The 57,671-nt window shown below is 69.6% G+C and carries 47 protein-coding genes and 2 pseudogenes (2 of these 49 cut by a window edge); 19 read left to right on the forward strand and 30 right to left on the reverse strand.

What is annotated here, in order from left to right:
• Positions 1–1,396: the 3' portion of a glycoside hydrolase family 13 protein gene (locus tag ACGF5G_RS29525; protein WP_393268711.1), read on the forward strand. It extends 275 nt beyond the left edge of the window; the window shows 1,396 of its 1,671 coding nt (coding positions 276–1,671); its start codon lies off the left edge, out of view; the stop codon is at positions 1,394–1,396.
• 760 nt (positions 1,397–2,156) lie between these two features.
• Positions 2,157–2,774, forward strand: a complete 618-nt coding sequence (locus ACGF5G_RS29530; protein ID WP_393268713.1) for a TMEM175 family protein — start codon at positions 2,157–2,159, stop codon at positions 2,772–2,774.
• 294 nt (positions 2,775–3,068) lie between these two features.
• Here the strand turns inward: ACGF5G_RS29530 and ACGF5G_RS29535 are convergent, their stop codons facing one another.
• The 3 genes from ACGF5G_RS29535 to ACGF5G_RS29545 all read right to left on the reverse strand — a co-directional run bounded on the left by ACGF5G_RS29535 (position 3,069) and on the right by ACGF5G_RS29545 (position 8,867).
• Entirely contained in the window at positions 3,069–7,268 is a 4,200-nt protein-coding gene (locus tag ACGF5G_RS29535; protein WP_393268716.1) for a LamG-like jellyroll fold domain-containing protein, read from the reverse strand.
• 69 nt (positions 7,269–7,337) lie between these two features.
• Positions 7,338–8,207 (reverse strand): cobalt transporter, encoded by an 870-nt coding sequence (locus tag ACGF5G_RS29540; protein ID WP_393268718.1) that lies wholly within the window; start codon positions 8,205–8,207, stop codon positions 7,338–7,340.
• A 3-nt stretch (positions 8,208–8,210) separates the two neighbouring features.
• Positions 8,211–8,867 carry a hypothetical protein gene (locus ACGF5G_RS29545; protein WP_393268720.1) on the reverse strand — a complete coding sequence of 219 codons (657 nt, stop codon included), beginning with the start codon at positions 8,865–8,867 and terminating at the stop codon, positions 8,211–8,213.
• Between the two features lie 1,003 nt (positions 8,868–9,870).
• Between ACGF5G_RS29545 and ACGF5G_RS29550 the strand changes: the two genes are divergently transcribed.
• On the forward strand, positions 9,871–10,332 hold the full coding sequence (locus tag ACGF5G_RS29550; protein ID WP_393268721.1) for a hypothetical protein: 462 nt from the start codon (positions 9,871–9,873) through the stop codon (positions 10,330–10,332).
• Positions 10,333–10,607: 275 nt separating this feature from the next.
• Here ACGF5G_RS29550 and ACGF5G_RS29555 read toward each other — a convergent pair whose 3' ends face one another.
• Entirely contained in the window at positions 10,608–10,988 is a 381-nt protein-coding gene (locus ACGF5G_RS29555) for a YccF domain-containing protein (RefSeq protein ID WP_393268724.1), read from the reverse strand.
• Positions 10,989–11,180: 192 nt separating this feature from the next.
• On the opposite strand from ACGF5G_RS29555, the gene ACGF5G_RS29560 reads away from it, so the two are divergent.
• Complete coding sequence (locus tag ACGF5G_RS29560; RefSeq protein ID WP_393268726.1) at positions 11,181–12,230, forward strand: DUF1963 domain-containing protein; 1,050 nt, start codon at positions 11,181–11,183, stop codon at positions 12,228–12,230.
• Positions 12,231–12,251: 21 nt separating this feature from the next.
• Here the strand turns inward: ACGF5G_RS29560 and ACGF5G_RS29565 are convergent, their stop codons facing one another.
• Entirely contained in the window at positions 12,252–12,890 is a 639-nt protein-coding gene (locus tag ACGF5G_RS29565; RefSeq protein ID WP_393268727.1) for a transposase, read from the reverse strand.
• 433 nt (positions 12,891–13,323) lie between these two features.
• On the opposite strand from ACGF5G_RS29565, the gene ACGF5G_RS29570 reads away from it, so the two are divergent.
• Both ACGF5G_RS29570 and ACGF5G_RS29575 read left to right on the forward strand, forming a co-directional pair.
• Complete coding sequence (locus ACGF5G_RS29570) at positions 13,324–14,208, forward strand: S1 family peptidase (protein ID WP_393268730.1); 885 nt, start codon at positions 13,324–13,326, stop codon at positions 14,206–14,208.
• Between the two features lie 604 nt (positions 14,209–14,812).
• Positions 14,813–15,127 (forward strand): proprotein convertase P-domain-containing protein, encoded by a 315-nt coding sequence (locus ACGF5G_RS29575; protein ID WP_393268733.1) that lies wholly within the window; start codon positions 14,813–14,815, stop codon positions 15,125–15,127.
• 204 nt (positions 15,128–15,331) lie between these two features.
• On the opposite strand, the gene ACGF5G_RS29580 is transcribed toward ACGF5G_RS29575, so the two are convergent.
• The 3 genes from ACGF5G_RS29580 to ACGF5G_RS29590 form a co-directional block, all read right to left on the reverse strand.
• Positions 15,332–16,102: an SDR family NAD(P)-dependent oxidoreductase gene (locus ACGF5G_RS29580; protein ID WP_393268736.1), complete on the reverse strand. Its 771-nt coding sequence runs from the start codon at positions 16,100–16,102 to the stop codon at positions 15,332–15,334.
• A 25-nt stretch (positions 16,103–16,127) separates the two neighbouring features.
• The gene (locus ACGF5G_RS29585) at positions 16,128–16,409 is read right to left on the reverse strand and encodes a hypothetical protein (protein ID WP_393268739.1); all 282 of its coding nucleotides are present in this window, start codon (positions 16,407–16,409) and stop codon (positions 16,128–16,130) included.
• Positions 16,410–16,529: 120 nt separating this feature from the next.
• Positions 16,530–17,417, reverse strand: coding sequence for a LysR family transcriptional regulator (locus ACGF5G_RS29590; protein ID WP_393268742.1), 888 nt, complete (start codon positions 17,415–17,417; stop codon positions 16,530–16,532).
• A gap of 800 nt (positions 17,418–18,217) precedes the next feature.
• On the opposite strand from ACGF5G_RS29590, the gene ACGF5G_RS29595 reads away from it, so the two are divergent.
• Positions 18,218–19,291: an alcohol dehydrogenase catalytic domain-containing protein gene (locus tag ACGF5G_RS29595; RefSeq protein ID WP_393268745.1), complete on the forward strand. Its 1,074-nt coding sequence runs from the start codon at positions 18,218–18,220 to the stop codon at positions 19,289–19,291.
• Positions 19,288–20,370, forward strand: coding sequence for a flavin monoamine oxidase family protein (locus ACGF5G_RS29600; protein WP_393268747.1), 1,083 nt, complete (start codon positions 19,288–19,290; stop codon positions 20,368–20,370). Before ACGF5G_RS29595 ends, ACGF5G_RS29600 begins: the two co-directional genes overlap by 4 nt.
• A 141-nt stretch (positions 20,371–20,511) precedes the next feature.
• Here the strand turns inward: ACGF5G_RS29600 and ACGF5G_RS29605 are convergent, their stop codons facing one another.
• The 5 genes from ACGF5G_RS29605 to ACGF5G_RS29625 all read right to left on the reverse strand — a co-directional run bounded on the left by ACGF5G_RS29605 (position 20,512) and on the right by ACGF5G_RS29625 (position 24,288).
• Entirely contained in the window at positions 20,512–21,378 is an 867-nt protein-coding gene (locus ACGF5G_RS29605) for a cytochrome c biogenesis CcdA family protein (RefSeq protein WP_393268748.1), read from the reverse strand.
• Between the two features lie 8 nt (positions 21,379–21,386).
• Positions 21,387–22,142 carry a DsbA family protein gene (locus ACGF5G_RS29610; protein WP_393268749.1) on the reverse strand — a complete coding sequence of 252 codons (756 nt, stop codon included), beginning with the start codon at positions 22,140–22,142 and terminating at the stop codon, positions 21,387–21,389.
• A gap of 80 nt (positions 22,143–22,222) precedes the next feature.
• Positions 22,223–23,431, reverse strand: coding sequence for an MFS transporter (locus ACGF5G_RS29615; RefSeq protein ID WP_393268751.1), 1,209 nt, complete (start codon positions 23,429–23,431; stop codon positions 22,223–22,225).
• 111 nt (positions 23,432–23,542) lie between these two features.
• Positions 23,543–23,872, reverse strand: coding sequence for a thioredoxin (gene trxA / locus ACGF5G_RS29620; protein ID WP_393268752.1), 330 nt, complete (start codon positions 23,870–23,872; stop codon positions 23,543–23,545).
• A gap of 17 nt (positions 23,873–23,889) precedes the next feature.
• Positions 23,890–24,288, reverse strand: coding sequence for an FAD-binding protein (locus ACGF5G_RS29625; protein WP_393268754.1), 399 nt, complete (start codon positions 24,286–24,288; stop codon positions 23,890–23,892).
• A 197-nt stretch (positions 24,289–24,485) separates the two neighbouring features.
• Between ACGF5G_RS29625 and ACGF5G_RS29630 the strand changes: the two genes are divergently transcribed.
• Positions 24,486–25,145 (forward strand): GntR family transcriptional regulator, encoded by a 660-nt coding sequence (locus ACGF5G_RS29630; protein ID WP_393268756.1) that lies wholly within the window; start codon positions 24,486–24,488, stop codon positions 25,143–25,145.
• Positions 25,146–25,175: 30 nt separating this feature from the next.
• On the opposite strand, the pseudogene ACGF5G_RS29635 reads toward ACGF5G_RS29630, so the two are convergent.
• Positions 25,176–25,331 (reverse strand): annotated as a pseudogene (locus ACGF5G_RS29635) (glyoxalase/bleomycin resistance/dioxygenase family protein); the annotation flags it as partial.
• Between the two features lie 51 nt (positions 25,332–25,382).
• Between ACGF5G_RS29635 and ACGF5G_RS29640 the strand changes: the two are divergent.
• Complete coding sequence (locus tag ACGF5G_RS29640; protein ID WP_393268759.1) at positions 25,383–26,633, forward strand: hypothetical protein; 1,251 nt, start codon at positions 25,383–25,385, stop codon at positions 26,631–26,633.
• Between the two features lie 254 nt (positions 26,634–26,887).
• On the opposite strand, the gene ACGF5G_RS29645 is transcribed toward ACGF5G_RS29640, so the two are convergent.
• The 3 genes from ACGF5G_RS29645 to ACGF5G_RS29655 form a co-directional block, all read right to left on the reverse strand.
• Positions 26,888–27,712 (reverse strand): SAM-dependent methyltransferase, encoded by an 825-nt coding sequence (locus tag ACGF5G_RS29645; protein WP_393268762.1) that lies wholly within the window; start codon positions 27,710–27,712, stop codon positions 26,888–26,890.
• Between the two features lie 205 nt (positions 27,713–27,917).
• A complete protein-coding gene (locus ACGF5G_RS29650) occupies positions 27,918–29,126 on the reverse strand; it encodes an McrC family protein (protein ID WP_393268764.1) in 1,209 nt (402 codons plus the stop codon).
• On the reverse strand, positions 29,110–31,914 hold the full coding sequence (locus tag ACGF5G_RS29655) for an McrB family protein (protein WP_393268766.1): 2,805 nt from the start codon (positions 31,912–31,914) through the stop codon (positions 29,110–29,112). The genes ACGF5G_RS29650 and ACGF5G_RS29655 overlap by 17 nt, the downstream gene beginning before the upstream one ends.
• Before the next feature lie 346 nt (positions 31,915–32,260).
• Here ACGF5G_RS29655 and ACGF5G_RS29660 point away from each other — a divergent pair, with 346 nt between their 5' ends.
• The 6 genes from ACGF5G_RS29660 to ACGF5G_RS29685 are packed head-to-tail and all read left to right on the forward strand — an operon-like array spanning position 32,261 to position 43,459.
• Positions 32,261–32,956 (forward strand): VWA domain-containing protein, encoded by a 696-nt coding sequence (locus ACGF5G_RS29660; RefSeq protein ID WP_393268768.1) that lies wholly within the window; start codon positions 32,261–32,263, stop codon positions 32,954–32,956.
• 2 nt (positions 32,957–32,958) lie between these two features.
• Entirely contained in the window at positions 32,959–34,335 is a 1,377-nt protein-coding gene (locus ACGF5G_RS29665; protein ID WP_393268826.1) for a protein kinase, read from the forward strand.
• Positions 34,325–37,636, forward strand: a complete 3,312-nt coding sequence (locus ACGF5G_RS29670; protein ID WP_393268771.1) for a DEAD/DEAH box helicase — start codon at positions 34,325–34,327, stop codon at positions 37,634–37,636. Before ACGF5G_RS29665 ends, ACGF5G_RS29670 begins: the two co-directional genes overlap by 11 nt.
• Positions 37,617–39,221 carry a hypothetical protein gene (locus ACGF5G_RS29675; RefSeq protein ID WP_393268774.1) on the forward strand — a complete coding sequence of 535 codons (1,605 nt, stop codon included), beginning with the start codon at positions 37,617–37,619 and terminating at the stop codon, positions 39,219–39,221. The genes ACGF5G_RS29670 and ACGF5G_RS29675 overlap by 20 nt, the downstream gene beginning before the upstream one ends.
• Positions 39,157–41,550: an AAA family ATPase gene (locus ACGF5G_RS29680; RefSeq protein ID WP_393268776.1), complete on the forward strand. Its 2,394-nt coding sequence runs from the start codon at positions 39,157–39,159 to the stop codon at positions 41,548–41,550. Before ACGF5G_RS29675 ends, ACGF5G_RS29680 begins: the two co-directional genes overlap by 65 nt.
• 1 nt (position 41,551) lies before the next feature.
• Positions 41,552–43,459 carry a DUF2357 domain-containing protein gene (locus ACGF5G_RS29685; protein WP_393268779.1) on the forward strand — a complete coding sequence of 636 codons (1,908 nt, stop codon included), beginning with the start codon at positions 41,552–41,554 and terminating at the stop codon, positions 43,457–43,459.
• A 157-nt stretch (positions 43,460–43,616) separates the two neighbouring features.
• On the opposite strand, the gene ACGF5G_RS29690 is transcribed toward ACGF5G_RS29685, so the two are convergent.
• A complete protein-coding gene (locus ACGF5G_RS29690; protein WP_393268782.1) occupies positions 43,617–44,528 on the reverse strand; it encodes a hypothetical protein in 912 nt (303 codons plus the stop codon).
• Between ACGF5G_RS29690 and ACGF5G_RS29695 the strand changes: the two genes are divergently transcribed.
• A complete protein-coding gene (locus tag ACGF5G_RS29695; RefSeq protein ID WP_393268785.1) occupies positions 44,527–45,099 on the forward strand; it encodes a DUF6892 domain-containing protein in 573 nt (190 codons plus the stop codon). The genes ACGF5G_RS29690 and ACGF5G_RS29695 overlap by 2 nt on opposite strands.
• A 21-nt stretch (positions 45,100–45,120) precedes the next feature.
• Here ACGF5G_RS29695 and ACGF5G_RS29700 read toward each other — a convergent pair whose 3' ends face one another.
• The 4 genes from ACGF5G_RS29700 to ACGF5G_RS29715 all read right to left on the reverse strand — a co-directional run bounded on the left by ACGF5G_RS29700 (position 45,121) and on the right by ACGF5G_RS29715 (position 50,166).
• On the reverse strand, positions 45,121–47,880 hold the full coding sequence (locus ACGF5G_RS29700) for a DNRLRE domain-containing protein (RefSeq protein ID WP_393268787.1): 2,760 nt from the start codon (positions 47,878–47,880) through the stop codon (positions 45,121–45,123).
• Between the two features lie 24 nt (positions 47,881–47,904).
• Positions 47,905–48,033, reverse strand: a complete 129-nt coding sequence (locus tag ACGF5G_RS29705) for a hypothetical protein (RefSeq protein WP_393268789.1) — start codon at positions 48,031–48,033, stop codon at positions 47,905–47,907.
• Between the two features lie 148 nt (positions 48,034–48,181).
• Entirely contained in the window at positions 48,182–48,904 is a 723-nt protein-coding gene (locus ACGF5G_RS29710) for a dihydrodipicolinate synthase family protein (protein WP_393268827.1), read from the reverse strand.
• Between the two features lie 26 nt (positions 48,905–48,930).
• Positions 48,931–50,166, reverse strand: coding sequence for an RNA-guided endonuclease InsQ/TnpB family protein (locus ACGF5G_RS29715; RefSeq protein ID WP_393268792.1), 1,236 nt, complete (start codon positions 50,164–50,166; stop codon positions 48,931–48,933).
• A gap of 34 nt (positions 50,167–50,200) precedes the next feature.
• On the opposite strand from ACGF5G_RS29715, the gene ACGF5G_RS29720 reads away from it, so the two are divergent.
• Positions 50,201–50,371 carry a type II toxin-antitoxin system Phd/YefM family antitoxin gene (locus ACGF5G_RS29720; RefSeq protein ID WP_393268795.1) on the forward strand — a complete coding sequence of 57 codons (171 nt, stop codon included), beginning with the start codon at positions 50,201–50,203 and terminating at the stop codon, positions 50,369–50,371.
• Positions 50,372–50,563: 192 nt separating this feature from the next.
• On the opposite strand, the pseudogene ACGF5G_RS29725 reads toward ACGF5G_RS29720, so the two are convergent.
• From ACGF5G_RS29725 to ACGF5G_RS29760, 8 genes and pseudogenes are all read right to left on the reverse strand, one after another.
• Positions 50,564–50,689: pseudogene (locus tag ACGF5G_RS29725) on the reverse strand (family 20 glycosylhydrolase); the annotation flags it as partial.
• Positions 50,689–51,063: a glycoside hydrolase family 20 zincin-like fold domain-containing protein gene (locus ACGF5G_RS29730; protein ID WP_393268797.1), complete on the reverse strand. Its 375-nt coding sequence runs from the start codon at positions 51,061–51,063 to the stop codon at positions 50,689–50,691. The gene ACGF5G_RS29730 and the pseudogene ACGF5G_RS29725, both read right to left, overlap by 1 nt.
• Positions 51,063–51,878: a sugar phosphate isomerase/epimerase family protein gene (locus tag ACGF5G_RS29735; RefSeq protein ID WP_393268800.1), complete on the reverse strand. Its 816-nt coding sequence runs from the start codon at positions 51,876–51,878 to the stop codon at positions 51,063–51,065. Before ACGF5G_RS29735 ends, ACGF5G_RS29730 begins: the two co-directional genes overlap by 1 nt.
• A gap of 76 nt (positions 51,879–51,954) precedes the next feature.
• Positions 51,955–52,983, reverse strand: a complete 1,029-nt coding sequence (locus tag ACGF5G_RS29740; protein ID WP_393268801.1) for a Gfo/Idh/MocA family protein — start codon at positions 52,981–52,983, stop codon at positions 51,955–51,957.
• Between the two features lie 112 nt (positions 52,984–53,095).
• A complete protein-coding gene (locus ACGF5G_RS29745) occupies positions 53,096–53,956 on the reverse strand; it encodes a carbohydrate ABC transporter permease (RefSeq protein ID WP_393268803.1) in 861 nt (286 codons plus the stop codon).
• Complete coding sequence (locus ACGF5G_RS29750; protein WP_350705220.1) at positions 53,949–54,917, reverse strand: sugar ABC transporter permease; 969 nt, start codon at positions 54,915–54,917, stop codon at positions 53,949–53,951. Before ACGF5G_RS29750 ends, ACGF5G_RS29745 begins: the two co-directional genes overlap by 8 nt.
• A 35-nt stretch (positions 54,918–54,952) precedes the next feature.
• A complete protein-coding gene (locus ACGF5G_RS29755; protein ID WP_393268805.1) occupies positions 54,953–56,272 on the reverse strand; it encodes an ABC transporter substrate-binding protein in 1,320 nt (439 codons plus the stop codon).
• Positions 56,273–56,359: 87 nt separating this feature from the next.
• Complete coding sequence (locus ACGF5G_RS29760) at positions 56,360–57,472, reverse strand: substrate-binding domain-containing protein (RefSeq protein ID WP_393268806.1); 1,113 nt, start codon at positions 57,470–57,472, stop codon at positions 56,360–56,362.
• Positions 57,473–57,632: 160 nt separating this feature from the next.
• On the opposite strand from ACGF5G_RS29760, the gene ACGF5G_RS29765 reads away from it, so the two are divergent.
• On the forward strand, positions 57,633–57,671 hold the 5' end (the start) of the coding sequence (locus ACGF5G_RS29765; RefSeq protein WP_393268807.1) for a mandelate racemase/muconate lactonizing enzyme family protein. It continues 1,179 nt past the right edge of the window; the window shows 39 of its 1,218 coding nt (coding positions 1–39); it begins with the start codon at positions 57,633–57,635; the stop codon falls past the right edge of the window.

Consider the following 57,671-nt stretch of genomic DNA (forward strand, 5'->3'; position numbering starts at 1 on the left):
GACCGAGGCCGAGGACCTGATCCGCGAGGCGCATGCGCTCGGTATCCGGATCGTCGTCGACGTGGTGCCGAACCACTGCTCGAACGCGCATCCGTGGTTCGTGGAGGCGCTGCACAGCGGGCCGGGTTCGGCCGCGCGCGACCTGTTCTGGTTCCGCGAGGGGCGGGGCGCGGACGGGGAACTGGCGCCCAACGACTGGCAGTCCATCTTCGGAGGTCCGGCTTGGACCCGGACAGTCAACCCTGACGGCCGCCCCGGCGAGTGGTATCTGCACCTGTTCGCACCCGAGCAGCCCGACCTCAACTGGGAGCATCCGAAGGTCCGCGAGGAGTTCGAGGACGTGCTGCGGTTCTGGCTCGACCGCGGGGTGGACGGCATCCGGATCGACTCGGCCGCGCTGCTGATGAAGGACGGCGAGCTCGCCGACTTCGACCCGGACGACCTTCCGGTCCCGCACCCGTACACCGACCGGGACGAGGTGCACGACGTGTACCGGGCGTGGCGCGCGATCGCCGACAGCTACCCGGAGCCGCGCGCGCTGATCGGTGAACTCTGGCTGCCGGACGCCGAACGGCTCGCCGCGTACCTGAGCCCGGACGAACTGCACACCGCGTTCAACTTCGCCTTTCTCGGCTGCCCATGGGACGCGACCGCGCTGCGCCAGGTCATCGACGAGACCCTTGCGCTGCACGCCCCGGTCAACGCCCCGACCACCTGGGTGCTGTCCAATCACGACGTGCCTCGGCACGTGGCTCGCTACGGCCGCGCCGACACGTCGTTCACCCTTCAATACCGCCAGCTCGGCGCACCCACCGATCGGGCGCTCGGCCGGCGTCGGGCCCGCGCTGCCCTGCTGCTCAATCTGGCGCTGCCCGGCTCGGTTTACCTCTACCAGGGTGAGGAACTCGGCCTCGAGGAGGTGGAGGACATTCCCGCCGCGCTGCGCCAAGACCCGATGTTCTTCCGCACCCACGGCGAGAACCTCGGACGGGACGGGTGCCGGGTACCCCTCCCGTGGTCGGGCCAGGAGCCGCCGTTCGGCTTCAGTCCGGCCGATGCGGCGCGCGAGCCGTGGTTGCCGCAGCCGCGCGGGTGGCGTGACCATACCGTCGAGGCGCAGACCGGCGACCCCGACTCCATGCTGGAGCTGTACCGTCGCGCGTTGGCCTGCCGGCGCGGGCAGTCGGCGCTCGGCGACGGCCCGTTCGCGTGGCTGCCCGCACCCGATGGGGTTCTCGCCTTTACCCGGGGGTCTCATCGAGCGTTCGCCTGTGTGGTCAACCTGTCGGGCCGCCCGATCGAGTCTCCGGTCGCCGGGACGGTCGTGCTCGGCAGCGGCCCGTTGGACGAGGGCTGGCTGCCGCCGGACACGGCCGTCTGGGTGGTGCCCGGATAGCGAGACGGGACCGATCGACGGCAGGCGTTGGCAAAGTTCTCCGCACCCCGACCGCCGGCTGGGCCGGCGAGCCGACTCCCTGCCTTCCGGTGGGTCGGCCACGGTCACCGGTATGTGCTCCATGGCGACCTGCCAGCGATGCTGCCGGCCCACCCGACCGGTGGCGTCACAGGGCAGCGTCAGGTGATGGCGAGTAGCACCGCTTGGCCACGGGCGGCGGCCATCCGGTAGAACCGGCACAGGTCGGCGAAGGCGGGCGCCGCACCGACCCCGTCACCGATCTTCCACGCGGTACCTGGCGGGCGACGCCGCTCGCTCGTGTCGAGTCGGGGCCGGCTGGTAGACGCTCGCGTCGACGTAGCCAGCGTACGGGTTGATCGGGAGGTCGAAGGTTCGGTTGGTCAGTGCGGACAGGTCGTTTCCAGGTAGATTGACGATCTCGCCGCGGATCGCCGTTCTGGTGATCCCGGTCCGTCTTTGCCGGGGCAGAAGGCTGCGGGATCGAAGCGGTCGGCTGCGGAGAACGGCACGGTCGGTAGCGTGATCGCCCAGGCATCGGCAGCCGGGCCGACCGCGGCGGTGGCAGATGGACGATCTGACCGGGCTGCAACCGTGACAGGTCGTCCGGCAGTTCGAGCATGACGAGCATGCTCGGCCCCGAGCCGGTCGCTCAAGCCTCATGGGCCTGCCGTGATTGTGCTTGTCCCCTACCAGGTCGCGGTGCACGACCGCGTGACTGAGGAAGAAGGAGGGTCGTGCGGTGCCGACCAACCGGCTGGAGGCGTTCAGTGATGGCGTCCTTGCCATCATCATCACGATCATGGTGCTGGAGCTCAAAGTCCCGGCAGGTCACGACCTCTCTGACCTTGTCCGCACGACCGGCGTCGGGCTGCTGACGTATCTCCTCACCTTCGTCTATGTCGGCATCTACTGGAACAACCATCACCATATGTTCCATCTGGTACGGCAGGTCAGTGGCGGAGTACTGTGGGCGAACCTGGCGCTACTGTTCTGCCTGTCGCTGTTCCCGTTAACGACGGCCTGGGTCGACGACTCAAGGTTCGAGCCGATCCCAGTCGTCATCTACGGTCTGAACCTGCTCAGCGCGGCCATCGCATATTTCGTGCTCCAGACGGTGATCATTCGGCAGCAGGGACCGGCGTCGGTGCTGAGGCGGGCCATCGGCACTGACATCAAGGGCAAGGCCTCGCCCGTTCTCTACGTCGCGGGGATCCTCAGCGCTCTGCTGATCGACAGGAGCGGACATGTCGGAGTTGGGCTAGCCCTGGCGTGTTTCGTCGTCGTGGCGATCATGTGGGTCGTACCCGACCGCCGCATCGACCGGGCGGTCCGCCAGCACGAGACGCCCGACTCCTGATCAGGGCGGTGAGCACGGCACGGTCGGCCCAGTCGTCGATCACTGCTCGCCGCCGGGAGATGCACCTGAATTCGAGCGGGTCCCTGCCCGTCCGGACCAGTTCCCCGACGCCCGAGCAGCTACTGGGCAGCATGGGTCGCCGTTCACGACGCCGAGCCGCGAACCACCGAGACTTGCCGCCATGCTGGAGGGGTGAGCCCGCCAGAAAGTCGGAGTACCGGGCGTACGACGTGAAGCGGGGCCGGCCCGATGGGACCGGCCCCGCTCCGGGGTGCCCCCCGTTGAACCCCTCGATCAGCGCTTGGGATCGACCACCGTCAGGGTGAATTCGTCGTACGACGCCGCGTGGGTCTTGTCGCCGCCGTAGACCGCCCGCACCTTGTGGGTGCCGGGGCCGGGCAGCATTTTGACCGTGCAGGAGGCGGTGCCCTTCTTGACCGGGGCCTCGCAGAGCACGTCCTCACCGATCATGAACTGCACCGGGCCGGTCGCCGTGGTCGGCGTGACGGCTGCGGTCAGTTTCAAGGTCTGCTTCCAGTTGACCTGCACGTCGTTGGCCCGGACCGAGGTCGGGGTGAGTTCCACGATCGGGGCCGGGGTGACGGTGACGACCCGGTTGGCGACCGCCTGGTTGCCGTTGGTGTCGGAAACCAGGTAGGTCAGCGGGTAGCTACCCGGGGTGGCGGTGTCGACGGTGCCGATCACCTGGATCCGGTCGGTCACGTCGCCGTCGGTGTTGTCCACCGCGGTGACCCCGGCCAGCGGATCGAAGGCCTGGCCCTGCTTGACCGAGGTCGAGGCCGGGACGGTCAGCACTGGCGCGGTGGCGTCCGTGCCGGCGGCGGTGGCGATGAAGATGCCGCCGAACTGGTCGACCGAGCCCACCTGGTCACCGTCGCCGGTGCGGCTGGTGGTGGTCCAGGCGTAGAGCTCGCGCTCGGTCAGGCCGCTCCACTCCACCGTGGCCGGCCAGCCCGACTTGACCGTGTCCTGACCGATCACCGTGTCGGTCGGCGTGACCAGAACGAGACCGTCGGTGCTGAAGCTGGTCTTCCGTGACGACAGGTCGATCGGCAGCACCATGTTGTCCTCCGCGCCGTTGTAGCGCTTGCGGTCGTCGTACTCGGTGGCACCGAAGTTGTCGAGCATCGGCGAGTAGGTGTCGATGCTCATCTGGGCCCGGTCGACGTCGATCTGCAGCAGCCGCAGGAAGCTGGCGCCGAACTGCAGCAGGTCGTCCTTCCTGTGGTCGACGGTGCCGTCGCCGTCGAGGTCGAGGTTGCCGTTGGCGTCGACCTTCTCCGGCCACAGCTCGCCGGCGGTCATCTTGTAGAACTGGTAGTCCGCGAGCAGCTCGACCACGTTGTGCTCGACCGTGACGCCGACCCCGGTCTTGAGGTTGGTGCCGACGCCGTGCTCGTGGCCGGCGAGGACCAGGAACACGTTCGGGTTGGCCGCGACGATGCTCGAGAACGCCCGCGACCCGTCGGTGGAGAAGTTGGCGCCTCGGCCGTCCGGCTTACCCGACGGGGCGATGTAGGCGTGCGTCAGCAGGATGCCGTTACGGTCGTGGTAGCGCCGGAAGATCGAGCTGGCCCAGTCGGCCTCGGCCTGGGTGACACCGTAGGAGAGGCCCACCGCGACGAAGTCCAGACCGCCCGCGGAGAAGAGGACGTAGTTGTTCTGGTTGTCCTTGCCGCGGGTGACCACGGCGCCAGAGGCGTCGGTGGTCTCGTCCCAGGCGTGGTACGACGCCCTGTACTCGGCCGGCCACAGCTTGGACCCCTCGTAGTAGCGCTCCGGGCCGTAGTACCGGTTGAACCGCGAGTCCGGGCCGGTCTCGGCACCGCCCTGGTTGTCGTGGTTGCCCGCGACGACCTGGTTGACCAGTCCAGCCGCGTCCAGGGTGCGCTGCGCCTCGGCAGTGAACTGGAACTCCTTGGTCACCTGCTCGTCCAGACCGGGGCGGAGCAGGTTGCCGTTGGCATCGGTGGCCAGCGGGTCGTAGTAATCGTTCTCCGTGATGTCACCGGTGTGCGCGGTGTAGGCGATCTTCCGCTTGGCGGCGTTGTCGGCCAGCCACTGGGTGGTGTCCCGGTAGGACTTCGCCCAGAGCGCCTGCTCCTCCATGGTCATCTTGTCGCTGGGCTCGTCGATGCCGTCGAAGTCGTCGTACGTGCCACCGACAGCGCCCTCGGCGAGGTACTGCGTGTCGGTGAAGTGGGCCAGCGAGAAGTCGTAGGTCGACGGGTCCCCGAAGTGGTCCCGGTTGACCGGGGCGCCGGCGGTGGCGTCGCGCGGCGCCAGGTCGTCGGCGAACGGGTCCTGGCCGGTGACCAGGACGTGGATCACGCCGTTGTCGACCAGTTCCGGCCGGACGACGGCCTTCAGCCCGGTCTCACCCTCGGCCTGGCCACGGGCGGTGGCGAGCTCGGTCCACGCCTGGGTGGTGCTGTTCCAGGCGTGCAGCGAGACCGCGCGCTCGGGGTCGACCACACCGTTCCACAGGATCTGGCGGCGCTCGGCCGACGCCGGCACCTGGACGTCGTACCGCTGGAAGGGGATGTCGCCCGTGGAGGGGCTGTCGATGGCCTTGCCGTCGGGGCGCGGTGCGGTGCCGATCTGGCTGCCCTCGCTGTAGGAGAAGTCCAGCGTCGAAGGCATCACCGGGACGACACCCTGGATGCCCCCGGTCGGGACGCTCGGGGTGGCCTGCTTGAAGGTGGTGGTGACCTCGCCGCCGTCGGGGTTGTGGGCGATCGCGGAGAGGGTCACCCGGCCGCTGCCCTGACCGACGTCGGTGCCGCCGCTGGTCGGAATGGCGTCGGAGGTAAAGCTCACGGTCTTGCTGATCGGCTTGCCGAAGACGTCCGTCGCCGAGATCTGCAGGGTGTGGCTGCCGGACTTCAGGCCGGCGCCGATCTCCTGGCCGACCTGCACCGGCGCGCCGTCGAGCAGGTACCGCCAGCCGGTGGCGTTGCCCTGGTTGGCGACGGTGATCTTGAACTCGGTCGGGCTGCGGAGGTGGGCACCCTCGGCCGGGACGGTCGAGGTGACGGCAACACCCGCGTCACGGACGTCGCCGAAGGCGGCGATGTTGAGCGCCTTGACCTCGTCGAGGGTCAGCACCTTGGAGTAGATCCGGGTGTTGAGCACCGAGGCCGGGGCCCAGAACTGGTTGACCGCGTCGGCGCCGATGTAGAAGGCGTTGCGGGCGGCGCCACCGGGCAGCCCGAGCGCGCCGGCGGCCGGTGCCTCGGCCGCGAGGACGCCGTCGACGTACAGCCGGATCGTCTGCCCGTCCCAGGTGCCGACCGCGTGGTACCAACGGCCGGAGGCGATCTGGGTCTGCGCCGACTTGTAGCCGCCACCGACGTGCGCGGTGAAGGTCAGCTTGTCGCCGTAGATCACGATCGAGTAGCCGCCGCCCTCCTTCTCGGAGCAGACGGAGTGCTCACCGCTGTTGGGCAGGGTGCCGTTGGACTTCAGGGTGCACTCGATGGAGACCTTGGTGCTGATCTTGCTCCACTGGTCGCCGAAGGCGTAGGAGTAGGCGTCGTCGGAGCCGTCGAAGGAGGCGACCCGCGCCTTCACCGCGGTGTCCTGCGCGATCACCGGGTTGCCGTGGATGGTGACGGCGAGGTTCTGCGCGTCGTCCTTCGGGGTGCCGTCGTCGAAGTCGACGTCGAGGACGTCGGCCACCGGGACGGGCGGCTTGGTGTTGTAGGCCGACGCCAGCTCGGCAACCTGAGCGCTGGTCAGTCCCGTGCTCCAGACCTTGCTCGCGGCGAACGAGGCGGGCGGGGCAAACTGGCCGACTCCGGTCGGGGCGGCGTCGGCGCCGATCACGAATCGGCGCGCGGTGGACGCCGGCGGGGTGAGCGCACCGGTGGCCGCGGTCGAGCCGGCCAGCTGCCCGTTCAGGTAGAGGCTCAGGGTCCGGCCGTCCCAGACCGAGACGGCGTGGAACCAGCGGTTACCGCTGATCGGGGCCAGCAGCGACTTGTAGCCGCCGCCGATGTGGGCCATCGTGCCGAGGTTGCCGCCGTTGACGTAGATCGAGAAGCCGCCGGCCTCCTTGTCGGAGCAGAGGTCCCTCTCGGGGCTCACCGGCATGGTGGTGTCGACCCGGAAGACGCACTCGATGGTGAAGCCGGTGGAGAACTTGCTCCACTGGTCGGTGAAGTCGAAGGAGACCGCGTCGTCGACACCGTCCACCTTGAGCAGGTCGTGGCCGAACGCCGCGTCGGTGGCGTAGCTCGGAGCGCCCCAGGTGGTGGGGGCGCGGCCCTGGGCGCGGTCGGTGGTGGCGCCGCCGGTGAAGGCGACGTCGAGCACGTCGGCCGCCGGTACCGTGGCAGCCTGGCTGGTGCCGAGCAGGGCCGGAGCGGCCTGGGCGGGCGACATCAGCGCACCGCCGGCCACCGCGAGCCCGAGGGCGGCCGCGGTCAGACGGCGCCACCTCCGGGCGTACGGATGGAGTCGTGTGGTCACGACATCTCCTTTTCGGGGGTCATCTGTTGGTGTTGGGTGGGCAGCTGGCCGGGAGGCCGAGGGAGCAGGTCAGGTGCCGGGTAGGCCGGCTACGGCGGCGGCGGAGATGCCGACGCCGATGAGGGTGATCCCGCAGGCGGCCAGCACCGGGGCCACCCGGGTGGCCAACTGCAGGAGGACGTGGGACTTGGCGGCACGCGTCACGAGGGAGCGGCCGGTGAGAGCCATGAGGCCGACGGTGAAGAGCACCGCGGCGAGCCCGAGGCCGAAACAGACCACGAGGACGAGAGCGAACCCGGCCCGCCCGGCGAAGATGCCGGTCACCAGTACGAGGAAGGCCGCCGGCGAGGGCGTCAGGCCGCCGGACACGCCGAGGAGGAGGAGACCCGGGCGGGACGTGCTGGTGTGGCCATGTCCGTGGTCGTGCGCGTGGCCATGTCCGTGGTCGTGCGCGTGGCCATGTCCGTGGTCGTGCGCGTGACCGTGCCTGTGGCCGCGTCCACGCAGGTGGCGTCGCAGCAGCCAGAGCCCGACGGCGACGACGGTCAGGCCAGCCGCCAACTGCAGTCCGGTGGTCAGTCGCTCAAGGCTGACCAGGTCGGAGAGGGAGAAGAAGGTCCAGGCGACCGCGATGGCCAGCACCGAGACCGAGTGCATCACGGCCACCGAGAAGCCCAGCCAGGCAGCGTCGCGGACCCGGCCCCGGGAGCCGATCAGGTACGCCGCCGCGAGACTCTTGCCGTGGCCGGGAGCGAGCCCGTGCGCAGCCCCAGCCACGAAGGCGATCACCAGTGCCATCGGCACGAAACCCGGCGACTGCACCGTCTCGATCAGCCGATCGCCGAGGTCAGCGGCTCCGAAGAAGTCGACCTCGAGAAGGGCCACGGGGCCGGAGCCGAGGGGTGCCGCTGCGGCGCCGACGCTGGTGGTGGTGTTCATGGTTCAGGCCTTTCGTCCGCGCCGGCGGTACCAGAAAGTCCCGGCCGCTCCGGCGGCCAGCAGGACGCCCCCGACGACCGACAGTTGCAGGGCACTCCCGCCCGAAGACACCGCGGCGACGGTCCGGGCGGACGCGGGGCGGGAACCGGTGCCCGTGCCGGCGCTGATGGCCCAGTCCGCCGACTCGTGCGTGGCGTCGTACACCGCTTTCTGCCCATCAGGGCCCCTGGCGAGGGTCCGGTAGGCCTCGTGCAGGTCGGTGAGCATCCGCGACGTCACGGTCACCGTGCTCACCGGTTCGGGGCAGGTGAACAGCACATCGGCGCCGCCCGAGGCCGGGTCGCCACTCACGCTGGCCTCGCCCTCGCAGGGCCGCCCGTCCTGGGTCACGGTGATCCGCTCGGTCAGGTACCCGGCGAACTCGGGAGCCCCAGCCAATGCCTCAGCGTCGGAGGCCTCGTAGATCACCGCGCCGTCCAGCATCACCCGGTCCTCGGGGAGCACGCCGAGGGCGATGCCGAGCAGGGTCAGGTCATCGGTACCGCCAACAAGCCAGCGGACCCGCACACCGTGATCGCCCTCGCCTGCGACCACGATCTGCTGTGGGGCACCGAACGGATGCGCCGAGGCCGAATCCGGAACCAACACCCCCATCAGCACCAGTACGAGTACGCCGCAGAAGCAACGCCAGACGTGGCGCAGGGCACGGCACAGGGCAGACACAACAGACTCTCACTCGCTCGGAGACCGACCGGAAACGCAATGACTGTTGTGGCCGCACATGACCAACGAGGTCACGGGAACTGAGCGAACCCTTACGGAGAGATTGCCGGACCACGAAACCATGAGCCCTTGTCATCGTGGGTAGCGGACGCCTTCGGCGGCTTGGAGGACGAGGATGGCCTGCACGATCCGGGTGGTGCGGCGGGCAGCGGCGCTGCTTGCTCAGGACCTTCCACGCCTGCTGGGCGGCCTCCCAATCGGTCAGGGCGGGTAGCATTTTGTCACTGGGCGACAGGTCCCTCATCAGAGTTGCGGCGTGGAAACCCGGCCGTTCAGGGCCGGTAGGAAACGCCGCCGCCTCCCCTCAACGACGCCGCTCGATCAGCTACGCGGAATCGTCGGCGGCCCTGATCGAATGGAAACGCGGCGAGGAACTGACATCCTCAACGAGGTGTCCAGCGTTCCGCTGCAACAACCGACCCACCGACCGCCAGGCCACTGAAAGCCCTACCAGCCACAGCCCACCACCGATGAAGCGGCCATTCCCCGCGGAGGCGACTCCAGCCGATCGCGCGCACGAGGTCGTTAGGAAAGTCCGGACTTCCAACTGATCTTGCGTTGGGGAGGCGGGCGCTCGCCGCCTGAGCCCGGCGCGACCTCTTGAGTCTCGTCTGAGTTCTGGGCGCTTCGTCCGGCGGGCGGGGTCCGTCGGCGTCACTGGCCTCGAGGCCGGCGTCCTGCGTCGGCCCTTACCGGGTAATTTCGTCCGCGCCGGTTGCTGTCAGCGTTGCTGTCGACAGCACTGACGAGGTCTCCTTGCTTCGTCAGGGGATGTGGGAGCGATGAGCGCTTCCGGCGGCGAGATGCTCACCGACGTTGTGGAGCAGGCCCACGTCACGTCGGGGTGGTCGGACTGACCGGGTTCTGCCATCCTGGCCCGGTGAGGCCCAACCTGGAGAGGATCCCGGGGACGCAGGACCGGCTGGCGGAGGCGATCCTCTCGCGCGCGCCGCGACGCATGGATCAAGGGTTCGTCCGTTCCCTTGATCCCTCTGCTGCACTCGCCCTCGGGCGATACGGCGTCCGCCTCGCCACACTGGCACTGAGGCAAAACTCTTCCGACCTACTACGCCGTTCACTGCTGGCAACAGGGCTCGCCGGGTGTTTGGAGCCGAATGACGGCCGGGACCTCCTGGTGGGTTTGGCATTGCCGTGGATCGTGGCACAGCAGCTCGGGGCATCCCCAGCCACGGTGTTCGCCACCGTCGGCGACAGTCTTCCGGATGGCCCGGTCGCCAAACTGTTCAAGGCCTTCGGTGCCCGGACAGACCTCACATTGGAAGCCTTTGGCTGGGAGCTGGTCACAACCGCCAGCGGCCCGGATTTCCGCCCGCTGTACTGACCACCAGGAACACCCGGCGGCATCCACGGGGCACCGCGTGCGCCCGGGTGACTCCTTGACCCCAGGCAACCGAGGCAGCCTCGTGAGGCCCGCACCTCCTGCGCGTGACGCTGCGGCTTGGCCACCTGGAACGCGACCCCGCTGCCGCTGGCAGCGGGGTCGTGCCGTGGTGCAGGTTGGCAGCGTCCGGCTCGAGTGGCTCTCCCCATGACCGCTCGAGCCGGACCCTTGCCCTGCCAGGTTCCCGCCATCCCCGTGGATCAGAGTCGCCGCTTCTATGGTGCGTCGACAACCTCGCGGCCAAGGGGCCAGAACGCGGCCGGGACGAGCTTGAAGTTGGCGATGCCGAACGGGATGCCGATGATCGTGAGGCAGAGCGCGATGCCGGCGATGATGTGGGCCAGGGCCAGCCACCAGCCAGCGAGCACCACCCAGAGGACGTTGGCCAGCCCGGAGGCGATCCCAGCGCCTGGCTTGGGCACGACGGTGCGGCCGAAGGGCCACAGGGAGTAGACGGCCAGGCGCAGGGAAGCGACGCCGAACGGGATCGTGATGACCAGCACGAAGCAGATCAGCGCGGCGATACCGTAGCCGGCGGCGAGCACGAAGCCACCGCCAAAGACAAGCCACAGCACGTTGAGCACGAACCGGATCATGTCTCCCAGCATGACCACCGCCCGCCACTCCGGGTGGCAGCTGGCGGCAGCGACCGTCGCCCGGGCGAGGAGGAACTCGCCAGCGGCGAGACCGCTGGGGCAACGGACGACGTTCGGGCGTGGGTTAGGGCGTGTTGTGAAAGTGCAGGTCGCGGGGGCTCGTTGGGAGGCGCGAGACGGCGATGTGATGAGGTGGATCGCGATCGCGGCGGGGCAGGCGACGGCTATAGCCTGCATGCCATGCCCGTTTCGCGACCCGCAACTTCCTCGCCCCGTCCGCATGGCAACCGCCACCTGCTTCCGGAAGATCTGGACGCGATGCTGACCACAGCCGTGCAGGAGGCGTCCGACATGTCAGACGCCGACGCCGACCAGCTCACCGACAAGCTTCGAGGGCTGGTCCGGCCGGCTTGGTTGCTCAGCCCGGCTGCCGACCGCGACCCAGGGGAGCCTGGAGACATAGGCAGCTCGCGCATCGGCGGTCTGCCGGACCTGCCTCAGACATGGCAGTGGCCCACCGCTCGGCTCAAGCCCTGCCCAGGCGACACGCCAGGTCCCACGGAAGCCGCGCTGGCATTCACCGCACAGATCAATCTCGCCGAAGTGCCCGGCGCGGCGGACGCGGGGTGGCTGGCGTCAAGCGGCTGGCTGTGGTTCTTCCGTAACGAGAACTGGTCCATCGAGACCGAACCCGACCACGTCGTCCTGCACGCCGACGTCCCCCTGCACGAGCTGCGGACCACACACCCGCCAGCCGATCTGGACTATCTCAGCGATGGTGACACCGGCTTCGCCCCCGACCGGCCGCTGCCCATGAGCCTGCACCGGACGCTGTTCCTGACGGCGAACTACAAGGCCGACTGGCAGAGCCAGGGCTACCGCGTGCTCGCAGAGGCCCTGGACGAGCAGTTCGATGAGGACTGCGCCGGCTTCGAACTGTTCGCGGACATCCAGGATCTCCTGAATCGGGCAGCGGTGGGAGACAGGCCAAGGGAGGCCATGCTCCTGGGACGCCCCACCCCCTGTCCGCCACCGGGGGGAGCATGCCCGTGCGGCCGCTCCGCCCCTTCCGACGTCCCCGGCTATTCCGACGAGGACGGCCCCTGCTCCTGGGCGAGCGACTCACTGCTCGCCCTCTACGCCCGCTGGGGCGACGGACCGTTGGTGTTCACGGCGGACGCCACTGTCATTCCTGCCGTTGACGGGGGCCGCTGGGCGAAGACGCAGGCGTGGGTCTACTAGGGTCTGTTGCGACCATGCTGGTCACAGCCACTCGTTGATGGCCGCGACCAGCACGGTGGCCTCGCAACGGACGGCGAGTTTGTCGTATCGCGTGGCCACCGCCCGGTGGCGTTTCAGCCAGTTGATGCCGCACTCTACCGCATGGCGCTCTTTGTAGTCGTTCTTGTCGAACTTCGGTGGTCGCCCGCCGTGGGAGCCGCGCTTCTTGCGGTTGCGGACCTGGTCTGCCTTCTCGGGAATAGTGCAGCCGATCCGGCGTCTGCGTAGGTAGGAGCGGTTGGCGCGGGAGCCGTAGGCTTCGTCGGCGCGCACCCTGTGAGGTCTGCTGCGGGGTCGGCCCTGCCTGGTGCGGGGGACGGTGGAGTCCACGCTGACGTCCCAGGTGATCAGGCCCTTCGCGTCGGCCTCGGTCTGGAGCTGTTCCAGCATCCGCTTCCATGTCCCGTTGCGCTGCCATCGCCTGAACAGCTCGTACACCCGGTCCCACGGGCCGTATCGCTCGGGCACGTCCCGCCAGGGCGTTCTGGCGCGGGTACGCCACCGTAAGCCGTCGATCAGCTGCCGCCTGGTCCATATCGGCGGCCGCCCCGGCTTCTTACCGCGCGGCAGCAGCGGCTCCAGCCGCGACCACTGCGCATCCGTCAGGTCTCCACGCGCCACAGCATGTGATCATCTACAACCACGATCCACTTTCGCAACAGACCCTGGTGCTGGTCATCCCCTTGGGTCAGCCAGGCAAAGCCGGCAGGGCAACAGAGGATCGGTCACCTGGTGAGGCGGACGAAGTCGGCGAAGGCGCCACAGGCGCGCCACCACTTCCGGCCGGATCTCGCTCCGCCCGCGACTGGTCGCCGTAGTAAACGAGTTCACCGACCGCCCTCATCCCGGTCGCGCCGCAGATTCTGGTCCTGGCACCGAAGGTGGCCTTGACCTTGTTCATTCGTGATGATGCATCTTGCGGATTGATTGATGCACGCCGATACTGACGAAGGCGTGTCAGGAGGACGACATCGAGTGACCAGCCGATGCGTCACCTAACGGCACATCACGGGGCCACCACCCACCTGGTCCTATCACCTCCGAGGAGGAGACAGTGAGCCTCAAACCCTCGCCATCCCGCCGCCACATCCTCCGATCCAAGCTGCTCGCCGTAAGCGTCGGTCTGCTCGCCACCGCCGCCTTCGCGCCGGCGACGGCCGCAGCGGCCTCCCCCCAGGACTACAGCGCCAGCCAGCTCGCCGCCGTGAACGACGCAGTGCAACGGTCGGGAGTCGAAGGCATCGCCTGGCATGTGGACGAGGCGTCCGGCCGCGTCGTCGTGACCGCCGACAGCACCGTCTCCCGTGCCGAGATCGCGAAGATCAAGCAGAGCGCCGGGGACAAGGCTGGTGCGATCCGGATCGAGCGTGCCTCCGGCGTCTTCACCCCCCTGCTGTCCGCCGGTGACGCCATCTACGGCGGCGGGTACCGCTGCTCACTCGGCTTCAACGTCGTCAGCGGCAGCACCTACTACTTCCTGACCGCCGGGCACTGCGGGGACGTGGCCAACACCTGGTACACCAACTCCAGCCAGACCACGCTGATCGGCCCGACCATCGGTTCCAGCTTCCCGGGCAACGACTACGCGCTGGTGCGCTACGACAACACCTCGCTCACCCACCCCGGCGGGTTCGCCGTCGCGGACGCCTTCGTCGGTGAGTCCGTCACGCGCACCGGGTCGACCACCGGCACCCACAGGGGTACCGTCACCGCGTTGAACGTTTCGGTCCGCTACGTCGGCAAGGGCGGCGGCACCGTTAGTGGCATGATCCAGACCACCGTCTGCGCCGAGCCGGGCGACTCCGGCGGCCCGCTCTACGACGGCTCCAAGGCGCTCGGCATCACCTCTGGTGGCAGCGGTGACTGCCGCTCCGGCGGCACCACCTTCTACCAGCCCGTACGGGAAGCAGCCAACGCGTATGGCGTGACCCTCTACTGATCCACCAGCGAGCGACCAGCAGGGGCTCCCGGCCACGGCCGGGAGCCCCTTCTCGCCGTCATCTGCCACGTCGGTCCGTCGGCCGAGCAACCGGAACACGAGCCGGTGACCCTTCCTTTACGACACAAGGCGTTGATGCGCAGGGTCTCGCTGGACGGGATGGACATCGACACGGAATGTTCACCTGCCGTGCCGCGCTGCGGCGCGATGGGGCCACTCCCCCATCGCGCCGCCTGGGCGAGTCAGATTGGCCGGTCAGGGCAGGCCCCTGTCGCCGGACCGGGTGAGGTCTCGCGCGCCGTGACGAGCGGGTGTGGTTGGCCGGTCATCGCCGACAGTGCGTCAGCGACGGCGTGTGGGTCCGCGCTTCGCGGGTGGTCCCCGAGCCGACCGTCACGCGTTTGGCCGGAGCGTCCAGCTCGACGCTCACGACGTCGTCGTAGACGGCTCGGCACCGAAGCTCACCGCGGGCCGGAGCTGACGGACCCGATGCAGGCGTCGGCGCGCAGACAGTCGTCCTCAGCGTCAGCGGCCTGCCCAGCGGCGCGACGGCGACCATCAGCCCGTCGACGGTCACCGCCGGCAGCCGCCGGGCATCTACTACGTGACCCTCACCGGTACGGGCACGGTGACCACGCAGAGCGCGACGTACGCGCTGACGGTCAACGGCCCGCTCGGCTGCTCGCAGACCAACGGCACGAACATGCCCATCCCCAACCCGGGGGAGGCAAGCAGCACGATGTTCATCTCGGGCTGCCCCGGCAACGCCTCCGCGGCCAGCACCCTGGCAGTGAACATCGTGCACACCTACACCGTCAACCTGTCCAGGGAGGTGGCCGCCGGCTGGTGGAGGCTGGAGGTGCGGGATTGGGCCTACCGCGACACCGGCTACATCAACAGCTGGACTTTGAACCTGTAGCCGTACCAGCGACAACAGCGCAAACCCACGCGGCCGGGGCTCCGATTATCGTCGGGCCCGGCTCCGTCATGGCTCAGCTCAGAACACGTTCGCGCACCGGTTGCCGGACCAGGGTGAAGTCCTGCTCGGTGAGGGGGGCAGAGACCTCTGGGGCGAGCATGACTGCGGGGCTCTGCTCCGGCAGCCCGGTGTTGGCCATCGTGGTCAGTTCCGCCCGGCCATGACGCCACCGTCGGCGTCCCACACCGCTCCGGTCACCCATCCGGCCCGGTCGGAGAGGAGGAACGCGGCGATGTCCGCGATCTCCCCTGGGGTTCCGACGCGGCCGATCGGATGGAACGAGTCGAAGCCGCTGATGGCATCGTCGACCTCCTCCTTGGGGATGAAGCCCTCATAGATCGGGGTGCGTACGACCGCAGGGGCGATCGCGTTCACGCGGATCTTGTGCGGTGCCAGCTCCATGCCCAGGTGCTGGGTCAGGGAGTGCAGTCCGGCCTTGGCCATCGAGTAGGCCGAGGACGGGGTCGCCGCGACCGCCTGGTGCGCCCACATCGACCCGAGGTTGACGATCGCCCCGCCCTTGCCACCGGCGACCATGTTCGCCGCCACCGTCTGGGTGATGAAGAACGTCGAGCGGTTCAGGTCGAGGTAGCTGTCGTAGTCCGCGGCGGTGTGCTCCAGGAACGGCTTGGGCACGAACACCCCTGCGGCGTTCACCAGCAGCGTCGCGTCCGCGTGCTCAGCACTGATCTGCTCGCGCAGGCCTTCCACCGCCGCGGTGTCGGTCAGGTCCACCGTGAGGGTGTGGACTGCTCCGCCGTGCGTAGCGAGGGACTCCTTCGCGGTGGCGAGCTTGTTCTCGTTGCGGCCTATTACGACCACCTCGCCGCCGGCTGCGGCGACACGAGCGGCGGTGGCGTACCCCATGCCGCTGCTGCCGCCGACGACGATCAGCTTGCGTCCGGTGAAGTTCATGTCCGGAGTTCCCATGGTGGCCTTTTCAGGCGGTCTCGTAGATGCGGACCTCAGGCTCGGCCTTCAGCAGCGGTGAGAGCGCTTCGACGACATCCTTGGTGAACAGCTCCGTCGACAGGTAGGCCTGCGCGTTGGCGGTCGTGGCGAATCCGTGCAGCACCTGAACGTCCTCGTCGCGCACGAGCAGCTCCTTGCTGGTTGCACCGGTGACGGTGTCCAGGAACGGCTGCTTGTACTGCTGGTAGACGCCCGCAGCCGCCGATCGGTCCGCCTCGTCGATCTTCAGCGTGATCTCCAGGTAAGCCACGATCGATCTCCTCCGTGTGTTCGTGCGGCAGCCTGTCTGCCACAACCCCACGTTATGGACAGCGTGGCTGTGCCGGTAGGGAGCGGCGGTGAATGGGGGCATAGCGCATGTGTATGGCTACTACTGCTTCGCCAGCCGGTCGGCGAGGATCCGAAGGTCCGGGGCCAGAGCGGAGTTCGGGTCCCACACCGCCTCGTAGAAGATCTCGACCTCGGTCCCCTCGTCCAGCAGCGGCCGATGCCGCGCGTCGGGGGTGGCCAGTTTCGACTGCGGGATCATCGCCGAACCCAGGCCGAGGTTCGCCCACTCCTCCAGGACCCGGTAGCTCGACGCCTCGCCGGGGTAGGCATGCACGGGGAGGTCGTGCGACTGGAGCAGGTCGCGCGTGAAGGTGGTCAGCCCGCACGTGTCCGGCATCAGGATGAGTTGCTTGCCTCCAGTTTCCTTCAGGTCGACCGGCGCATCACCGGTTGGCATCGACTCCACGAGCACGACCGGCTCGGAGTCGATGATGTGGTGCTCGTAGCGCGGCAGCGGCGCCACCGACGGGACCAAAATGAGATCGAGCTCGCCAGCCACCAGTGCGCCCTTCAGCTCGGCCATGTTCGCCTCGCGCAGCACCAGCTGCCGCGGGTTCGGAAACGCGGCCTGGCAGCACACCGCGCTGTAGGCGCTGGCGACGAGCTTCGGGTTGATCAGCGGCGACACGCCCATGCGGATGCTCTCGTCACCGCGTGCGTTCCACCTTTTCGCCTCCGCGGCGATGCCGTCGAGCGCCGTCAGCGCCCGCTCGACCAGAGGAAGGATCTGGGACCCGAACGGGGTCTGGGTGACCCCGCGCGGCGACCGCTCGAACAGACGCTCACCCAGCCGTTCCTCCAGCTTGGCGATACCGTTCGACAGCGCTGGCTGCGTCACCCCGTACGCGCGCGCGGCCGCACTGAACGAGCCCGTCTCCGCCACCGCCTGCGCGTATCGCAGACCCTCGACGCTCAAACGTTCGGCCATAACCCCATCTTATCGCCAGTTTACTGGTCACTTCTACGGGACGTCGTCGTGACACATGCGCTCGGCTTATATCAGGTCGAGCCCATGACCTGCCTGTTGTCCGCGTGGTACGAGAGCGGAGCAACCATGACCAGCGCCGCCGACCACGGTGCACGTCAACGTCGCGGGAGCGCCGCTGCTTCCCGAGCAGGTCGCGGCCACCACGCCCGAACGCGGGTGGGCGCGTATCACTGTCTCGGCGAGCGGGAGCCTGCGACGTTGACGTCGCCGGGCTCTGTGTGGGGGTCGAGGAATGGAGCGTCGTGGGCGGGATCGGCCGAGGCTCTAACGGGCTTCGTCGAGTTGACAATCGCTTTCCATGGTTCTTCCGTCGATCCGGGGCGCCTCGTCATGCTGGAACTGAACGGCAATCTCGCCGACCGCCAACGATTCCTGTTGTTCAGCTACGGGACATTCTTTCGGCCCGCTGCGCGGCGGTCGTCGCCGAGCATTAAGACATGCTTGAACGGGGTGCGTGCCAATTACACGCAAGGGTTCGCCGAGGCGCTTCACTCTCCCCTGTTCTACCGGCCCGGGCGCGCGAGCCACCAACTGGGGGCTGATCGGGAGAGAAAAGCCCAGGTGAGGGCTCTGGTGCCGGGCTCGATCAGCGTCGTGCTCCGGAGATGACGCTGCGGTTCGCACCCCGCAGCCATTCCAGGCTCTTCGGCCATAGCGTTTAATTATGGGCAGATTCCTTCAGCTCACCTACCCGTACCGCTTCAGCGTGCATAGGGTCGATGAGGCTTCAACCCCGGATCATGAATCCCCTCTACATGCATGAGGCGGAGAGCGGAGCAACTATTTTGTCCAGCATCGCCATCACCATGAGGGTCGCCGCAGCTGGGGCGGCGCTCACGCCCGAAGCTATCGAGACCGTGTCGCCGGAGCGGGGCTGGGTCCGAGTGGCGGTGTCAGCGAGCGGGGTGTGCCACGCCGACATCAGTACAGCGGCGGCGCAGGGATTTTCGACGCTGTTCCCTGTCACGCCCGGCCATGAAGTGGCCGGGGTGATCGCCGAACTCGGCGACGACGTCGAGGGATGGAGCGTTGGTGACCGGGTCGTGGTCGGCTGGTTCGGCGGCAGCTGTGGCCACTGCGAGTTCTGCCGAGTCGGCGACGTGGTCCACTGCGCCCGACGCAAGGTACCCGGCCTGGCTTACCCCGGCGGATGGTCGGAGAGCATCACCGTTCCGGCCGACGCTCTCGCGCGGGTACCCGAGGGCATGGATCTCTTCGATGCCGCACCGATGGGCTGCGCTGGCGTGACGACCTTCAACGCGGTCCGCCATGCCCACGTGCGGGCCGGTGGGACAGTTGCCGTGTTCGGTCTCGGCGGCCTCGGGCACCTCGCGATTCAGTTTGCCGCGAAGATGGGATATCGGACGATCGCGATTGCACGCGGGGCAGAACGCGCAGAACTGGCGCGCCAGCTCGGCGCGCACCACTACATCGACAGCACTGCGCAGGCCCCCGGGGCGGCGCTGGCCGAGCTGGGTGGCGCGGACCTCATCGTGAGCACCGCTCCGACGACCGAGCCTGTCGCAGAGCTGCTGAACGGGTTACGTGTCCACGGCAGGCTCACCCTCGTCGGCGTCGACAGCGGCGCGGTCCACGTCCCCGCCGCTCAACTGGTCCTGAAGGGGCAGGTCCTCACCGGCCACCTCACCGGTAGCGCCCGTGACACCGAGGAAGCCATGCGGTTTGCCACGACGACAGGGGTGCGGCCCGTGTTCGAGCGGATGACGTTGGAGCAGGCCGGCGAAGCGGTCGCACGCATCAGTGCGGGAGCGGCGCGCTTCCGCATCGTCCTCGACGCGAGCGAGAACCGATGAGCGCGGAGCCCGGGCGCCGGGATGTGATCGTCATTGGCGCTGGTGCCGCCGGTCTCACCGCGGCGAACGCGTTGTCACGCGCGGGGCGGACGGTGCTGGTCCATGAGGCGCGTGACCGGGTAGGCGGGCGTGTCCGCAGTGTCGCCACCTCGCGAGGAACGGTGGATGTCGGGGCGACCTGGTTCTGGCCCGACGAACCCCTCGTCGAGTCCCTCGCCGAGCAGCTCGGGCTCGGTGTCTTCGCGCAGCACCGGGACGGTGATGCGTTGTTCGAAACCATGCAACCGGGGGTGCAGCGCCTGGATGGAAACCCGATCGATGTGGCCGCGTTCCGTTTCGCAGGTGGCGCCCAGGCCCTCGCGCAGCGCCTGGCCGACCAACTGCCCCCGGGAACGCTGCGCCTGGAAGACCCCGTGACCGCCGTGGCGGTTACATCGGCTGGGGTTCGGGTGGACGCGCGTGGCGGTAGCACGCTCGGCGATCACGTCGTCATCGCGGTGCCGCCCGCGCTGGCCGTGGAGCAGATCACCTTCACCCCGGAGCTGCCGGCCGACCTGCGGGGCACGGCCGAACGGACCGCCGTGTGGATGGGTGGGACGGTCAAAGCCGTCGCCGTCTACGACGACGCGTTCTGGCGGGCCGCGGGTCTGTCGGGATCAGCGATCAGCTACGCCGGTCCGTTCCGCGAGTTCCACGATCACAGCGGACCCGAGGCGGCGCCCGCGGCGATCTTCGCGTTCGCCCCGGCCCAACGGTTTGCGCGCTCCGACGGGTCTGCTGTCGAGCGGGCGTTCCGCGACCAGCTCACGCGCATGCTCGGGCGGCAGGCAGACCATGCGCGTGAGATCCACGTCGTCGACTGGAGCCGCGAGCGGTTCACGGTCCCACGACACCCCGCGTACCGGACGTCGACGGACACGTTCGGGGCGGCGGTGTTCCAGCAGCCGGTACACGATCGGGTCCACTGGGCCTCGACGGAGACCGCGACCGCTTACGCCGGGCACATCGAAGGAGCGGTCCGCGCCGGCTTGAGCGCCGCCAAGACGATCGCACGAACAATGCGCGGAGAACGACGCTGAGGGCCGACGCTTGGCATTGAGCAGGTGACCCTCAGCGTTGACACCCGCACCGACGAGCTCTCCCCCGAACTCAAGCTCCCTCGGGAAGCGCCAGCGCTCTCGGACACGTGCAGCACCTCGTTGCTCGGATCGCAGAGCCAGTCACGCCTCGTGCACCTCGTGCTTTCGAGCACTGGACACGGTGGTGGCGGCGTCGCGGGTACTGGCGCGTCTGCGGCGCACCTGCATGAGGCTCCACGCGGCCAGGGCGGCGGCGATGACGATGGCGACGACGAGGAGGTCGGGGACCCTGTTGGCGCCTTGCAGAACGGCGCCCTCGATGCGGGCCTGGTCGGCGGCGCCGAGGACGCCGCCGAGGAGAGTGGTGCCGCCGGTGGCCAGCAGCAGAATTCCGACGGCGACCGTGAGCGCGCCGCCGATGATGCCGGTCCAGGTGTTCCACCACCGGCCGATGGTGACGGCGCGCGGGCGGACGAGGCGTTTCACGAACGGCAGCCGCCCCCACAGCAGGGCGAGAACAAACAGGGGCAGCGCCATGCCCGCGGCGAAGATCAGCAGGACGATTCCGCCGGACAGCGCGTTACCGGCGACGGCGGCGAAGGTCAGCACAGCGCCCAGCAGCGGCCCGGCGCACACCCCGGCCAGGCCGTAGACGGTTCCGAGCGCGTACACGGCGGCGACCGACGTGCCCTCAGCGGCCTTCCGACCGGGCAGGAACGGCATCGGGATATTCAGCAGCATGATCACTCCGAGGACGATCACGACGATCGCGGCGACGGTGACCAGGACGAAGCGGTGCTGGTTCACGAGCGCTCCGAGGGTCCCGGCGAGCACCCCGAGCGGGACCAGGGTGGTGATCAGCCCGAGATAGAACACACCGGTGCGGGCGACAAGCGCGGCGGGGCTGCTGAACGCATAGGAGAAGAACGCCGGTAGCAACATCGCCGAGCACGGGCTCAGCAGCGTGAGCACGCCGCCGAGGAAGGCGCCCAGAAGGCCGAGCTCCATGGAGATATCTACTCCGCCTGCGCCAGCGCCGTGTCGAGGAACTCGCGGAACGCGCCGAGTGGCTGCGCACCCGACAGCGCGGTGGTCCCGGCGACGAAGAACGGCACGCTGTTGACGCCAAGCTGTTGCGCCGAACGGGTGCTCTCCTGCCCGGCCGCGCGAAGCTTCGGGTCGTCGAGGTCGGCGGCGTACCGGTCGATGTCGGGCACACCCGCCTTCTTGGCGAACGCGATCAGCTTCTCCCTGGGCAGATCCGGGTGCCCGCGCTCCGGTGCGGCGTCGTACACGGCCGTCACGAACTCCATGAACTTGCCTTGCTTCGCCGCCGCGCGCGCAGCGATCGCCGCGTCCTCGGACTGCTCGCCGAAGAACGCCACGTCGTGGAACTCGATGCGCACCTTGCCCGTGTCGACGTACTCCTTGATCAGCGTGGGCAGGGTGTCCCTGCTGAACACCGCGCAGTACGGGCATCGCAGGTCAGTCCACTGGGTGAGCACGACGGGTGCGTCGATGTCGCCGATCGCCATCGGATCGTCGGCGTCCCGGCGTACAAAAACTGGGTCGTCTGTCGCTTCCTCGGACCGTTCCGATGACGCCGACGTCGAAGGTGTCGATGCGCTGGTCGGGCTCTGCCCGGGCAGCGATTGAGCTGCCACCACTACCCCGAGGAACGCGGCGATCACGCCCAGCACGACGTTCAGCCGTCGTGAACGGCGATACTTCGCCTCCATCACTTGCAGTGAGGCCTTTGTCGAAGAGGTCACCCCGCTAGGATACAAGATGAATCCAAAGGGGGGCCTGGCAGCGGTACCTCATGACTGGCGACAGCGCGCGATCGCCGGGCTCACGATGCCTGCGGGGTGAGTGCGCGGGTGACCATGAGGACGGTGAGTGGGATGAGCGTGATCATCGCGAGGATGGACAGCGCCGAGAAGCTGGTGAGGACGAGCAGGGGGCCGGCGGCGAACGCTGCGGTTGCGCCGCAGAGGTTCGAGAGCGCGTCCACACCTCCTTGGGATGCGGCTCGTGTCTGGGTGGCGACGGCGGTGCTGAACAGTGCGGATCCGGCGACGTTGACGAACGACCAGCCGATGCCGAGCAGGATCAGCGACACGATGATCCACGCGGTGTCGTCGGGTTTCACGGCACCGATCACGAGCGAGGCGAGGAAGATGACGATGCCGGTGCTGATCGCGAACCGGTGACCGCGCCGGTCGGCGATCAGGCCCACGAGCGGGGAGAGGGCATACATTCCGGCGATGTGCAGGCTGATCGTGATCCCGATGACGCTGATCGATCCGCCTTGGTGGGCGACGTGAACCGGGGTCATGGTCATGATCGAGACCATCACCACCTGGGCGGTGAGAATCGCGATCATCGCCACTCGGGCCCGCCGGTTCGTGCGCAGCTCGATGAGTACCTGGCGGATGCGGCCGGGGCGCTTGCCCGCGGGAGTGCTTCGTGGCGTCTGCGCAGACTGTTCGAGCAGGAGGAGAGGGTCGGGGCGCAGCCACACGAACACGACGACGCCGGCGAGGGCGAGGCAGACCGCGGCGATGAGGAACGCGCTGGCGAAGATGGTGAGCCCGGTGGCCGCACCGACGAGTTCGCCGGGCATGCCGAGGTTCGGGCCGAGGACGGAGCCGAGTGTTCCCACCCAGACGACCAGGGCGAGTGAGCGGGCTTTGTGTCGGGGTTCGGCGAGGTCTGTCGCAGCGAATCGTGATTGGAGGCTCACCGCGGAGCCGGCCCCGATCAGGAGGAGGCCGATGAAGAGCGGGACGACCATGCTCCACTGTGCGGCGGCGACCAACAGTGCTGCGCCGGCGGCGGCCATCCACCATCCGCCGCTGAGTGCGACGCGACGTCCGCGGCGCGCGGCGAGGTTCCCCAGTGGCAGGCCCAGGAGCGCCGCACCGAGTGTGCTGGCGGTGCGGGCCAGTCCTGCCCAGGCTTCGTTGTCGGTAACCTCTCCTGCCAGCAGCACGCCGATCGAGGGTGCGACGCCGACGCCGACGGTGCCGATGATCTGCGCGATGACGAGCACTGTCATCGTGCGTCGTTGGACGGCGTCGATGGTCGGACCCGCCGGGGTGAGGGAGGCGCTGTCGGCGCGGACCGAGCATTGGGGTTCTAGCACGTGATTCCTTGTCTGCGTGACGTATCAGGCGAGAACGTCGCCCAGCAGCTGCGATTCGATGACCCGCTTCGGTGCCGCTCCCACCATCTCCTTGGTGACCATCCCGGCGGAGAACACCTTCAACACGGGGATCGAGGTGATGCCGTACTTCGCGGCGGTCGCAGGGTTCTCGTCGACGTTCAGCTTGAACACGCGCAGCTTGTCGACGTGCTCATCGGCGATCTGCTCCACGATCGGGCTCAGTGCACGGCAGGGCGGACACCATGCGGCCCAGAACTGGACCAAGACCGGCTTGTCGGCGGCAAGGACATCCGCCTGGAAGGATGCGTCGGTGACGGGACGCGCAGTGGACATGGGTGTTCCCTCTTCCTTTAGACGACTGCGGTTTCGCGAGTCGGGCTCGGTTCATCTCGGCTGGAGGCATCCGCATGCGCCTCCACGGCACGCGAGAGAACGGCATCGGGCAAAGAGGCCAGGAAGTGTTCGGCGTCCAGTGCTGCTGTCGCGCCGGAACCGGCGGCCGTGATCGCCTGCCGATAGTGCGGGTCGATGACGTCCCCGGCGGCGAAGACCCCGGGCAGCCCGGTCCGGGAGCTGCGCCCCTCGACGGCGATCGTGCCCTGTTCGGTGTCGGTGGTGTTCATCAGCTCACCGCCCGCCTCGACCGAGGAGGCGACGACCAGCGGGTGAAGGTTCGCGCGGGCCGCGTAGACCGCAGCGGTGTAGCCGGCCGGCCCTGAACCGATGATGATGAGCTGCCTCACGGGCACTCCTTCCTCTCGCGCCCGTCCGATGGGTGCTTCCCGAACAACGCCTGTCACCAGCGTTGGATTCCAGCAGGACGCAACTTGTATCCTAGATACCGAGGCTCGTTCCCGCCAGTCGGGTGGCGGCCCGGTATGCTGGGCCGGTTGAATGCCAGTTGCACTGAAACGGAAACAAGATGTTCCGAGGGGAGGGGCCGCACGTGACGTCCGCTGCTGGCGAGTCAGCCACCGACCAGGCGTACCGCAGGATTCGCGATGACATTCTCGGCGGCGTGTTTCCCAGCGGCACCATGCTCGGGGAGGCGGCGCTGGCCGCACAGATCGGCGTGAGCCGCACCCCCGTCCGCACCGCCCTGGCCCGGCTGCAGGACGAAGGGTGGATCACGATCTACCCCAAGCGCGGCGCCCTGGTCCAAGGGCTCAGCGACCGCGCGATCAAAGACCTGGCCGACACCCGTCTCATCCTCGAGGTCACCTCCGTTCGACGCGCCTCAAGCCAAGCGCGTGAGATGCTCGCGGACCGTCTCGAGCAGGCGGTCGTCGAACAGGAACGCGCGTTCCGGGAACGCGATCTGGAACGCTTCATCGAACTGACGATCGCGTTCCACCGATCGTTCGTGGAGTCCAGCCGCAACGAGGTCATGCTGGAACTCAACGACCGCCTCGCCGACCGACAACGGTTCCTCCTGTTCAGCCACGGAGAACGCCTACTCGCACGGTGTCAGGCCATCATCGCCGAGCACCAACACCTGCTCGCATCCCTGCGCACCGGTGACATCACCGGTTTCGGCGACGCGCTCCGCTCCCACCTCAGCGACAACTACGGCAAACCACTCGACCCTGTATGCCCGCCACCGTGACTGTGTGCGCTCACCTCCCGCTCGATCCCCGGCACCGGCGGTCTTCTCCAACTGCGGGGAGTCGGCCTTGACGGTGTGGACCTCCCAGGGCTCGTTGCCAGGGCCGCGTACCCGGACCTTGTCCCGGAGGGCGTAGCAGCACTCGGTGTTGTTCTCCTCCAGAGTGATCAGACCGGCGTCTGTGAGGAGGCGACACCCCCACCCGCACGCCGGTATGGGCGACGGGGAACATAGGGCATGCTCGAAGGCCTTGACGACATCGAGTGGCGGCGGCTCGGCCACGCCTACGGGGCGGCCGACGACCTGCCCGGCCAGATCCGCGCCCTGCGATCGCCCGATCCTGCTGAACGAGACGAGGCCCTCGGTACCCTCTACACCAACATCTTCCACCAGGGCAGCCGGTTCCAGGCGAGCGCCTACGCAGTGCCGTTCCTGCTGGAACTGCTCGCCGACCCCGCCACTCCGGACCCGGCGGCGATACTCGCCCTGCTGACCTCCCTGGCGGTCGGCTACGACGAGAACTTCCTGCCGGACGGTTTCCCGGTGACCGACCAGCGCCGGGCCGCCGAAGGCGGGCGAGAGCTGCTCGCCGCGAAGCCGCCCCCCTGGACCGGCGAGGACGAGGCGAAGAAGGAGTACGTCGAGTACGCGTACGTCCAGTCCCTGACCGCAACGGAGCAGAACCGGCTGTGGTCGTACATCGAACTGGCGGTGTACGACGCGGTACGGGCCGGGGTGCCGCTGTTCCGTAGCCTGCTGGGCCACCCTGATCCAGGGGTGCGAATCGGGGCGGCGCACGCCCTCGCCTGGTTCCCGGAGGAGGCCACCGGTAGCCTGCCCACGCTGACCCACGCGACCGCGGCCAGACTGGAGCCCGACCGGGCGGAGGTCGTACCGGAGCCCGATGCGGTGGCCACCATGCTGGTGGCCACCGGGTTGCTCGGCGCCGCGCCGGACATCCGGTTTCTGGCCGACCCGCACCCGCTGGTCCGCTGGGCCGCCGCGATCGGGCGGGCCCGGGTACTGGGTGCGGAGGCCGACGAGGCGACCGTTGACGAGCTGTTGGCCTGGGCAGCCGCCCCGCCCGATGACACGGCGAACCCGCCGGCGGACGCGGGGTGGGTGCCGTTCCTCAATGGAGACCTGGGCGGGTACGCCGGACTCGCCCTGCGGCAGCTCGGCCCCCAGCACACGGACCGCGCCTTCGACGCGCTGCTCCGCCGGCTGCCCACCGTCAGCGGCGACCAGTCGCTGACCGTGCTGGGAGAGGCGTTGCGCCTCGCGTTCCCGGATGGGCCGCTGCCGGCGGCGACGCCCGCTGCGGCGTTGACGCCACGACAACGACGGCTCGCCGAGGTGCTGAGCCGGTCACCCGTTCCCTGGCTGATCGACGGGCAGGACTTCGGCAACGTCGCCGAGCTCGTTGACGAGTACGGGCTGCCGGACAGCCGTGAGGCGCTGCTCGCGTACCTCGCGCGTCTGCCGTAGACCGCCGCGTGCCGGTCGCAGAACATGCTGGACACCTGCGCCTACCACGCGATGCGCTACTCACTGGCGGCGAAGTCGACCGGCGACCGCTGCCCCGTACGGGTAGCGGAAGTCGAAGGCGACCGCCCGCCTCCGGTGCCAGTGTGGTGCCGTTGTCGACCTGTGCCCTGCCGCGGCGATCGTCCTGTCGACCGACCGCCGACCCTGGGGTGGGTGGGGGACGGTGGTCGGAACGGGTCCACCGACGCAGAGGGTCAGGGCTTGCGGGCGACGCCGGCCCAATAGTAGGCCGCATGCGGGTCGTCCGAGCTGGCCTCATCGGGCCGCCACGCCATGACGGGCACGATGCCCGGCTCGATCAACTCCCACCCGTCGAAGAACCGCTCCACCTCGGCGCGCGTGCGCGGCACCAGCGTCATGTGGCCCTGATTGGCGGCGGCCACCGCCGCGCCCATCTCTGAGGGGTTGAAGTCCTGCGTCGGATGGGTGATGGCCAGGTAGCTGCCAGAAGGCAAGGCCCGCGTTATGGTACGCAGCCTCTCCCCCGGCTCGTCCTCGTCGCGCAACAGCATGAGCACCGCGATGAGCGTGAGCGCCACGGGCCGGCTCAGGTCTAGCGTGCCAGTGAGGCGGTCGGCGAGGATCGTCTCCGGCCGGCGCAGGTCGGCGTGGATGTACTCACTGCGCCCCTCCTCGCTGCTAATCATCAGCGCCCGGGCGTGCGCCAGCACGATGGGATCGTTGTCCACGTACACCACCCGGGTCTCGGGCGCCAGCGCCTGGGCGACCTCATGCAGGTTGGGCCGGGTGGGGATGCCGGTGCCGATGTCGAGAAACTGGCGGATTCCGGCCTCGGCCACCAGGTAGCGGGCCACCCGGTGGACGAACCGCCGGTTCTCGGCGGCCATCATCCGCAGGGTGGGGATCGCCTCGATCAACGCGGCGCCCACCGCCCGGTCGACAGCGAAATTGTCCTTTCCACCGAGCCACCAGTCGTAGACCCGGGCCGAATGCGGTACGGAGACGTCCACACCGGTGGGCGGGATCTCCTCGGTCCGACTTCCGGCGGAACGCGTCACGGTCGACTCCCTCGAAGAGGCCGGGATAGACGTGCGTAGCCTAGACGACGCCCGCCCACCCCGCGATCCGGTCCTATTCAGATGTGGGCCCGACCCGCTTGGACGAACATCCGGCATCCTTCGAGCACTGCGGCCCAAGACGTGACCGGCGGCTCGTCTCCGCACGCAGGCCGTCAACGGCCATCTCGAGTTCCGTGAAGGGCCGTCAGGCCAGCTTCCTGATCGACTCCGCGACCGCGTCAAGCGCCTCGGCCACCATTTCCGGCGACCCACTCAGATCCACGGGACGGGTGTGCAGGCGCTGGTTTCCCCCGACCACTGTGATGACTCGGTCCGGAGCGAGGTCGGCACGGCAGTAGATGAGCATCCCGCGCGGTAGTCGCAGGGCCGTGGTGTAGGCCAGCAGTTGGTAATAGTCGCTGGTACGTGCCAGACCGCCCCCGGTCAGTTTGTACTTGACGTCCGCAACGAAGACGACCTCCGCGCCCCGCAGGAAGAGCAGGTCGGGGTTCATGGTGACGGGTGGGGAGACGCTCAGGGAAACGTCCATCTGCTCGAGGACCTCGATCGTGGGGTAGAGCCTTGCGCGTAGCTCGTCCCCGATCCACTTTTCGAATAGCCTGTTCATGTCGACCAGGAAGCTCTGCGCCGTCAGTCCACCCGCGCCCTGGGTGAGGCCGAAGCCCTCGAGGACCAGCCGCGCAAGGGCAAGAGCCGGTTGGTAGTGCTCATTGAGCGGTGTGCGCCGGATCAGGTCGCACTCGGTCAGCGCGACCGGCGAGTCACCCACTCCTTCGAGGCGCTGGAGCAGCTCACCGGCCATGCGACGCAGGACGGGGCCCACTGGCCACCGCACGACATGCCGGACGGCCGCCAGCAGAATCCGGTTCTCGGGGATGTCCGCGGTGAAGTCGTCGAAGCGGCACGGCACTGGCCAGGAGTCCCACGGCCGTGCGGCCAACTGCTGGACGTCCATGCGTCCGCGGATCACCGGGAGTCGCTGGTCGACAGCACGGTAGCCGTGGACGAGCCCTCGGCTGGTCGCCCCGTTGATCGCCCGTAGCACCAGTTCCGCGATGCCTTCGACGAAGTCACTCCGGTCGTACGCCGCCGCGTCGGTTCCCCACTCGACCAGGCCCGCGCCGGAGGTGAACATGGTCAGAACGGTCCGCAGGTCCCGCACCTTGGGCAGGATCTGGATGGTCAGCCGAGGCAGGACCACGGCGCCCACCCAGGAGGTGGCCTGGAGGAAGTACGAACCGGCCTCGTCCGACGGGGTGAGTTCGAGGCGGCCGCCGGGGAGGCCGCGGAGCAGGGACACCTCCGCGACGTCGAGAGCTACGGGTCGCGGCGAGGCCTCGTACTCGCGAAGCCTCACCACGCCGGCGACCTGGGATTCAGAAGGAAGACTCATCGGAATCGTCCGAGGCGGCATCCACGGCCGCGCTCCCCGAAGCGGAGGACGGCCCGTACGCGGCGTGCACCTTCGCCCAGGCGAACTGCTCCAGCTGGTCGGGCCGGCCGTACAACTGGTCCTCGATGAAGGGGTAGACGTCGTACTCCCAGATGCGTGCGAGCCGCTCGTCGGTGAGGCCCTGTCTCATGAAGTGGCTGTGACCGACCTGCAGGTGCGGCCCCTTCAGCAGGACCCGGAGCCGCTCGTTCACCTGATCCACCAGTCCGGCGACCCACACCGGTTCCCCGTTCTTCTTCAACCAGGCGGCGAGCACCGACCGCATCGCTCCCTCGTGCGGCATGAACGGGATGAAATGGAACCGTCGGCGCAGGGCCGCATCCACCATCGCGATCGACCTGTCAGCGGTGTTCATGGTGCCGATGAAGAAGAGGTTGCGCGGCAGCTCGAATGGTTCGTCGGGTCGATAGGCGGTGCGTACGGCCTTGTTCCGGTATTCCAGCAGGAACAGCAGTTCGCCGAAGACGCGCGGCAGGTTGGCGCGATTGATCTCGTCGATGATCAGGTAGTGCGGCACGCCGGGGTTGTTCTCCGCCTTCTCCGCCATCAGCGCAAGCGGCCCGGAGCGAAGCTCGTAGGTCAGCTGCCCCCGGTCATCGGTGCGGGGCCGGTAGCCCTCGAAGAAGTCCTCGTACGAGGTGGAGGGATGGAACTGGACGAGCATCCGCCTTTCCGGGTCCTGCTGCAAGGCGCCGGCGAGCCGGTCCGCCAGGTAGGTCTTGCCGGTGCCCGGAGGGCCGTAGAAAATGAGTTGTCCCTTCTCGTGGAGCAGTTCAGCGAGCTCGCGCAGGAACGGTTCGGGCAAGAGGAGATCCTGCGCGGTCCGGGCGATGCGGTCCTCCTCCTCGACCGGCTCCACAGCGTCGTGGTTGAGCATCCAGTAGGCGAACTGGCCCTGCCCCCAGGGATCGCCGGGCAGCAACTGCTCGAGCGTTGCCCGCAGCCGGTCGTTCGCCTCGACGTGCTGCTGGCCGCGGCTCAGCGCGCCGTTCGGCTCCGCAAGCCCGAACCGGCGAAGCATGGCGATCTTCCCCATCGGACCCGTCAGCGGGAAGATCGGCAAGAAGCGCCGGGGGTCGGTGACAGCGAACAGCTTCAGCAGCACGCTCTCGCCCAGCCCTTTCGTGCCGAGGTCTGTCCAATCCAGGCCTCGGTCGATGCGGGTGGCGACCTCCCCGTCGCCGAAGAGGATCTCACGAAGTTTGTTGGCGAAGGCGTCGAGGGCGACCGAGTCCATGCCCGAAAGGCTGGCGTTGAGCACCGACTGGGGACCCGGGTTGCCGTAGCGCTTGCCGTTCACGAGCAGCCGGAACTGATCCAGGTCGAAGATGGTCAGGTTCTCGGGTGAGAGGGCCTCAGCGAACTGCTGTCGCTGTTCGGCATGCCACTCGTCCTTGTCGTTCGGGTAGGGGCGCTCAGCCTTGAACCTGGCGAGCGCCGCCGCCAGGTCCTCCCCCTCGGAGGTTGTCGCCGGCCCGGCCTCTCCCTGGCCGGCGACCAGCCTCACCAGCGGCTTGAGCCGACCCACCTCCTCGAGTATCGCGTTTCTCAGGGCGACGCCCCGGGGAACCTCGGACCAGGGCCACCACTTCCCCACGAGCGTGCTCCCACCCGGATCGGCGTCGACCGGAACGAGCCGGTCTCCGGTGAGGTGGGGCCGGATCTCGAAGAACCGGTGACCGGAGGGGAGCGGACCCGTGGCAAGCGCCGCGCCGGCGCCCGGGTTCCGCCAGTCATACAGGCCGAGCGCAAGCCCCGAGCGCGTGGCCCACAGCCGTAGGCCGGCCGCAGACACCGCCCCGGGCAGCGACCAGGTGGCGTAGGCGTCCGCGCGATACGCAGCCGCCTTGTCCGAGGCGATTCGGTCCTGCGGTTGCGAGGTCTCCAGCTCGAGTCCCGTGGCGGCCCGCAAGTCCGCCAGAAGCCCCTTGGCGGCGATGTGCAGCTCGCCCTTCAGTTGGGCGGCGAGAGCGGCTGCTCGACTCGAACGTTCCTCGTCCGGATAGCGCGCGCCCACCTCGTAGGTGGCCATGATGCCGGCGGCCTCGTCGCACATCTCGCGCACGGCGGGGTTGACTCCCACGAACCCCTGGCGCTCGGCCAGGAACCACATCAATCGCTCGAACCGGTGGACATCGTCGGGACAGAACGCGCGTGCCGCTTCAACCACCGCCAGGTAGCGGTCGGCGTTCTCCCATGTCCGCAGCCAACCCAGCGCCCACATCCGCTCCGGCGCGCTCTTCCACATCACCGGCCAGCCCGGCTGCACATCGTCCGTCGACCAGAACACCGACAAGACGTACGGGATCCGCCCGACGGCCGGTTGCCCCTTGCTCGCCAGGTCCCGGGTCACCCGCTCGACCTCGGCGAGCCGGGAGCGCGCCTCATCCACGGTCGCCGGCGTCGTGAACGCGCGCACCAGCACGTCCAGCGCCTCGGGGTCATCGGGCAGGTTGTTGGCGACCTGGTTGAGCCACATCTGACCGAAACCGGAGAAGGCGATGTACGGGCCTTCCCGACGCGACCACTTGTCCGAACCTGCCCGGAACGCCGCGAAATCCCGGGTGGCGACGAGCTCCGAAACCAGATCACGGGCCTCGGCGTCCCGGGTGGGCCGCAGCTCGTCCGCCTCCGCCCAGCGCTGCTTCACTTCCTCGTCGAGGTCCACGGCCGCCTCGACCTGATCGAGCTTGCGCCGCCACCGGGGCAGGTCGTCGGGATGGATCACCAGAGTTCACTCGTCCCTGTCATCGGCTCCATGCCGCAGCCACGGCACACGACAGCATCCCACGATCGCGTCGCCAGCTAACAAAGGAAAGCGACCGAGTATGGAAGGGCCAGGTGGAACGAGCAACAGGGGAAAACCGCCAAAGGGCCAGCTCCCTGGCTGCCTGGATCAGCGTGGCGGCAGCACGCCCAAGGCGCTCGAAATAGCCCGTTGGTTGTCGGGATACCGACACAGTCCATTCTGGTCGGAAAGAGATATTGACCTGTCGCAAGTTGCCTGAGAGCCTGACTGGCTCGGTCGCGTGACGAGCACACGTACAGAGCGGTTTTGGAGAGGAGCCGGTGGAGTGGCGCCGGAGAACCTGACGGCATATGGCTCAACCCTCGACGCCGACCAGCAGGTGTTGGCGAACCAGTCGCGACGTCCGCCCCGGCCGATGCCAGTGATCGTCCTCGCCGACATCAGCGGAAGCATGGACGGCGAGAAGATCCACGTGCTCAATCGCAGTATCCGGAGCATGCTGCACGCGTTCGCCATGGAGGACTCCGCGCGGGGAGAGATCCACGTCGCGGTGATCGCTTTCGGCGGGGACGAGGCCGTCGTGCACCAGCCGCTGGTCCGCGCCTCACAGGCACAGTGGGCCGAGTTGACACCGCGGGGCAGGACCCCGATGGGTGGTGCGTTCAACCTGGCCCGGGCGCTGCTCGACGACCCGACCGCCGTGCCGAAGCGGGCCTTCCCACCCACCCTGGTCCTGGTCTCCGACGGGCTGCCCACAGACGACTGGCAGGGTCCGCTGACCGCGCTGCTCGGCACCCGTTGGGGTGCCCGGGCACTGCGGCTGGCCATCGGGATCGGCGTCGATCGGACCTCGGAGGCCGACGAGGTGCTGACGCAGTTCAGCACTCCCGGCACCGACGTGCTTCGGAGCGACCAGGTGCACGAGATCCCGGCGCAGTTCCGGTGGGTGACCGCGACGGTGACCGAACAGCTGCACCAGCGCACCGCACCGAGAGCCGTCCGGTTGGAGGATCTGGATTGAGCATGCAAGGCGCTGCGTGGCCGAGCAGTGTCCGGGCCGCGAGCAACAACCTGCACCTCGATCTCCTGCTCGACAACCAGTTGGGAAGCGGCGGCGAAGGGGCGGTCTTCCGCACCCGGTACGGCGGCCTGGCTGTGAAGCTGTGCGCCCCCGACGATTCCAGCCGGGACCGGATGGCCGAGCTCTTCGCCCGCCTTCGGTGGCTGCCACTGGACGGCATTCCCCTCTGCCGCCCGCTGGAGCAACTGGCGCCGCCGCATGTCGGCTACGTCATGGAACTGTTGGAGGACATGGTTCCGCTGCGGGAGCTGTGCGACCCGCCCCAGCAGGACGAGGACGCGTGGTATCTCGGCGGTGGTGGCCTACGTCGCCGGCTCGTCCTGCTCGCCCGGTGCGCCGGTGTCCTCGCCACCCTGCACGACCGGGGAATCGTCTACAGCGACGTCTCTCCGGGTAACGTGCTGGTCTCCGCCGACCTCGGATACGACGAAGTCCGGCTGATCGACGCCGACAACCTGCAGACCGAGAGCAGTACGGCGGCCCGTCGGCTCGGAACGCCCTTCTACACCGCACCGGAGCTCCTGCGCGGGCAGAGCGGCAACACCGTCTTCAGCGACGTCTACTCGTTCGCCGTGCTCGCGTACGAGGTCCTGACCATGAATCACCCGCTGATCGGCGACTACGTCAACGAGGGCGAGGTCGAGCTGGAGGACGACGCCCAGCGTGGGCTGGTGCCGTGGATCGACCACTCCACGGACGATCGTAACCGGACCCGGTTCGGCTACCCGGCCGACCGGGTGCTCACCCGGCGCCTGCGGGATCTGTTCCGACGTACCTTCGAGGAGGGGATGACCGACCCGTGGGCGCGCCCCGGCGCCGGGGAGTGGTCGGCGGCCCTGCACGCCGCCGCCGACCGCTGCCTGGTCTGCCCGTGCGGTCAGAGCTTCCTCGCCGCGCACCCCACCTGCCCGTGGTGCCGGGCCACCCGCCCGCCGGCGCTGACGGTCACCGTGCTCGAACAGTTTCCCCGCCTGGGTGAGGGGCCACCACCGTTGCTCGCCCAGGACGACCTGACGCTGGTGCTGCAGGCGCACCGGCCGCTCCTGGTCACGAACCGCACGGCGGTCCGACACGCGGAGGACCCGACCGTGGCGCTGCTCCGGATGGAGTGGGAGGGCGGCGCCGAGGTCCGGGTGCGCAACTGCGGACGGTCGATGGTGCGCCGCGTGCCGCCGCAGGGCGGCAACGGACTCCAGCTCATTCCCGGCTCCGCCACGGTCGAGCACCTGCGGGCGCCGTGGTGGATCCACTTCGACACCGAGTTGCGGCCGCACCGGATCCTGGTCCTGCAGTCGGTCGGGGCGCCCGATGCGCGCTGACGAACTGACGGTGGGCGACACCCGGCTGATCCGCGTCCACCCGGTGATGGGAGCGGTGGTACCGCCGTGGCTGAAGGCGCTCGCGGAGAAGGATCGCCAGGACCGCGAGATCGAGGTGCGGCTGCCCGCGGCGACGGCCGCGTACGACCTGGCGGTGCACCAGGGCCGCCAGTACGGCCCCCTCCGAACCCAAGTGACGGATCCGGACGCGCGGGACTGGATCTCCGCGGCCGGACAGACCGTCGTGGCCTGGGTCGCCCACGCGACCGACCGCGAGGCGCACCTCCAGTGCCACGGCTTCGCCGGTGCCGACCTCGGCCCGCGGTTGGAGATCGGTGTCGACGACCGGGTCGCCGGGCAGGTCCGCGTCGCCGCCCGGGCGCGCACCGCAGGCTTCGACGAGGTGCGGGACTGGCTGCGACGGGAGTTCTGCCTGCCCCCGCCGGCCGGGGGCGCGCGGGACCGGATCGTGCACAGCGGCGGGCCCCGGGACCAGCCCGCCGGGAGCGCGTTCACACTGCACGGCACCCGCTGGGTCGCCGACGTCGCGCTGGTCGGGAACGTGCTCCGGATCACCCGCATGACCGGCGCGGACGCCCGGGGGCGAGGCCGCTGGCACCGGCTGAGCGAGGTGGACGTACGGTTCGTCGACCGTGGCGCGGAGGCGGACGCGTCGGAGGCGATCCGGGCCGCCCTGCTCGGCCTCGAGTCCGACGGACGCACCTACCTCGACCTGTGGCAGGCGTACAACAACATCGAGCGGGAGGCCCTGGTCGAGGAGGCCACTCGGCTGCGGTGGGCGAAGTTCCAGTCGTGCAAGGTGACCGCCCGGGGCGACTGGCGGTTCGAGCTCCAGCCCGGCGACCGGGCCGCACGGTTCCTCGGCGCGGTGGCCGCGTACCCGGGGCGGCTGGAACTGGAAGCGGCGGGCGACCTTCCCCCGGAACTGGCGGAGGGGCGCGGCCGGGCCACCGTGGGGGTGCACGGCGAGGTCCGTGGCGCGGCGGCGGGAAACTGGACCGTGGACCTCACCGTCACCGGGGACGAGCCGCCACCCGTGACGGGCTACCTCTTCCGCTCGCTGTCCGGAGACCGGTCCCGGTTACGGCGGCGGGACACCGCGCGCGAGCGGATCGAGAACGACCAGGCCGAACTGCCCGGCCTGCGACTGCTCATCGAGGGACGCCCGCGGCCCGGCGCGCAGCCGCGCGTCGACCCGGCACACGACAGGGCGGTGAACCGGGTCATCGGCGCGGCTGCCGGCGAGAGACCGACGGAGGTGCAGCGGGCCGCTCTCCGGATGGCGCTGCGCACCCCGGACGTCCTCCTCGTGCAGGGACCACCCGGCACCGGCAAGACGCGCTTCATCACCGACCTCCTGCGCTGCCTCGACGAGCTGGGTGACCGGGCGGTGGCGGTGAACCGGACGCTGCTGTCCAGCGTTCAACACGACGCGGTGGACAACGTGGCGCGCCGGGCCCGGCGGCTCGGCCTGCCGCCGACCCGGGTGAGCAACAAGCCGGAACGGGACCGGCAGAACACCCGCCAGTGGCGGGACGAGACGGTGGCCGCGGTCGACCGCCATCTCGACCGGCACCGCCCCGAGGTGGCCGGCTGGGACCGGGTCGTGCGGCTGCGTCAGCTCGCGGCCGCCTACAGCCGGCAGCCCGTCGCCGGGCCCGATCTGACCAACCTGCTGACGGAGACGAAGCGGCTGGCCGGGGCGGAGCTGCCGGCCCGACTGCGGAGCCGGCTGGACCGGACGCTGGCGGAGCTGCAGGTGACCGGCACGCTCGGCCGGACGTTGACGGACGAGGAACGGGCCGCGGTGGCTCGGGTCGTCCGGTCGATCCGGGTCACCCCGGTCTCCTTCGCCGACGACGGCCCGGAGCGCGCGCGCAGCGCGCTCCGGCTGCTGACCGACGTGCTGGACGAACCAGCCCGGGTCCTGCTGACGCGGGCCGCCACCGGGGACGCGAACCAGGAGGCCCTCCTCCCCAACCTGGCGGACCTGCGGTTGGCGCTGCTCGACCGGCTGGCAGCGGCCACCGGACTGCTCCACGCCCCACAGCACGATCCGGCTGTCGAGGACCTGCTGATCGAGGTCGCGGACGCGGTGCACCAGGTCCACGCCGCGTCCACCGACAGCACCGCCGAGGTGCTTCGCGCCTACCAGGACGACCTGCGGGAGGACCTCGACCTGGTGGAGCGGACCCTGGCCCGGTACAACGCGGTGCTCGCCTCGACCGTGCAGCACGCCGACTCCCGCGAGATGTCCCGGGTGCTCGACGCGCCGTTGCCGGTCTTCGACACCGTCGTCGTCGACGAGGCGGCCCGCGCCAACCCGCTCGACCTGATGATCCCGATGGCCTTCGCCCGCCGGCGGATCATCCTGGTCGGCGACCACAAGCAGCTCCCGCACATGCTGGAGCAGAAGGTGGAGCGGGAGCTGCGCCGCAATCGTTCACTCGACGGGTCCGAGCTGTCCCAGAGCCTCTTCGAACGGTGGTTCGACCTCTTCGCGAGCGAGCGACCCGCGGTGCGGACGATCCGGCTCGACACCCAGTTCCGCATGCACCCTGCCCTGGGGCGGTTCGTCAGCTCGGTGTTCTACGGCGGCCCGGACGTGGTCCGGTCCCACCCCTCCACCCATGAGCTGACCCACGACCTGAGCCCCTGGGCCGGGAAGGTCGCGGGCTGGATCGACGTCCCGCTGGGGGCGGGTGCCGAGGAACGGACCGGGTTCAGCCGGACCCGGCGGGTGGAGGCGATCCGGCTGGTGCGGGAGCTGCGGGAGCTGGCCCGGCGGGACCAGGCCCGGCAGCTCACCTTCGGCGTGATCACGTTCTACCGTGAGCAGCAGGTCCTGCTGGAGACCGAACTGGTCGACGCGGGCCTGGCCGTCCTGGACGACGAGGGAGGGTTCGCACCGGTACCGGCGATGGCCTACACCGCCGAGCCCGTCCCCCGTCAGCGGCTCCGGGTGGGCACCGTCGACGCCTTCCAGGGCATGGAGTTCGACGTTGTTCTGCTGTCGGTGACCCGGAGCAGCCCCCCACCGAGGTCCGCCCCCGACCCCGCCGAGGCCGTCCGGCGGTACGGGCACCTACTCAGCGACAGCCGCATGTGCGTGGCAATGAGCCGGCAGCGCCGGCTGCTCATCGCGGTGGGTGACGCCGCGATGGCGGAACGTTCGGCGACGCCGGAGGCGCCAGGACGTCCCGGCCGGTCGGTGGCCGAGGGGCTGGTGGCGTTCCGGGAACTCTGCGAAGGGGTGGACGGTGGCGGGATTCGGCGTTGACAGCCCGGTGGTCCTGCCGGACCACGTCCGGTACCGGGGCGACCAGCTCTGGCTGCTGTGGCCGGCCCTGCGGTACCGGGTGGTCGCGCCGCTCGTGCACGAGGAGCGGCTGAACGTCTTCCAGTCGGCGGTGCTCGGGCTGGCCCGGTCCGGCTACCGGGAGGTGGGCGAGATGGCGGCGCTGCTCGGTCTGCAGGGTGACCTGGTGGAGATGGTCCGGTCGGACCTGCGTGCGCTGTCCTACCTGGACCGGTACGGCGCGGTGACCGGCACTGGCCTGCAGGCGTTGCGGGACGGCTTCCCCGACCCGACCCGGACCATCACCACGTACGTCTACCAGGACGCCACCACCGGATCGCTCTGGCCGGCGTCGACCCTGCAACCCCGGCTGGCGCAGGCCGACTGGCGGGCCCGACATCAGGTCTCCCTGCAGCTACGGACCGCCGGCGCGCCGTTGCGGGTGACCGCCTTCCCGGTGCCGCCGGAGGGCTGGACGGACACCGACCCGCCCAGCCACGAGGAGGTCGTCGAGGCTGTCTCGCGTGGTGAGCGGGCCAAGCAGGCGCGGGGTCGGGCCCGGCGGTGGGACCGTGCCGCACCGGAGCGGGTGGTCTCCCGCGTGGCGTTGATGACCTCGGGAGTGCCGGTGTGGATCCCGGTTCCACTCGTGTCGCACCAGCACGACGCGGCAAGTACGGAGACCGTGAGCTGGGACGCGTTCAGCCCGTTCACCGGCCGGTCCAGCACCTACCTGCGACGCCTGGTGGCGACCAGGTTGCAACAGGTCCCGGCGCTGCGCGAGCAGGTCGAACGGTTCGTCGGCCGGCGCAGCGAAGCGGTGGTGCTGGAGTACGACCGGCTCGACATCGCCCTGCGCCGGCGGATCGGCGAACTCCTGGAAGACCGCTTCACCGGTCTGGTCCGGGAGCACCGCGATCTCTTCGAACTGCTGACCCTGCTGGAGCGGGACATCGGCCGGGCCCGGCTGGCCGGGGACGGCTGCACCGAACTGGGGGATGCCGTCCGCAATGCCTGGCGCCTGCACGAGGTCGTCCTGCGCGACATCGTGGCCCGGCATCCGCCACCGGCGAACGCACCCGAGCTGGACCGGTCCCTGTCCCAGTTCTCCGGTCAGCTCGGACGCTGCTGCCGGCGGCTCGGAATGCCCTTCGGTGAGCACCTCCGGGTGAGCAGGATCAAGCCGGACGACCTCCGCAACGCGGTCCGTAGGCCGGAGCGGGCCAACACGCCCGCGTTGCTCGCCGCGGTGCTGGTCTCGGGCGCTCACGGTGGGCCGGACCATCCCGTCCGACGACTGGCCGAGGCCCGCCCGAACCTGCTCACAGAGCTGACCCGCCTGTCGGCCGACCGGAACAGGGGCGGCGCGCACGCCGAGGTGGTGCCGCTCAACCTCGACACCGGCGAGGCGGCCTGGGGGCTCGCCCAGCACACCTCGGCCGCGTACCTGGGCGTCGCCCTGCCCGATCTGTCCCGGCCTCCGCGAAAGGACAACCACACCCATGGGGAAGAAGCCCCGGTCGCCGCAGCACCGCAACCTCGGGGCCCGGTCCCGGCCCCGCGCTGACGAGGTCCAGGCCGATCTGGCGCTCGCCGCGCGCCGCGCGGAGGACGACGCCGAACTCGTCGACGCGCTGGCCACCGAGGCCCTGACGCCCGCGCAGCGGTCCCCGGAGACGGTGCTGACCACCTACGACAAACTCACCGCGCAGATCGACGAGTACCGGCGCTGTGCCCTGGCCGCCACGGCGCGGGAGGAGGCGGCACGGACACGGGAGGAGGCAGCCGAGGCGGACCGGCAGCGCATCCGGACGGACCTGGACCTGGCGGCACAGGCCCAAGCCGAGGCGGAGGAGATTCGTGGCCGGCTGGCCCGGGCGGAGGCCCGGCTCGACGAACGGGATGCGCAGCTGCGGGACCGGGAGAAGGCGGCCGAGGCGGGCTTCGTGGCGGAGGCGAAGCGGGCCCGCGCGGCGCTCGACGCGGAACTGGCGGAGCTGCGTCGGGGCGTGTCGGCGGAGGTGGCCGCCGAGCGTGAGCGGTGGGTGACGGAGCGGACCGAGGCTCTCGCCGAGATCGAGCGGACCCGGCGGGAACAGCTCGCCGATGCGGAACGCGTCCACGCCGAACTCGCCCGGGAACACCAGCGGCTCGCGACCCGGGCGCAGCAGCTCGAGCACGACCAGGGCGCCCTGCGGGGACAGGAGATCCAGCTCGAGCGGCGGGAGCGCGACCTGGAGAGGGAGGTGACCGCGCGGGCCGCCGCAGAGGTGACCGCGCTCGACCGGGAGGTCCAGATCCTCCGGATCCAGTACGCGGCGGCCCAGGAGGCGGTCGCCGACCTGCATCGTCAGCTGGCCGAGCGGGAGCAGGCGCTACTCAAGATCGGCTCTTCGGATCCCGCGCACGTGCTGGACGAGCTGGAGCGGCTCCGCGTCCGGAATGCCGAGCTGCGGGACAAGCTCGCCGCCCGGATCGGCGACGAGGACCTGGATCGGCTCCGCTGGCTGGAGCAGCAGAATCGCGAGTTGAACAGCGCACGCGAGCAGCTCAGCTACGAACTCCAGGAACTCCGGGGCGCGGCCCTCGCCGACCGGATCAACAACCTTCAGGTGAAGCAGCTCGCGGACGCCGAACGGCACTTCGAGGTCCTCACCCGCGGGTACGAGGGGCGGATCGCGGAGTTGCGGTCGGCAATCGACACCCTGTACCAGGACCGCCCCGACCCGGGTACGCCGCTCTTCCCCCGATGCGTGGCGATGGACGACGACCCCGCGCTCGACGAGCCCGGCGAGGTGTCCGGCGACCTACCGGACCTGGCAGTGCTCGCCCGCTCGCTGCAGACGACGATGTTCGCCGAACACGACCGCGCGTACCGCCTGAACGACATCTGCGTGCTGCTCGGCGGACTGGCGATGAGCCGCCTGCATCTGCTGGAGGGGATGAGCGGCATCGGCAAGACGTCTCTGCCGAGGGCGCTGGCCGGCGCGCTCGGCACCGACTGCGCGGTGATCGAGGTGCAGGCCGGCTGGCGTGACCGCACCGACCTCTTCGGCCACCACAACACCTTCGAGCGACGGTTCGAGGAGACGGAGTTCCTGCAGGCGCTCTATCGGGCCCAGACACCACGGCACCGGAACCGGCCGTTCTTCATCGTGCTGGACGAGATGAACCTGTCCCGGCCCGAGCAGTACTTCTCCGTGCTCCTGTCGAAGCTGGAGAACGACGACGGGGTGCCGATCCAACTGGTGACCCGCGGGGACGGGCGGGCGCCGCGCCAACTGGTCGACGGCACGAGCATCGTCCTGCCGCCCAACGTGTGGTTCATCGGCACCGCCAACCAGGACGAGTCCACGTTGGAGTTCGCCGACAAGACGTACAACCGGGCGCACCTGATGGAGTTGCCGGCGCAGCGCCCCTGGCTGAGCCTGGACCGCAGGCCGGTGCCCGCCCTGCCGCCGTACGGGACGGACGCCCTGCGGCGGGCCTTCAAGCAGGCGAGGCGGACCCATCGGGAAGAGGAGAAGGCCGTCCTGGCGTTCGTCGCGGACCTCGCCGGCGACCTCCACGAGCACGGCCGGGCCGTCCTCGGCCCCCGCGTGGAGAAGCAGCTGCGCACGTTCACGCCGGTGGTCGTGGCGGCCCGGCAGGGCGACCCGACCGGCGAGCAGCCCGAGTACGGCGACGCCGACCAGGACGGGCGGTCCCTGGCGGCCGACCACTTCCTGGCGACGAAGGTGCTCCGTACCGTCCGAGGCCGGTACGACGTCACCGTGACGGGCCTCGGCAAGCTGCGGGAGGCAATCCGGACGGCGTGGGACCTGCACAAGATGGCGGGTGAACCGGTTCGCTGCGTCCGGTTGCTCGACGACGAAGTGCACCGCCGGGAGAGCTGACGTGGCCGATCGGACGGGTGCCGCCGACCCCCTGGTGGTGGGCTCGGTCATCGACACCTCGCGGGTTCTCACCCGGGCCGGCGACGTCGGCGCCTGGATGACGACGAACATGTTCGTCCCGGACACCTTCGAGCGGGCCTCGCTGCGCGACTTCGACCGGGAGATCCAGCGCGGCCTGGACAACCTCGCGCACGTCTGCCTCCGCCCGCACGACCGCCTCGCGCGGACGGAGGAGGTGGTCCGGGCGGATCTCGCCCGCCGGGTCCCACCAGCCGGCCTGGCCCGACTCGCCGGCCATCCGGAGGAATGGGCCGGGGTCGAGCACGGACGCATCCATCCGCTGCGAGTGCTGTCGCTGCGCTACGTCGAGGACGTCGACTTCTACGAGAACCGGGTGGCGGCGCAGCTGGTGGACCGGTTGGACGAGTACCTGACCAGGCGGATCCACGAACTGGCCCTGCTCGGCGCGGGCCTCGCCGACATGAGCGCGTTCGTGGGCGCGCTGCACGGCACCAGCTCCTGGCGGCGGCGGGAACGGATCGCCGAGCTGGTGGCGGTGGCGGTGTCGGACAAGGCGGCGTCGGCCGCCGCCATCGAGGCGACCCACGCGGAACTGGCGAACGCGCGGGGCCGGCTACGGGCCCTGCGCCACTCCCCCGCACTCACCCACGCCGACCGGCGGGCGCGGTTACCGATGCGGCTCAGGTGGACGAACCTGTTCACCAACGATCGCCGGTACCGGCGGGTCGGGAAGCTCTGGGAGCGCTGGGCGGTGCAGCAGGCGGCGGAGACGGACCAGGCACGGGCCGACAGCCGGGACTTCCCCGCCGCCTACCGAACGTACGTCGCCGCACTGTCGCTGCGGGCCCTGGCGCTGCTCGGGTACCGGCCGGACGACCCGGACGCCCCCGCTCCGGCAGCGGGCACCCGGCTCCGGCTGCGCGGCCCGGCGGAGGAGTTGACGTGGTCGATGAGCGAGGACGGCACGGTCGGCGTACACGCCGGCGGGACGGAAGTGACCCGAATCGTGACCGATCCGCGAGACCTCGGCGCGAGGGTCCCCGAACCTGTCCGGCAGGGCTGGCTCGCCGATCTGGCGGCACTGCACGGTCCGGTCGTCGTCGTCTATCCCGGCCTCCGGACCACCCGGTCGTCGCTGCCCCGCCCGGTACGTCGGGGGCTGCATCCGGCGGGTTTCGGGACGACGGCCTGCCTCGTGCCGATCAGCCCGTTGGAGGTCGAGGGCGAGGAGCGGCTGGGGCGGGCCCTCCGGTGGACGCTGCAGGGCCGGTGGTTCAGCCACGGATACCCGCTACCGGTGACACTTCCCGGTCCGGTGCCGGAGCTGCCGGCCGCAGACTGGCTGCGCCCGGTGGGCGGCCGGCGGGTGCTGCTACTCCGCCGCCCCACCCCCGAGGAGCGGTCGCACCTGATCCGGCAGGCGGTGGACGGGCACCAAAGTCGAAGCCGGGAAAGTCAGAGTCTGCCGGCAGCGCTGACGGCCGCCCTGGACGCGGCGGGGGTGGCCTTCTGCCGGTTCGACACCTGCCCGATCTGCCAGGAGCCCGGGGCGCGGCTGCACATGCGGGACCGCGACACCTTTCAGGCGCGGTGCAGCACCTGCGAGGCCGTCTGGGGCAGCCGGGTCTGTTCGTGTGGTGCCCGGTACCCGGTGCTGTGGCCGCACAACGCCGTCATCGACACCGCCGACGGCGATCGAATCGACCGGACAGCCGGTGCGGATGTGCTGGCAATGCCGTGCACCGCCACGGAAACCGCTCCCGGATCGCGGTTCCGGTGCCCCAAATGCCAAGAGTGTGCTGGGCGACCGGGATGCACCTGCTGGGCTGACTCCGACCGGCGTCAGACAGCGGAAGGCGTCATCGAGGCCTTCGCTTCGGAGACGTGAATGGTCTGCACGGGCACGATCTTCGACCAACCCGACGCCGACGCCGTCCGAGCCCAGTTCGACCGGGTCGTGGCCACCATCGGGGCCAAGTTCCCGACGGCGGTCTTGCTCCGCTCGGCTGTAGGGCCGCGAGCGGCACCACAGCCGTCGACGGCTGTCAGGTCGGTGCGGACCGGAGTACGTCCACGACCGGGCGCCGTGTGGCAACCATCGCGGGGACGGCGGTGAGCGCGGCGAAGGCGAGCAGGACTCCGAGCGCGGTGGCGAGCAGCCAGGAACCGGGTGGGTACTGGACCTCGCCGGTGCTGACGAACGCGACAAGACCGATGCCGGCCGGTGTCCCCGCGACGACGCCGGGTATGGCGGGAAGCAGTTGCGCTACCGCCTCCGTGTAGCCGAGGTCGAAGTGCTCCACACGGGTGTTGACGATGAGCATGGCGACGAGCGCGGTCGTGGTGATCAGCGTGTTCACGGTGACCAGCCGGGCGCGGCGCGGCCGGCGCGCGTTGATGCGCACCCCGATCAGCACGGCGGTGGGCAGCCGCCGCGACAGCCAGATACGTCCCCGCCGGCGCCGCGGTGGCGTTGCAGCGTCGGCCAGCGCGTGAACGGTGCTGGTGGCGGCGGCGCGCACCACTGGTACCAGAGTCGCCGCCACAGCGATCGTGAGGGCGAGGGCCGTGACGGCGATCGCCATGCGCAGGGTGGGTGGCTGGGCGTTGGCGGAGCCGATGAGTCCGGCGCTGGGGCGGATCAGCACGGGTGCGGCGAACCAGCCCGTGGCCAGGCCCGTGGCGGCGCCGGCAAGCCCGATCACGAGGTACTCGGCTAGGTGGACGGCGGAAGCGGACTGCCAGCTTGTCGTAGCGGGTGGCGACACCACGGTGACAATGTCATCGGGTGCACCGCCGCGATGGCGCAGTGGGCCATGGTCGTCGTCCTGACCCGACGGCTGGTCCGCTTCCAGCGCACCGGCCGCCTCCGAACCGTCACCAGCCCCGCCTGACCTGAACGACGACCCGCTCCCCGTCCTAAGCCAAGCCGGGTAACAAGATACGGTCGGGATCATGACCCTCATCTTCGCCGACCTCGGCCTGCACCTGGGCGTCCTGGACGCCCTGCTGGATGATGCGATCGCTGCCGACGACCTCAAGGCGCTCATCGAGTCGACCGGCCCCGATGGCCCGGAGGACGGCTACCCAGGTCCAGGCCCGCGCCTGGAGGCGTCACTGAAGCTGTTACATGCCGTCGCGGTGCCGTCGGCCGAGGCTGCAGCGATCACCCACTTGCAGTTCGACGGCGGCAGCGACATCTACATGCTGATCGAGCAGACCCTGGACATCGACACCGGCGGCGAGTCCGACGACTACAACGTGACGTCGCTGGAGGGCATTCACGCACTGTCCAGCCTGCGGTCCCTGGACCTGGACGGCCACGGCTACCGTCGAGGGCCGTTGGAGCTTACCCCGCTGACCGGCCACCCGGCCCTGTCGGAACTGGTACTGACCGGGAAATGCACGGGAGCGGCGGCGCTGGAGTCGCTGCCTGCGCTACACACCCTCGACGTCTCGCTGGCGCACCTCGACGACCCCGATGTCCTGACCCGCTTGGAGGCCCGCGGAACGACGGTCCACCGTTGATGGGCGCCAGAGCCACCGGTGTCAGTAGATGATCAGGTACGGCTGCCGGTCGCTCTCCCGACTGTCGATGGCGACCAGTCGCCCAGCGGTCGTGTCGTCGGAGAGTCGAAGCGTCAGGGCTCCGTCGGCCAGGTTGGCGTTGACCGCGCCGGTGACGTCGACCGAGTACCAGCCGGGGCGATCCACCCGGACGGTCCCGAGCACGCTTCCGCCCGCGCTGGACGGGCGGCTGTTCCAGCTCACGCCGCTCTCCGACCATGAGTCGTCGGCCAGCGCCCGCACCGTCACCGGTACGGCGCCAACGCCCGGCGACACCGAACCGACATGGAAGTACAGCCGGGCGGAGACAGTCGCAGTGCCCGGGTAGCCGCCGAGTCCGGCCTTCAGGTAGGCCATCCGGTCGCCGTCCGGACTCTGCGTGTCGGAGAGGTCGGCGATCTCCAACTCGCTCGCTGAGCCGTAGGCGGTGTCCGCGTACGCACCGGCGCGTACGAAGGTGTCGGCGACCACCGGCGTCGTGGTCTGCCACCTGGTCTCCACGTTCCGGGCCCGGTCGTGGGCGGATGCCCAGTAGTAGCCGGGTGCGGTGATCCGCAGTGGTTGGAAGCCCACCTCACCGGCCCGGAAGCCGATCGTCTCCGAGACGCCCGACGCCTGGCCGTCCGAGTTCGCGTTCATCGTCAGGTAACGGCCCGCCATCTTGGTGAACCGGCCGTGCACGGCCGCCGCCACCGGCTCCCCGGTGACCAGATCGGTCACCCGGAGCCGCACGGTCGCCGGACCGCCCGCGGCGCTCACCGTCAGCTCGGAGACGATCAGTGGCCGCAGGTGGGTGCCGGCGGTGGTGGCGGAGACAGCCGGCGAGACCGGCCCGACGTTGCCGTGTACGTCCACGGCGGCGACCCGGTAGTGGTGGGTGGTGTCCGGCAGCAGGCCGGAGTCGGTGAAGGTCAGGCCGCGCGACTGCCCGGCGAGGTTCTTCGGGTCCGGCGTGAAGCCCGGATCGGTGGACCGGTAGATGTTGTAGTGCTCCACCTCGGTGTCGTCGAAGGCCCGGCCGTAGACGAGATCGATGCTCTGGTGGTCGAAGGCGCTCGCCGTCGGCGGCGAGCTCACCACGCCGGGCGGGCCGGTGTCGGCCGGCAGCGGCGCGTACACGGCGTTGGGCCCCCACACCGACGGGAGCCAGCGGATGGAGTCGTAGTGGTGCATCGCGACGCCGCCGAATGCCGGACTGCCGGCGAAAGCGTCGTACACCTTCCGCAGTTCACGCTCGGCGACGGCGCGCCCCTCCTCGCGGAAGGTGATGGTCTCCGGGTCGCCACTCCAGGCGATGTCCAGCGTTTCCACCCCGATCACCACCGAGTTCGGCTTGCCGATCGCCTCGGCGTACGCGATCTCGGACTGGGCCTGGGCGATGATGCCGACCGACCCCTCCGCGGTGTCCCGGTAGTCCATGATCGAGATGTAGTCGCTCAGGTCCTGGATGTGTTCGCTGAGCGGTTTGGTGGCGCCCTTCCAGGTGATGCCGGTGCAGCACGGGTTGACGTCCAGCCAGCGCGGGATCGCCGGGCCGAACGCCAGTGGCGAACCCGCCGCGTTCCTGCGCTGGATCAGCTTCTCCAGAATCTCGAGCCACTGCAGTTGCAGCGCCGGCTTTTCAGCCGCGAACCCGGGATAGATGTAGGGCTCGATGTCCACGTTGACCCCGTCGAACCGCTCCGCCGGCCGCGAGGCGAGGTTGTAGTTGAGGATCTTCTCCATCTCCCGGACCGCGCGGGGGTGGTAGCGCTCCAGCCCGCCGAGGAACGGCGGTTGGGTCCCGCCGGCGATCGTGGCGTACACCGTGAAGCCCTGCGCGTGGGCCCAGCTCACGAAGTCCCGCACCTCGGCGCGCTTGTCGTAGAGCATGTCCAGGTCGCCGTACCGGTCCACGCCGACATAGAGCGTGGTGATCGGCCGCGAGCCGAAGGTGTCGGCGTCGCGCGCCGTCGTCGCGAGCAGCCGGCGGGATCCGGGGTTCAGGACCAGGCCGTACGACGCCCGCTCCCAGATCCACATCGCCCGGTCCTGCGGGCCGACCCGTACCGGCTCGGCAGCGCCCGCGCCGACCGCCACGTAGACGGTCGGGCTGTACCCGGTGTTGCCGTACGCGTCGACCGCTCTGGCCTCGATGCTCACCATGGCGTCACCGAGTTCGCGGGGATCCCACAGATGGGTGTAGGTGCCCTTCTCCCCGAGCGCCCGCAGCCAGGCTCCGCCGTTGACGCGTACCGACACCTCCCGCACGGTGTTGTGCGCGGCGACCGAGACGCGGACCGGCGTCGGCTGCCGCACCGTACCGCCGTCATCGGGACTGGTCACCGTCACGACCGGGACATTGGCGGCCGGGTTGTCCACCCGCAGGGTGACGAACGGGGACCAGACACCGTAACGGTTGTCGGTTCGCTTGGCGCGCACCGCGACCTCGATCTCACCGTCCACGCCGGTCGTGTCCAGGTCGTAGTACCAGGTGCCGGTGTCGTCGCCGTCCGGGTCAACGGTGTGTACGCGGGGAGTGCTGCGGCCGTCGAGCACGACGGTCAGTTCGTACGCGTCGGTGTAGCTGCCCGACAGGCGGACGGTCCCGGCCGGCACCGCGGCACCGCTGGTGTGCGAATCGATGGTGACCGAGGGCGCGGCGGCGGAGGCGGGCTGCCCGGGCGGCAGCAGCAGAGCGGCCAGCACGGCGGCAGACAGCGTCAGCCGCGAGCGCCAGGACTTGCTTCGGATCAGGGACACGGGGGTGCTCCTCTCGGGGGGGGTTCAGGAGATGAGGAGGTACGGCTCGGTGCCCGCGGCGTACTCGCGGGAATCGATGACCACCAGCCGGTCGGCGACCGAGTCGTCGGCGAGTCGGAAGGTGATCTGGCCGTCGTTGAGATTGCTGTTCACGGCACTGGTGACGTCGATCGCGTACCACCCGGTGTCGTCACCGGCAGGGTGCCTAGCGGGGTCGCTCCCGCGGTGGGCCGGTTGTTCCACGTGATCGTGGGCTCCGACCAACTGTCGGCGGTGAGCACGCGGACGGCGTGGGGGACGTTCACGGCTCCTCCTGCCATGTGTCGAGCCAGCGGTCCAGGTGCGCGGCGACGAACGCGTCGTCCTGCAGGTCGGGGTACGCCCGGATCACCCGGTCGAGCTCCGCCGCCTGCCCGGGCGAGAGCCGCTCCTGCTCGTCGAGCAGCCGTACGTTGTCCAGCAGGCCCTGGCGCCGCAGCACCTCGTGGATTCCGGCGACACAGCCGGCGAAGCCGTTGGCGACGTCGAAGACGGCCGCGTTGGCGTCGGTCAACCTCGCGGCCGTCGTGAGCAGCTCCTCGTCGAGCTGTCCGGTCCGTGCCGCCTCGCGGGCCCGCTCGAACAGTTCCACGGCGCGGCGGGTCCACACGGCGTACTGGCCGAGCAGCCCACCCACGATCCGCTTGCTGACCTGGCCGCCACTCACCGGGAAGCGGTACGTGGTGAGCAGGTCGACGATGATGTTGTCGTCGTTGCCGGTGTAGAGCGCGATCTCCGCCGCCCGTGCGGACTCGCAGACCGCCCGGACCACATCGAGGGTGCGGTACCGGTCGAACGGCGCGATCTTGATCGCCGCCAGGCAGGGCAGTTCGGCGAGCCGGGCCCAGAAGTCGAACCCGAGCGTCCGACCGCCGACCGCGGGCTGAAGGTAGAAGCCGAACACCGGGAGCACCTCGCCGACCGCCTCGATGTGCGCGATGAGCTCGTCGTCCGTCAGCTCCGCCAACCCGCGCAGGATCACCATGGCGAGGTGTTGACGATCTCCCCGCCCTAGAGGACGGGGATTCCCTCCACGCTTCGCGTGGAACACGCGGCGTCCGGGCGGATTCCTGCTTCCCGGCGCGGTGCCAGCACCCGTGCTGGTCTTACCTGCGCTCCACAGGCGTTTAGGCTCTCGGCGCGTCCCGCCGCGAGCACGTTGATGGCCGCGTTGATGTCCCGGTCGTGGGCCGCGCCGCACGGGCAGGTCCACGACCGGACGGACAGCGGTTTCGGTCCGTCGATCCGGCTGCACGCAGAGCATGTCTGCGACGTGGGCGCGAACCGGTCGACCTTGGCGAACACGCGCCCGTACCGGGCGGCCTTGTACTCCAGCATGGCGGTGAAGCTGGCCCACCCGGCGTCGTGGACCGACTTGGCGAGCCTGGTGCGGCCGAGACCGGTCACGCACAGGTCCTCGACGTACACCGCTTGGTTGTCGCGGATGATCCGTATCGAGAGCTTGTGCTGCCAGTCCCGCCGGGTGTCGGCCACCCGCGCATGCGCGCGGGCGACCTTGACGACGGCCTTCTTGCGGTTCTGACTCCCGCGCTGCTTGCGGGAGAGGTCCTGCTGCAATCGCTTGAGTTTGCGCGCGGCGCGACGCAGGAACTTCGGCGCGGCGACCTTCGTGCCGTCCGACAGCACCGCGAAGTGCGTCAGGCCCAGGTCGATACCCACCTCGGAGTCGACCGGCGGCAGTGTCTCCTCCGTGTTGGTCTGCACGACGAACGAGGCGACGTATCGGCCCGCCGCATCCTTGATCACCGTCACGGACGACGGCTCGGACGGCAGGTCCCGCGACCAGCGCACATGCACGTCGCCGATCTTTGGCAGGCGCAGGCGGCCGTTGTCGAGGACCTTGAACCGGGAGTTCTTGGTGAAACGGATCGCCTGCCGGTTGTCCTTGCGTGACCGGAACCGTGGTGGCGCGACCGTGCGCCCCTTGCGCTTGCCCGTGATCGAGGCGAAGAAGTTGCGGTACGCGGTGTTCAGATCCGCCAGGGCCTGCTGCAACACCACGGCGGACACCTCGCCCAGCCACGCCCGTTGCGGGGTGTCCTTGGCCTGGGTGATGACCAGCTTTGACAGGTCGGCGTCGGAGACGTACTTCCCGCCCGCCTCGCGGACCTGCTGGCGCAGGCGCAGCCCGTCGTTGAACACCACCCGGGCGCACCCAAACGACCGTGCCAGCGCTTCGCGCTGGGCGGCGTCCGGGTAGATCCGGTAGTTGTAACGGAGCTGCACGTACAGCAGTGTACAACCGAGTACGATCAGCGCCATGACCGACACGAACGACATCAGCGTGGCCGACCTGCGGAAAAACCTGGCCGAGATCCTGAACGACACCGCCGTCCGCAACCGGACGATCTACGTGACCCGTAACGGCCGTCGGATCGCCGCCATCGTGCCGGTTCCCGTGGCTGAGCAGAGCGAGCAAGCTGCGGGTTAAGGCACTGCTCGGGCCTTGGCGGCCCTCCCAGCGCGGGCCTTCACCCCCGCCCTGAAGGGCGGAGCACTGGCCCGCATTCCGGTAGCCGCCGTGCCGCAGCCCGTCGTACCGGCGAAGGGTCTGGTGGGCGTGTCCGACCAGGGTCTCGGCGCGCCACGCCCCGATCTCGGTCAACCGCGGGTAGCGCGGGATCTCCAGCCGCCAGCCCTGGTCGTCGGTGAGGTGCAGGTGCAGCACGTTGAGCTTGTGCAGCGCGAGCAGGTCGATGAAGCGCAGCACGAACTCCTTGGGCATGAAGTGCCGCGCCACGTCGAGCATCACGCCGCGCCAGCCGAATCGGGGGCGTCGGCCACCTCGAGGTGCGGAAGGCTGACGGTCCGGCCGGACGCGCCGTCCGGCAGCAGCTGGCGCAGCGTCTGGGCGCCGTAGAACACCCCGGCCGGCGCGCCTCCGGTGATCTCCACACCACGCTCGTCGACGGTGAGCCGGTAGCCCTCCGGTGCCAGGCGATCGTCGAGGGTCAGGCGCACCGGGGCGTCGGACAGCACGGCGCGGGTGAACCCGGGCACCTCCGCGAGCCAGTCGGCGACCCCCTCGGCCTCGGGCACGGCCACGACCGGCACCGGCCCGGCGACACGCAGCGCACCGGAGTGCCGGCGAATCGCCGCGGGATACGGGATCAACGAGGTCATCACGCCGCCCGGTGCGCAGCGAGTACCGCCCGGAACGCGCCGAGCGCGTCGGCCAGCGGCGGCGCCTCGGGGAACCAGGCCCGTTCCCACTCCAGGGACAGCCAGGCCCGGTAGTCGAGGCGGTCCAGCTCGCTGAGGATCTGGCCCAGCGGGACCGCGCCGTGCCCCGGCAGCACCGGAGCCAGGTCGTCGGTCGCCCGGACGTCCTTGAGCTGTACGTGTCGCAGCCACGGCGCCAGTGCGTCGGCCGCCTCGCGGGCGCTCTCCCCCACCCGCCACGGGTTCACCGCGTCCCACAGGGCGGCCACCACGGGCGAGTCGACCTCGGTGAGCACCGCCGCGACGGCGCGTGCCGAGCAGAACACGTCGTGGGTCTCCAGCAGGACCGTCACCGGCCCGCCCTCGATCCTCCGGGCCACCTCGCCGAGCCGCTGCACCGCCACCGGATGCGGGTCGGCCTGGCCGTCCCGGCCGCCGAAGACCCGCACGTAGCGGGCGCCCAGGTGCTCGGCGATCTCGACGTGGTGCAGCAGGTCGGTGACCGGGTCACCGTCCGGTGCCGCGATACGCACGTACGAGGCGACGCAGATCGGCTCGACACCCGCGTCCGCGAACCGCTTCCCGGTCTCTCGCAGCGTGCCGGCCGGGGTGTCGGGCGCGACCGGCTCACCCTCGGCGCAGCGAAGCTCCACGCCGTGGCAGCCGGTACGCCGGGCCAGCTCCAGCACCGATTCGACCGGCTCGGTCGAGCAGCCGAGGGTGCTGAACGCGAGTCGGCCCGCTGCCCACGCCGGTACCGTGTCGACGCCGCTCACGCCGCCACCTCGCTCCGCTCCGCGGCGGCGCGAGGCGCCACGCTGCTGAGCCGAATGGTTCGCTCGCTCCGCTCGCTCACGCCGCCACCTCCACGGTCGGACCGGGGATCCGCACGGTGTCGGCACGCTCGGCCGACTCGTACAGCGCGAGCGCGGTGGCCACGACCGACTGCCCGTACGCCGCGTCGACCGCCGGCACCCGCCCGTCGCGGCAGCTCGCGACGAAGTCCGCCAACTGCTCCCGGAACGCCGCCACGATGTCGTCCTGCTCGGGCGTGACCACCTGCACCGCGTCGTCCCCCTGGTACGTCCACAGCCCGTCGCGCCGGGACAACCGCAGCGCGCCGTGCTCGCACACCACCTCGGTCTCGTCCTGGAACGGCAGGCCGGTCCCGGTGACCGAGAGCATGACCCGTACCCCGTTCGCCAGTTCCAGCAGGCCGACCGACTCGGTTTCGACCTCGACGCCCGGCTGGTGCCAGACGTACCCGTGCACGCTGACGGCGGGCGCGTCGCCGAGCCAGTGAGCCTTGTCGATGCTGTGTGTGCCGACGTTCATCACGATGCCGCCGCCGGCGAGCGTCGGGTCGAAGAACCAGTCCGGCCGGGAACCCCGCTCGTACCGCGCGGTACGCCGCTCGGTGATCACTACGGGCCGGCCGAGGCTTCCCGACCGCAGGGTCCGCCACGCCTCGCGGACCGTCGGCAGGAAGTGCAGCACGTGGCCCACGGCAAGGCGTACCCCGTGGGTCGCGCAGGCGTCGATCATCCGCTGGGTGTCCTCGACGCTGGTGGCCATCGGCTTCTCCACCAGGACGTGCAGTCCGGCTGCGGCGGCGTCCACGGTGATCGGTGCGTGCAGCGTGTGCGGCGCGGTGATCAGCACTCCGTCCAGCCCGCCGGCGGCGAACATCACGGCGTGGTCGGCATACGCGCGGGCGCCGAACCGGGCCGCGAGCTGCTCGGCGGCCGGCAGCCGTACGTCGCAGACCGCGGCGACCTCGACCTCGGGCAGGCCGGCGGCCGCGTCGAGGTGCAGGGCGGCGACGCTGCCCGCCCCGATCACGCCGACGCGGAATGGTCGATTCCCCCATGTTTCGGTCACTGCACGTTCCTTTCGATCAGGACAGGTGTGTCGGTAGGGCGAGGGTGGCCAGGGGCGCTCGGGGGCGGCCCGTCCCCACGCTCGTGGTGACGGGGCGGCAGGCGAGCGCTGATCAGCCCTTGAGACCGCTGGCCATCGCGCCGCGAACGAAGTAGCGCTGGGCGAGCAGGAACAACAGCAGCATGGGCAGGAGCGACATCAGCGCGGCGGCGGTGACGAGCTGGTCGTTGCCCATGAACTGGCCCTGCAGGCTCATCACCCCGATGGGCAGGGTGTAGTTCTCCGGCGAGGTGAGGTAGATCGTGGGCTCGAGCACGGCGCCCCAGGACGCCATGAAGGTGAATACGCCGAGTGTCGCGAGTGCCGGCTTGGCGAGCGGCATGTGGACCCGCCAGAACACCTGCCACGGGTTGGCTCCGTCGAGCGCCGCCGCCTCCTCGAAGTCGCGGGGGATCGAGAGGAACGTCTGGCGCATCAGGAAGATCCCGAACGGCGTCGCCAGCCAGTACGGCACCACCAGCGGCAGCATGGTGTCGAGCCAACCGAGGTGCTTGTACAGGATGAAGTTGGGAATGATCGTCACGACGGTGGGCAGCATCAGGGTGCCGAGCGCCGCGGCGAGCAGCACGTCCTTGCCCGGCAGTTTCATCCGGGCCAGCGCGTGGCCCACCATCGCGCTGGTGACCACGTTGCCGACCACGGAAAGGCTCGCGATGAGGAAGCTGTTCCAGGCGTACAGGCCGAAGGGGGCGCGTTCCCACAACTGCGTGTAGTTGGACCACTCGGGCGGGTGCGGGAGCCAGACCGGCGGCACCGCGACGTACTGCGCGAAGCTCTTCAGCGAGTTGGCCACGGAGGCGACGAACGGAACGACCATGATCGCCGCACCGAGGCCGACGAACAGGTACGCGGCCGGGTGTCCACGTCGGTCCTGGCGGCGCCGGACCCGGCCGCGCCGACCGGTCTCAGGCATAGTGCACCCACTTCTTCTGCAGGCGGAGCTGGACCAGCGTCAGGAGGAAGATCAGCGCGAACAGCACCCACGCGACTGCCGACGCGTAGCCCATGTTGAAGAACTCGAAGCCCTGCTGGTACATGAAGAGCACCGTCATCTCGCTCGCCCCGTTCGGCTGGCCGGCCGGTTGGCCCCGCATCGGTCCGGTCATCACGTAGACCTGCTCGAAGGCCTGCAGGGTGGTGATCGTCGAAAGGACCAGGACGAGGAACGTCGTCCCCGATATCCCGGGGAGGGTGACGCGGCGGAACCGTTGCCAGGCCGACGCGCCGTCGATCTTGGCGGCCTCGTACAGCTCCTCCGGGATGTTCTGCAGCCCGGCGAGGAAGAGCACCATCATGTAGCCGACGCCCTTCCAGACCGCGACCAGGGCGAGCGTCGGGATGACGAGCACCGGACTCTGCAGCCAGGTCGCCTGGGGCAGGCCGAGCCACCCCAGTACGGTGTTGGCCATCCCGAACTGCGGGTTGAAGACCGCGTCGGCGACGTACGCCACGACGACCCACGACGAGATGACCGGCACGAAGTACGCACTGCGCAGTAGCGAGATCCATCGCAGGCGTTGGTTCAGCGCGACCGCGAGCAGCAGCGCGAGGATCGTCTGGGTGGGTACGAACAGCACCGCGAAGTAGGCGGTGTTGAGCAGGCTCCGCCAGAACGCCTCGTCACCGAGCAGGCGGCGGAAGTTGTCCAGCCCGACCCACCTCGGTGGGGAGAGCGTGTCGTAGTCGGTAAGGCTGAAGTAGAGCAGGGCGAGTACGGGCCACGCGGTCAGCACCACCAGGTGTGCCAGGTACGGGAAGGCGAACACGGTCGCCCACGCCCGCTGACCGAAGCCCGGCCGTTCATCCCCGGTTCTCCTTCCGTCCCGGGGGGAGGGGCGACGCCCCTGTTCCACCCGGTCCTCGATGGTCGTCACAGCGCCACCTCCTCCCTCCGTCTGGCGGGGCTGACTCACTTCTTCGCGTAGAAACGGTCGATGATCTGCTGCGCATCCCGTTGCGCCTCGGTCAGCGCGTCACCGACGGGCCGCTCCTTGGCGAGCGCCCGGTCGACCTGGTTCGCCACGGCCGTGGTGTACTCGGTCCACACCGGGTTGAGGCCGAGGTCGTCGGCGTCGGCGAGGGCGTCGAGGAATGCCTGCCGGTCGGCCGGTGGGGTACCCGGCTTCAGGAACACGTCGGACGCGGCCACCTTCTTGTTGATCGGGATCGCCTCGCCGATCCCGGCCCAGGTGGTCTGTGGTTTCTCCGAGGCAAAGTAGGTAATCCATTTCCAGGCGGCCTCGGCCTTCCGCTGGTTCGCGGCCTTGTTGATCACCCAGGAGTTCGCGATCGCCACGTGGCCGCGGCCCGCCGGGCCCTTCGGCATCGGTGCCACGCCGAGGTCGATCTTCGCCGCGTTCGCCGGGATGGTGCGGGCGTAGATGCCGAACTGCATCGCCACCCGGTTGCTGGCGAACATCGTGTGCGGGCTGCCCAGCGCCTTGGTCGTGACCACGTCGGGGCCGGCCTTCTCGGTGTACATCGCGTTCAGCATCCAGTCCAGCGCCGCGCGGCTCTGCGGGCTGTCGACGACGACCTTCCGCCCCCCGTCGGCGACGACGTCCCCACCGAACGCCTTGACCATCGGCCACCAACTCTCGGTGAAGCCGGGCGAGTAGACGCGCATCCCCCACACGTCGGGCTTGCCGTCACCGTTGGTGTCCCGGGTCAGCTTCTTCGCGGCCGCGGTGAGGTCGTCGTACGTCCAGTCTCCGGTCGGCTCGGCGACGCCCGCGTCGGCGAACATCTTCTTGTTGTAGAAGAGCACCGGGGTCTGCGCGCCCTGCGGGAAGCCGTAGATGTGGCCGTCGGAGTCGCGGTTGAGGTCCACGCCGTAGTAGTCGTCGGTGTTGACGGTCTTCACGAAGTCGCTGAGGTCACGCAGGCTGTTGCGGCCGGCGTACTCCTGCACCAGCACCCCGTCGGAAAGCCACACGTCAGGACCCTTGCCGCCGGCGAGTTGGGTGCGCAGCCGCTTGAAGAAGTCCGTGTACGGCGCCGATTCCAGCTCCAGCTTGATGCCGGAGTTCGCCTTCATGAACTCGTCGGCGAGCGAGCGCATCGTCTTGTCGGCCGGACCGCCCGCTTCCGCGTAGTAGCCCATCCTGATGGTCACCCGGCCGCCGCCTTCCTCGTCGCTCGCGCCGCAGCCGATCATTGTCGCGGCGAGCGCCGCGACGCCTGCCAGGGCGACGAGACGCCGGCCTGGCGAGAAGCGTTGCATCCTCATCGTGGATCTCCTTGTGTTGGTCGCCCGGCGGGCAGCGGTCTCGGGTCACCGCCTCGACGGTGCGCCTGGCCCTCGGCCGGTCACGGACTACCGGTCGCGGGCGGCGCCGCACGAGGCCCGGATCGCCAGGCGTGGTTGCAGTTGGGTCTGGTGCACGGGGGCCGAGGCGCCCTGCTCGATGCGTCGCAGCAGGACCTCGGCGGCGAGCCTGCCCACCTCGGTCTTCGGAGGAGAGATGGCGGTGAGCGGCACCTCGCCGAGGTCGGCGACCTCGTCGTCGTAGGCGATCACCGCCATCCGGTCCGGCACGGTCAGCCCGAGCCGGCGCGCGTGGGGCAGCAGTCCCGCGGCGTCCCGGTCGCCGAGGCAGAACACCGCGGTGATCTCGTTGTCCCGGCAGATCTGTGCATACGCCGCGAGCTGGTCGGACGTCCATTCCTCACGTCGGACCGCGGCCGCCGGGAGATGAGGCAGGCCGAAGTCTGCGACCGCGCGGTCGAAGCCCTCCGCCACCATGTCGGCGGTCGCGGTCCGGATCCGGCCGAGGTGGCCGATCCGCTTGTGCCCCAGCTCGACGAAGTGCCGTACCGCGGCGTAGCCCCCGCCGAGATGGTTGGTGCAGACGTACGGCGTCGCGTCGTCCGGCGCGGGAGCCGGTGGCCGCCGTTCCACGAGCACGTACGGGACCGGTAGCCGGTGCAGTTGGTCGACGTACTGCTGGGGCTTCTCGATCAGGTGCAGGTTGGGCACGAGCAGCAGGCCGTCGACGTCTGCGGCGAGCAGTTGGTTGATCTGCTGCGCCTCCAGATCCGGGTCGTACTCGGAGCTGGAAAGGATGATCCGGACGCCGGCGCTGGTCATCACCCGCTCGATGCCCTCGATCACCCGTGGGTAGAAGTACGAGGTGGACGGTACGAGCACCCCGACGAAGCGGGCGCTACGCCCGACCTGCGCTGGTATCGCCACCACGTAGGTGCCGGAGCCCTGGCGACGACGTACCAGCCCCTCGTCCACCAGCAGGTTGATCGCGCGGCGGACCGTGTTGATCCCCACCTCGTGGGTGTGGGCGAACTCCTGCTCGGTGGGCAGGCGTGCGTCGACCGACCACCGACCTTCGGCGATCTGTTGCCGAAGGTAGGCCGCCAGGGCTCGGAATTTCGTCCCCTGAGGGAATGAATCCAAACCATCAATGTCGGTCATGGCTGAGGATTCTTGAGCAGCAGACAAACCTCCGTCAATCCCTCCCGGCAAGAATTTTCCCTGCTTGACGCGGCTCGCCGGGCAGGTATGCTCCGGATTGCCATCGACTAGTGGGAATGAATTCATTCCCAAATAGATGCCACGGAAGGTGGGATTCGGCATGCTGGCTCTTGGGCCCGAGCACACCGGGGCACTGAAC

The sequence above is a fragment of the Micromonospora sp. NPDC047730 genome (genome assembly GCF_043204765.1).
In the GTDB taxonomy this organism is placed as follows: Bacteria; Actinomycetota; Actinomycetes; order Mycobacteriales; family Micromonosporaceae; genus Micromonospora.

Bases quoted from the DNA above. Each gene is read 5' to 3' on its own strand.
- ACGF5G_RS29540 (WP_393268718.1), bottom strand. From the start codon at position 8,207: ATGAACACCACCACCAGCGTCGGCGCCGCAGCGGCACCCCTCGGCTCC.
- ACGF5G_RS29555 (WP_393268724.1), bottom strand. From the start codon at position 10,988: ATGATCCGGTTCGTGCTCAACGTGCTGTGGCTTGTCTTTGGCGGTGGC.
- ACGF5G_RS29580 (WP_393268736.1), bottom strand. From the start codon at position 16,102: ATGAACTTCACCGGACGCAAGCTGATCGTCGTCGGCGGCAGCAGCGGC.
- ACGF5G_RS29590 (WP_393268742.1), bottom strand. From the start codon at position 17,417: ATGGCCGAACGTTTGAGCGTCGAGGGTCTGCGATACGCGCAGGCGGTG.
- ACGF5G_RS29595 (WP_393268745.1), top strand. From the start codon at position 18,218: ATGAATCCCCTCTACATGCATGAGGCGGAGAGCGGAGCAACTATTTTG.
- ACGF5G_RS29600 (WP_393268747.1), top strand. From the start codon at position 19,288: ATGAGCGCGGAGCCCGGGCGCCGGGATGTGATCGTCATTGGCGCTGGT.
- ACGF5G_RS29605 (WP_393268748.1), bottom strand. From the start codon at position 21,378: ATGGAGCTCGGCCTTCTGGGCGCCTTCCTCGGCGGCGTGCTCACGCTG.
- ACGF5G_RS29615 (WP_393268751.1), bottom strand. From the start codon at position 23,431: ATGACAGTGCTCGTCATCGCGCAGATCATCGGCACCGTCGGCGTCGGC.
- trxA (WP_393268752.1), bottom strand. From the start codon at position 23,872: ATGTCCACTGCGCGTCCCGTCACCGACGCATCCTTCCAGGCGGATGTC.
- ACGF5G_RS29640 (WP_393268759.1), top strand. From the start codon at position 25,383: ATGCTCGAAGGCCTTGACGACATCGAGTGGCGGCGGCTCGGCCACGCC.
- ACGF5G_RS29650 (WP_393268764.1), bottom strand. From the start codon at position 29,126: ATGAGTCTTCCTTCTGAATCCCAGGTCGCCGGCGTGGTGAGGCTTCGC.
- ACGF5G_RS29665 (WP_393268826.1), top strand. From the start codon at position 32,959: ATGCAAGGCGCTGCGTGGCCGAGCAGTGTCCGGGCCGCGAGCAACAAC.
- ACGF5G_RS29670 (WP_393268771.1), top strand. From the start codon at position 34,325: ATGCGCGCTGACGAACTGACGGTGGGCGACACCCGGCTGATCCGCGTC.
- ACGF5G_RS29680 (WP_393268776.1), top strand. From the start codon at position 39,157: ATGGGGAAGAAGCCCCGGTCGCCGCAGCACCGCAACCTCGGGGCCCGG.
- ACGF5G_RS29695 (WP_393268785.1), top strand. From the start codon at position 44,527: ATGACCCTCATCTTCGCCGACCTCGGCCTGCACCTGGGCGTCCTGGAC.
- ACGF5G_RS29690 (WP_393268782.1), bottom strand. From the start codon at position 44,528: ATGATCCCGACCGTATCTTGTTACCCGGCTTGGCTTAGGACGGGGAGC.
- ACGF5G_RS29710 (WP_393268827.1), bottom strand. From the start codon at position 48,904: ATGGTGATCCTGCGCGGGTTGGCGGAGCTGACGGACGACGAGCTCATC.
- ACGF5G_RS29720 (WP_393268795.1), top strand. From the start codon at position 50,201: ATGACCGACACGAACGACATCAGCGTGGCCGACCTGCGGAAAAACCTG.
- ACGF5G_RS29730 (WP_393268797.1), bottom strand. From the start codon at position 51,063: ATGACCTCGTTGATCCCGTATCCCGCGGCGATTCGCCGGCACTCCGGT.
- ACGF5G_RS29745 (WP_393268803.1), bottom strand. From the start codon at position 53,956: ATGCCTGAGACCGGTCGGCGCGGCCGGGTCCGGCGCCGCCAGGACCGA.
- ACGF5G_RS29755 (WP_393268805.1), bottom strand. From the start codon at position 56,272: ATGAGGATGCAACGCTTCTCGCCAGGCCGGCGTCTCGTCGCCCTGGCA.
- ACGF5G_RS29760 (WP_393268806.1), bottom strand. From the start codon at position 57,472: ATGACCGACATTGATGGTTTGGATTCATTCCCTCAGGGGACGAAATTC.